Origin of the sequence: Natrinema hispanicum (assembly GCF_004217335.1) — an archaeon.
GTDB lineage: Archaea > Halobacteriota > Halobacteria > Halobacteriales > Natrialbaceae > Natrinema > Natrinema hispanicum.
In genome coordinates this window covers 670,939-725,907 of record NZ_SHMP01000003.1, presented here as the reverse complement: position 1 = coordinate 725,907, position 54,969 = coordinate 670,939, and the positions used below count along the sequence as shown (strand labels likewise).

Below are 54,969 nucleotides of genomic sequence, written 5' to 3'. Positions count from 1 at the left end.
GACGACTCGCAGTGCGATGCTGTGACTCATACTCGAGTCGTTACCAGAGCGGGCAGATAACTGTGTCCCATCGTCCCCGTTTTTATCATCCGTCCAATTGTCGACGATCGAGTCCCGAAACCACTGATTGCCACCCCGGTCACGGCCCGTCCGCTGCCAAAACGTGTGGCGGAACCGGCATGGCGTCGTCAATCGGGCAGGGTAACATTCACTGTCGTGCGCAGCGTCACCATACGTCGATGAACATACGTGACGCACTCGAGGCCGATGCCGACGCGCTCGCGTCGATTGCCGATTCCCCGACGGACGTGATGCGAAATCTCGTCCACGACCGCACGGTGCGCGTCGCAGAGGACGGCAGCCACGATCCGAACGCGGATCTCGGGAACACACAGTACGACGGCTCTGATCCAGAGGACCTGCTCGGATTCATTAGCTTCGACGCGCGCGAAGACACCGTTCACGTCACCCAACTCGACGGGACGAACAACGCCTGCAAGCGGCTGCTAGCCGAACCGGTACGGTTTGCCGAGCGCGAGTCGATGGCCGTCGAAGTACTCGCAGCACAGGATGCCACCGCGATCGAACGCGCGGCCGACGAACTCGGCTTCGAACGACGCGGCCGCGGCCCACGATTCGACGGCGCGCCGACGGTGCGATTTCGACTCGAGCCCGCGAGCTACAGTACCAACTGACTCGGGTCAGCCATCGGCCGCAGTCTCCGTACCGTCTCCGATGTCGGGCTCGGACTCGAGGCCGAGATAGTCGATCGCCGTCCGATAGAAGACGTCTCGCATCGTCTCCCGTGGCAGGTCGCGAGCGAGGAGACCGGCCCGCTCGTTGCGATAGGGGTACGGAATGTTCGGGAAGTCCGACCCGTACATGATCGACTCCGAGAGTTCGACGACCGTCTCGTCGGGGATCGAGGACGGATCGAACCCCATCGTTTCCGGAGCCGACGTCGACATCGCGAACGTCGTATCGAGATAGACGGTCTCGTGGTCGCGTGCGAGCTCGAGAAACGCCTCGACCTCGTAGGTTCCCATGTGTGCACAGCAGACGCGCAGTTCCGGATAGGAACCGACCAGCTCGGCGAAGGCGTCGAAGCCGACGTAGGGGTTGTCCTCGAACATCGGTGCGGTGCCCCCATGGTAGGTGATCGGACGGTCGTACGCCGCGACGACCTCGAGAGCAGGCTCGAGTCGCGAATCCGCGGGCCGACACTCCTGGACTGGACAGTGGATCTTGAGGCCGCGAGCGCCCGCCTCGAACGCGTCGCGGACGACGGCAGCGACATCTTCGTCGTCGGGATGGACCGTCGCAAACGGAATCAGCAGGCCCGACGAGTCGGCCTGGTCGCAGAGCCAGGCGTTGAGTTCCCGTGCGAGCCCCGCCTCGTGGGCGTACGGAAGGGCGACGGAGGCAGCGACGCCCGCAGAGCGAAGGACGGATTCGATCGCCGACCGGGTCACAGGGTGTGAAAACTCCCAGTTGGTCTCATCGCTAAGTGAGCGTCGAATCGCGGCAGTAAGTCGTTCGGGAAACAGATGCGTGTGTGCGTCGATCGCGGGCCGAAACGCGGTTTCGGTGGTCTCCGCGGAGCGACTGTTGTCAGGAGAGGACATATCGATCGGGCGTCAGTCGCTAACGCGGTCGCGATGAATAGCTGTACCGCTGGCAATGAGCGGTCGCCGCTAGCTGAACTTCTGGACGGTCACGTCTAACGTGTCGAGATCGACGATCGGCGCGAAGCCGGCGTCGGGGTCGATGTTGACGCTCTTCTGGAAGTCTGTCTGAGCCTGCCAGCAGCCGGAGTTGATCGCGAGCACGTTGTGGTACTTCCCGAAGCCGAGTTTGTGGACGTGACCGGTATGGAAGATGTCGGGAACCTCCTCCATCACGAGGTAGTCTTTCTCTTCGGGGGCCAGTCGGGTGTGTCCCCCGAACTGGGGTGCGACGTGGCGCTTCTTGAGGAGGTGATACATCGCCTTGTGCGGATCGTCGTAACTGGCTTTTTCTTCGGGGAGTTCCGCGATGACTTCGTCCAGCGAGACGCCGTGGTACATCAGCACGGAGACACCCTCGAGCGTGACCGTCGAGGGGTTGCTTACGATCTGTGGGTCGTGAGCGGACATGATCTCCCGGAGTTCCTCGTCGAATCCCGGCTGTGGTTCCGCGAGGCGGACCGCGTCGTGGTTGCCGGGGATCATGACGATCTCGATGTCGCCGGGCACTTTCTTCAGGTGCTCGCTGAAGGCTTCGTACTGCTCGTAGATGTCGACGATGTCGAGTTCCTCGTCTTGATCGGGGTAGACGCCGACGCCTTCGACCATATCGCCGGCCAGTAACATGTACTCGACGTGCTGGGCCTGCTCGGTATGCAGCCAGTCGGCAAACGCGTTCCAGGCGTCTTCCATGAACTCCTGGCTGCCGACGTGGACGTCGCTGATCAGCGCCGCCTGCACGTGGCGATCCGCGGTCGAGGGCTCGTAGGTACGGGGGACATCAGGGAAGTACATCGAGTCGACGAACGCGATTCCCGAGTCGTCCGCTAAGGTCCCTTCCATCGCCAGCACCTCATCATAGAGCAACTCGTCGACGAGGTCGACGTACTCACGGTCTTTCATCACCAGCCACGGAAAGGTCCCGGTCGCGTCCTCGAGTTCGATCAGCCAGTGGCCGCTGGCAGTCGACCGGATGTCGTTGACCAGTCCGACCATCGCGGCCTCGCTGCCGCCGGGCATCTCCTGGATGGCCGTCGCCGGCCGGTGGTTGACCCGCCCGCGAAGTTTCGAGCCGAGTCGATCGAGTCGATCGCGGAAGACGGAAACGAAATCGCTGTACTCGCCGGTCCCCGTGCTCTCGCCGGTCATGTCACCGGTGATCTCGAGCGAGCGCACCGCAGGGTCGGTTTCACGATTCGCCGAACTCGACCCCCCAGCTTCGACTGGAGATCGGCCGGAAGAATCGCGTTCCTGCGTCGAGTGTGTTCCAGTCGAAACGGAGGCTGTCGGATCTGCCGACGAGCCAGCAGGGCCATCGGCGCGAGTCGCCCCACCAGCGTCGGTCGCAAGCGCCGTCTCGACGTGTTCGGCCCGGACGACCAACACGTCGTCCGGGATGTCCTCGAGAACGCGCTCAAGGGCCGCACGCGGGTCGTCGGCTGCCGTGAGCCGCGTTACCGCCTCTCGCTCGGCGTTGTAGCCACGGCTCGTGAGTTCGCTCACGAGTCGGGCGGCAGCCTCGAGTGGCACACACTCCGCATTCGCGAGCGACGCAAAAAGGGTAGCGGATCAGCGATCGGAGTGCCCGGCACTCGTGACGGGAACGCCGTGGTGATGATGGTGCCGGAAGGTTGATGACAAGGTCGGCGAAATCGAACGCCAATGGACGGTCCCGACGCCGGGAAGTCAGACTCCGATCGGTCCGACCGCCTCGGTGCGCTCTCGAGACGGAATCGAGACCCGACGACGGAGTCGGACGACCGCGGGCAGGACGTCGGCACACGACCGCAAACACGTGGCAGCGCTGCGGAGACGATCGCAGACGAGGGGGTCGGCCGCTGGCTACTCGAGACGGACACTCGAGTTGGCACCGCGATTCGAGATTTCGTGACGATCGTCGCGATCATCGCGATCAGTGGCAGTCTGCTGGTCGGGATCGGCGGGGTCTGGCCGCCGCTCGTCGCCGTCGAGAGCGGCAGTATGGAACCAAATATCGGGCAAGGGGATCTCGTTTTCATCGTCGACGAGGAACGGTTCGCCGGCGATGGTGCAGTCGCGGGAACGAACATCGTCACCGCCCAGCGCGGCCACGACAGCAACTACCAACGGTTCGGGAAGTCGGGTGACGTCATCATCTTCCTGCCGAACGGCGATCCGACGAAGACGCCGACGATCCATCGCGCCCAGTTTCGAGTCGAAGAAGGTGAACGATGGGTCGAAACGAAGGCCGATCCCGCGCATTTAAACGGTGCGACCTGTGCCGATCTCGCATCGTGTCCAGCGCCCCACGATGGGTTTATTACGAAAGGCGACGCCAATCCAGCCTACGATCAGGTACCGTGGTCGGGTGCGAATACGACCGTCGTCAGCGCCCAGTGGGTTACCGGCAAGGCGATGGTTCGGGTCCCGTGGATCGGAGAGATTCGACTGGCAGTCGATTCGGTCCGCTCAGTCGTCAGCACCGGCCCGATCATCGTCGCCACCGTTGGCAGCGTACTCGCGCTCATCTGGTACAGCACGGCCGCCGAGACGCGCGACCCGTGACATCCTCCTCGTCGTAACCGCCGAACTTCTCTCCTCAAAATAGCCCGTGCGAACAGAAGGTTGATTTTCGCGCCCGGTGAAACGTGTGACGATGAGCGGCTCTAGCTCCGGGACTTCTCCTGGCGATTCCGGCGATGACGACCGCGACCGGTCGGATGAACGCGCCGGCAGTCCCCAGACGCCGTCACCGGAACCCTCACCGACCGCGTCTGATTCCGACGACGTGACGATCGAAGACGACGGAGTCGTCCGCTGGTTCCTCAAGACGAACGACGAGACTGTCATGGTGACACGGGACGTCTTGAGCAGCGTCGCTATCGTCGCCGTCGTCGCCCTCCTCCTGTTCGGCGTCAGTGGGATCTGGCCGCCACTCGTCGCCGTCGAGAGCGGGAGTATGGAACCGAACATGTACAGAGGAGACCTCATCTTCGTCGTCGAGGAAGACCGGTTCGCCAGCGATAGCGCACTCGAGGGAACCGGTGTCGTCACCCTCGAACGCGGTCAGGAGACCGACTACACCAAGTTCGGCAATCCTGGCGACGTCATCGTCTTCAGGCCAAACGGCAATCCGGCGAGGACACCGGTCATCCATCGCGCCCACTTCTGGGTCGACGAGGGTGAAAACTGGATCGAGACGAAAGCCAACGCGGAGTTCGTCGGCGACGCAACCTGTCAGGAGGTCCCGAACTGTCCCGCACCGTACGCCGGCTTCATCACGAAAGGCGACCACAATCTCGGCTATGATCAAACAGGTGGCGGTGCCAACACCAACATCGTCAAACCCGAATGGATCACCGGCAAAGCACAGTACCGGATCCCGTGGCTCGGCCACGTCAGGCTGGCCGTCGACGACCTTCTGGGTGGCATACTCGTTTCGCCGTCACCCTCGAGCCAGCTGGCAGACACACAGCCGGAGCCAGCAGCGATGACACCCACCGGTCCCGCGTCCGGTCTCGAGTCGAACGGCGACCTCGCCGGTATTGCTGGCGTCGCCGGCGGCAGTATCGCACTGGCCGCAGGTCGGTATCGGTCCTGAGTTGCAAGCTGACTCACTCCACGTCAGCAGCCGCGTTCTCCGTCGTCTGCCGGGTTCTCGAGTGGAAATAGAGGGGTATGGAAAGCAGCAGTAACCGGTGCGATCACGAGCCAGGCGGAACGCATTCCTCGAGACCGACACGACTGAGCGGCTGGTACCAAACCGAATGCGACCGCGATATCGGCGGCCACGCTACTCGTCATACTGCTGGACAGAACGACGTGAAGCCGGTCGCACGTATGCGGCCGTCCCCATAGGTGACGGCCGCAAATTCGCGACCGACTTCGTATTGACTTCTGTCCAGTAGTATCAGTTCTCGAACCTGGCCTGAATAAATGGCTGAACATCGTCAATATCGCTCAGCCGGGAATCGCTCAATAACACGGCCTCCGTCTCTTCGAGTGGAACGGAGAGACTGATCTCTTTGGTCCGACCGTACCGGCCCTTCGAGACGACGACAGCATTGACGATGCCGAGCATATCGAGTTCACTGATGAGATCCGTCACCCGACGCTGGGTTAGAACGTCGGCATCGATCTCCTCACAGAGACGCTTGTAGATGTTGAACACCTCGCCCGTGTTGATGCTGTGGACGCCGTTTTTCTCGAGCAGGATGATCGCAAAGAGCACGAGTTTGCTCTGAGTCGGCAGCGTCCGGACGACTTCGACGACGCGATCGAGTTCGATCTTGTCCTGAGCCTGCCGGACGTGTTCCTCGACGATCGTTTCGGCTTGGGAGCGCTCGGCCAGCTCACCCGCGGTGCGAAGCAAATCCAATGCGCGACGTGCGTCACCATGTTCTTGTGCAGCAAACGCTGCACACAGCGGGATCACGTCCTCGGAGAGGGCACCATCCTTGAACGCGACGTTCGAGCGATGCTCGAGGATGTCGCGTAACTGATTCGCGTCGTAGGGGGGAAAGACGATCTCCTCTTCGCCGAGCGAGGATTTGACGCGCGGGTCGAGGAAATCGGTAAACTTCAGGTCGTTACTGATGCCGATAATCGAGACCCGCGAGTTCTCGAGTTCGGAGTTCATCCGCGAGAGGTTATAGAGCGTATCGTCGCCGCTTTTCTCGACGAGTTTGTCGATCTCGTCTAACATGATGACGACGACCCGCTCGTCGTAGTCGACCGCGTCGAAGAAGACGCTGTAGACGCGGTCGGTCGGCCACCCGGTCATCGGGACTTCCTCGAAGGACTCCCTGTCGGCCTCGAGCTCCTCGATACGGGCTTCGACCCCCTCGCGACTCTCGAACGGCGTCGACTCGAGAGGGTGATCCGGTGGAAGCGCGGTCGAATCGGCAGCCGCCGAATTTCCGGTGCCGTCGGCGGACGTGGGATCGGATTCAGTGGAGGGAGCGGGTGTTTTCGATTCGGACGATCCCGAATACCCCTCTGCTTCAGGTGGAGAACCGCCTGACTCGGACTCGATTTCGTCTCCAGACGAAACGTTGGTCTCTGACTCCGTCGCATCCTCGAGTGCGACCTCGAACGGATCCGACGCCGTTTGGTCGTTGGACCGGTCGTCCGCGTTTGCCCCGTGGGGAGTGCGAGCGTCGACGGTCGCATCGTACTCGTCGAGGGCGTCTAGCAGCGACTCGAGGGTCGCGAGTTGCTCGTCGATCCGGTTTTCGTTCTTCTCGATGAACTTGTTTGCCAGCTGTGCGAGCACGCGATACTGAGTGTCAGTGACCTCACAGTTGATGTACTCGACGTCACACGGGACGCTGTACTTCTGGGACGTACTCTCGAGTTCCTTGCTGACGAACTTCGCGCTTGCGGTCTTTCCGGTGCCGGTTTTGCCGTAGATGAGAATGTTCGACGGCGTTTCGCCGCGAAGGGCGGCCACCAGAATGGTCGCCATCTTGTTGATTTGGTCGCTCCGATGGGGAAGTTCGTGTGGCGTGTAGGATGGACGGAGTACTTCCTTGTTCTCGAAGATGGGTTCACCGCTGAGGAGATCGTCGAACAACCCCTGATTCGACTCCTCGTCGCCGAGATCAGCGTTCTCGAAGTTCGTCGAGAACCCCCTCGTTCCGTCGATTTCAACCTCGTCCGAATCTGCGGTTTCTGAGTCGTCTGACATCCGTCGTACACAGGCCCCCTTATTTCGTGTGGAGTATCGAGTCGGGAATCAGGAATCTCATGGTCTGATGGGGTCCATAGATGGATCCACAGTTCCAGATACCCGAGTCGGGTCCAGTTGATGCAAACGAAACAGAGGAAAACCACGGTAATAAAGCCTTCCTTTCCCTTCATCTCGTGCTGGAACGACGATCAGTGGCGCTCGAGGCGGTTCGAATTGAAATCGTCCGAGTACTGATTCGGATGATCGCCGTGTGGAAGTGACAATACTGACGAGCTGTGTTGGCGCTGTTTCTCGAGAACTTTTGTTTTATATTTTTCTATATAGAATTTTGTTACGCGCGAGTGAGTGCAACAATCGGAAACGGTAGACAGAGACGGAAGCGGCAAACAGAGACAAGATAGTAGCAGATCGGGAATGAATAACGAGAGTGCAGTTGGGTTCACACGGTGATGATACGAGAGCAACGAGCAGCGAGTGAGACTGATTGTTCGTACCGATATCGTGCGTTAGTTTCGAACGAGACAAGAGAAGTGTAATTCGGACATTCATTGAGACGGTTGTTACCGCTTAACAGAATTAGATGTTAGCGTCCACCATATGCGTCCCCCCCCACCCCTTCGTTTCAGGTGGAACGCTACGAAGGTGGGGGAGGGGTGAGACGGGTTTCTAGAAGGGAAGGTTTTAGGTTGGTTGGCTAGAAACAGTAACCGTAGAACTAGCAAAACAGTATATTTTACTAGAGGTGTGTTTCTTATTACTAGTCCTTCCTAGATTATCTTCTCAGAACTGCTAATACTAGTAACTAGTAGAACTCGTTACTAGATCCGTTCTAACACCACCAATTCGTCCGGTTTCGTGCTGTAGAACCTATCTCAAGCCGAAAAGAGGGATAACTGGCAGCTCTCAGGCCACTCACCAACCCCACACACTCGACGCTCTCCAGTTGAAACGAAGGGGTGGGGGGCTCCCCACTCCGTCAAGAACGCTTACTCATGCTAATCGAGATATTAATCATCCATGATTAATCACAATACATCGATGTATTATTACACGTTGTTGTGATACCTATCCAAGCATATATATTCGAGACCCACCCGGGGAGGATAGTACGCTCTCCGCACTAGGTGTCAGCGAGATAAGACTGGACTGTCTGGAGTCGTCTGCATATGTACAACTCACACGAGATTCACCCGACATATCTGTCGGTTCCATTCTGATTGCTGACACTCTTCTTGTCTGGAGTGTCAACATGTCTGACGTAGGCTTAAGTGAGTTCGCTTAGTAGTACGCGCAGATGCACCCCGCGGTGCTGGAGGGCCCAACAGATGGGACTGTTCACAGAACTCAAAGATAGTATCTCTCGGGTGACGGATCGCCTGTTTTCGGAACAGGAGCCCAAACGAATCGGTATCTATGGTCCGCCGAACGCCGGCAAGACCACGCTCGCAAACCGCATTGCACGCGACTGGACGGGTGATGCCATCGGTGCAGAGAGTCACATCCCCCACGAGACGCGTCGCGCACGCCGCAAAGAAAACGTCGACATCGAACGCAACGGAAAGACGGTGACGATCGACATCGTCGACACGCCCGGTGTGACGACCAAGGTCGACTACGAGGAGTTCACGGACGAGCTCGACGAAGAGGACGCGATTCGTCGCTCCCGTGAAGCGACCGAAGGCGTCGCCGAGGCGATGCACTGGCTACGCGAAGACGTCGACGGCGTCATCTACGTACTTGATAGCGCCGAAGACCCGATCACGCAGGTCAACACGATGTTGATCGGCATCATCGAGTCTCGCGATCTTCCGGTTCTCATCTTCGCGAACAAGACCGACCTCGAGGACTCGAGCGTCAAACGGATCGAGGACGCCTTCCCACAGCACACGACCGTGCCACTCTCTGCGAAGGAAGGCGACAACATGGACGAAGTGTACGACAAGATCGCGGAGTACTTCGGGTGAGAAACAATGCCGAAGGCAACCAACGCAGACGATTCGGAGCCGTCCGACGGCGTACAGATCGACCTGATAAGCGGCGAGCGCATGGACGGGATGGCCACAATGGAAAAGATCAGGATGATCTTGGACGGCGTCCACGACGGGAACATCGTCATCTTAGAGGAAGGGCTGACGCCGGACGAGGAGAGTCGCCTCATCGAGGTGACGATGGCTGAAATCAGCCCCGACGAGTTCAACGGGATCGAGATCGAGACCTATCCCAAGTCCGAGGCCCGTGACTCGTCGCTGCTTGGCCGCATTATGGGTAGCGACAAAGTGGAGACGAAACTTACCGTGATCGGACCAGCCAACCAGATCGAGACGCTCCACAAGGACGAAACGCTCATCAGCGCGCTCGTCTCCCGTAATTAATGCCTCATCAGTGTACGAACTGCGGTCGAACGTTCGCTGACGGTTCCAAGGAGATGCTGTCGGGCTGTCCCGACTGTGGCGGGAACAAGTTTCAGTTTGCACCCACAACTGCGGCTACAGCAGACGCCTCCGATGGGGCCGGCGACACGGAAGCAGCCGACGCAGAATCGACTGAGTCGGGCAGCGTCACGAGCCGTGCCACGGAGACCGTCCGCGATTGGATCACTAGAGACGACGACTCGACGGATGGGCGGAACCGACAATCACCCGACCCTGCTGTACAGTCCACGCCCGACGGCTCGAGCGCTGCTGTCGAGTCGGAGCGGTCGTGGCCCTCGAGCGGTGAGGCTGACACCGCCGAGGCCGACGGCGCAACCGGCGAGGCGTTCGCTGAGTGGCCCGAGACGGCGCGGCGACCCGAGAACCGAACCGACACACAGACCGAGACGATCGACGAATCCGGCGATAGAGAGCGGTCGCACCAGCAACCGGACGAGCCGACCACGACGCTTGCAGACGACGAGAATTCGGCACAGGCTGACGCCCGAAGCGAGGTCATTTCTGCAGGCGACTTGCCGACTCACACCGATGGAGCCGCCGTCTCCGACCCTCGACACGGCGTCGATGCAGACGAGCCGACCGATGCCACAGCAGCCGATGACGATCAGCCGCCAGAACACGGTCGTGTCGTCAGCGAACCGAGCGGGGATCGTCCGTCGATCGACGACCTGCGGGAAGAGCTCAACAAACAATTCGAGAGCATCAAGATCGTCCGACCGGGCCAGTACGAACTCAATTTGATGGAACTCTATAACCGTGAAGAGTACATCATCTCTCTCCAGGAGGACGGCCGATACGTCATCGACGTCCCCGATTCCTGGCGCGACGGTGGCGACAGCGACGAGTGATCGACGCGCAGAACCCACCGGATAGTTTCTACTGTAGCACAGAGAAATCACTCCGGAAAACGCTACGCAGTCGAGAATCGAGTTCCAACTGAAATACTGGTTGCAAACCGATGGCGATGGTGTATACGGTCTGCTGTACCGATTTGCCGGCGTCTCCGCGACCCGTCCTGCGGATACGTCACAACTGGCTGACAGGAGTCCGTATAATGCGGCTGCTCGAGTCAGTGTAATTCGACCGGCACACGGGGACGAGCGGGTTGAGACGGCGGACGGAGACAGATGGATTTAAGCAATGGCGATACGAGGGGGCACATATGAGCACTGCAACCAAGGTTGTTCTTTCCACGGTCGCCGTATCGGCACTGCTGTCGATCCTGCTCGTTTTCCAGACGGCGTTCGCCTGATGTTCGAGACTCGTGCGCTCCCGGATCGGCTCACGTCGGTCCGCGACGCTCACGCACCGGGCGCTCGAGTTCTCGACTGCGAGCGTGACTTCGAAACCCTTCCACCAGCGCTCGCTGAGGACCTCGGCTTGCTCGTCGACAGCCTCGAGCCGGCCAGCTATCCGGATGCCTGGCTGCCCGAAGACGCGCCAACGCTGCTCGCTCGCTATGCGAGTTCGGATTTTACGGTCGGAATGCCGGGCGACGGCAGCGTCGCCTGGACCCGTCAGACGGAGCCGCCGGTCGTGTTGGTCAAACCCAGAGTCGAGGGCTCGCCCGAATCGTTCGTCGACTTTTTGCTCGCCGAGGCGTTCGTCCAGCTCGGACTCGAGGTGCCCGAACAGTTCATTGGCTTTTTCGAGGACTCGTATCGCGATCTCGATCGAGCAGTCCCGCTCGACCCGAACAGCACCTATCAGGTCGCCGCCGCGCTGTACGACGGCTGGATCGGTCTCCAGACCCGAGATGTCTTCGCAGACTGGCACGACGACCACCCAGCCCTCGCTGACGCCTGGCAGGACGCGGGGACGCGACTCGAGGATCGGGTCGCTGGGCTACCACGGGCAGTCGCTCGCGGCGAGACCGATTTCGCGGACGCAACCGAACTGGCGTGTGCGGCGATCAAACACGCGATCGAATTGCCCGCGCCGTTCGCTGCGCTCGATACGGATGCCTACCGGGAGCATGGCCCGGCGTATGCGATCCGGTGGGCCGAGAAGACGTTCGACTCGCTGGTCGACGAGTAACTGTACTGGCGGTTAGAACTCGGCGTCGATGCTTCCGTCTTCGTCTAAGTCGATTACACCGTCGAACAGTCCGCGGAATTCGTCGACGAGCGCGGCGTCGTGTGGTTCTTCCGAGAGATGAAAGAGGCCGACGGCGTCGTGGTCCTCGAGCAGTGCGAGGATTCGTTCGACGGCCTCGAGGGCCTGTTCGTCGCCGGCGTAGTAGGCGAGTTCGGTGACGGAATCGAAGCTAATGCGGACTTTGCCCTCGTGGTTGTCGAGGAAGGCGTCGATCTGAGCGACGATGCCGTCGATGTTGTCCGGGGCGGCGACGTAGTGGACGGTATCGGACGACCGCCGGGAGTAGCCGCGTTCGATACTCAGCGTATCGAGGATTTCGGCACACTCCTCGTTGACGTCGTAGTACTCGAGTTTCTGTTTGACTTCGCGGGCAGTGGTTCGCGTCGAAACGACGAGGAAGTGGTCGGTGTCGGCTTTGAGGAAGTCGGTATCGATACGGTCGGTTTCGCCAGTGCTTGGATGCAAGAGGAGGACGCCGGTCCCGCCCGGTACCGTCTCCGGTGTCCCGTCTATCTCGAGGCTGTAGTCCATACTGGCGTGAACAACTTTCGGCACTCCCTTAAGCGTGCGGATATATCATGCGACGAAACTGGACTCCGGAAACCGGAGGAAGGGTCCAAAACTGGCGAGGGGGTGGGACAGTGTGGCTCACCGAGGATCGCGAACTCCAGATGCCCACGGAGTTCGATCACCGACGACCCTTCACTTGCTATAATTTAGGCCAGCCTAAAGTATCTGTCGGTGGTTCTCATAACAGTGAGAATAGATCTCATGAGGTTGTTGTCAATCGACCGTGTCGGCTTCAATCACGACTGTGGGCGACGCCACAGCGTTCCGCGACGTCATGCGAACGCGTTTATCCCTGCGTCACCCATCGCCCCGTTATGAGCGTACGCGAGGAGTTCGACGACTGGGCAACGAGCGGCCGTGACAAGGGAATGGAAGATCGACACTGGCACACCGCAAAGCACGCGCTCGCGCGGATGCCAGTCGAACCGGGTGAGACCGTCCTCGATCTCGGCTGCGGGAGCGGCTACGCCGGCCGCGCACTCCGGGATACCACGGGCGCTGGCCGTGCCTACGGACTCGACGGCGCACCCGAAATGGCCCGCAACGCGGCCAGCTACACTGACGACGCGAGCGTTGGCTTCCTTGTCGGCGACTTCGACGCGCTCCCCTTCGCCGATGACTCGATCGATCACGTCTGGTCGATGGAAGCCTTCTACTACGCCGCGGACCCCCACCACACCCTCGAGGAGATCGCCCGAATACTCCGGCCCGGCGGCACGTTCTACTGTGCGGTCAACTACTACGAGGAGAACGTCCACTCCCACGAGTGGCAGGAGTTCATCGACATCGAGATGACCCGCTGGGACCGCGACGAGTACCGCGCGGCTTTCCGCGAGGCAGGCCTGTACGTTGCCGAACAGGACAACATTCCCGATCGCGAGATCACGATCCCCGACGACGACAAGTTCCCGCTCGAGGACTGGGACACTCGCGAGGCGATGGTCGAGCGCTACCGCGAGTTCGGCACGCTGTTGACCGTCGGCGTCGCTCCCTAACCGGTCGAACCCCTCTATTTCCACTCGAGTCCCTAATTCCCGACGTACAGCCCGCAACGCGGCCGGTGGCTCGAGTCGAAACGGCCCCTTGCGAAAACCCCTCATATCCGTCTCGCGCTCGAGCACAGCGGATGAGACAGCGCACGGGTCGCGACTTGCGAGATCGCTGTGCTATTCGTATCGTTCGCCTGCCGGAATCGCGATCTCGAGCCAGTTCTCCTCGGGCGGCAAGGGACAGTCGAACGTCTCGCTGTACGCACAGAACGGCGAGTATGCGAGGTTGAAGTCGACGACGAGCTCGTCGCCGTCTTCGAGGTCGCGGTCCGCCTCGAGCTCCATGTAGCGACCACCCTGATAGGTTTGCTGCCCTGTGGTCTTGTCCCGGAACGGGACAAACAGCGGCTCCGCGTTCGGACTCTCCTGTTGATATGCAGCCAACTCGAAGGTTCCATCTTCGAGATCCTCGTCGTCACGATTCAGGTCGAACTCCAGCGTCGCGACGCGGAGATAGCGCACCTCTCTCCCTGCGGTGGACTCCATCAGGACGACCTCGGGGTCGTCGTGGACCGTCGCCGTCGCGGTCACGCGGTAGGTCGGATCGGGGTCGAAGTAGTCCAGCCCGTCGAAGTCGTCGCGTTCCTCGGGCGGGATCGGCGACTGTGGATGGGTCGCGAAGAAGTCGTCTTTCTCGGCGCGTTTCGACTCGAGTTCGTCCCGATACTGGTCGGCGTCGATGGAACCGGTGTCGCTCATAGCCGAGGTAGAGCGCCAGGACTGGAAGGCGTTACGTTCTCGGTGGTCCTGACGCTCCGTCGTTCTCGAGCTACGGTTTAAATACGATCACGCGGCCACTCGTGTTCGTCAACCCTATGACCGACGGACGATGAGTACGGCAAGAATGACGAACTGGCGTGCAATTTTCGGCCACGACAGCCCCTACGAGCCGCAGGTCGACGGCATCGAAACCGCCATCGAAACCGGACAGGAGGGCGGCTACACCGTCATCGAAGGGGCCTGTGGAACCGGAAAGACGATGATCGCACTCACCGCGGGGATCGACCTCGTGCGCGATCCGGATACTGACTACGAGCGCGTCCTCGTCCTGACGAGCGTCAAACAGCAACTGCGCCAGTTCGAGGCCGACCTCGAGACGATCAACGAGAACCTCTCTGCCGACTGGGACCCGATTTCGGGACTCACTCTCGTCGGCAAGGCCGACGTCTGTCCGTACAACCGCGAGGGGGCGGCGGGGATCGACGACGGAAACGTCTACGATCGCTGTGAGACACTCCGGGATCGCACTCGCGATCTCACTGGCGAGGGCGGTGAGACGACCGCACAAAATCTCGCTGCCCGCGCTCGCAGCCAGCAGATCGGGCTGGCCGACAGTGGAACTCGCGCCAGCGACGGCCGCTTTCTCGAGACCGCAGGCGAACCGACGCCCTATCCGCCCGAACTGCCCGAGTACGGCGAGGGTGGTCCCGTCGGTGCCGAAACAGAGTACTGTCCGTTCTACGCACAGTATCTCGAGGATTTACCGGACGACGAGGACGGCGCTGCTGCCGAAGCGGTTCCCTACGACTTCACCGACGCCGGTATGGTCACGCCCGAGGAACTGGTCGCGCGCTCAGTGAGACACGGCACCTGCCCCCACTCCGTGATGGGAGCTGCTCTCGGCGAGGTCGAGGTCGTCATCGGAAACTACTACCACGCCTTTGACCCGCGGACGGTCGGCTCCTTTACCGGCGCACTGCTCGACGACTCGACGTTCGTCGTCTGTGACGAGGCCCACATGTTAGAGCCACGCGTGCGCGACCTGGTCAGCGAAGGCGTCGCCGACGCGACGCTTCGGGACGCCGAAACCGAACTCTCGCGGGTCATCCAGCCGGTTAAATTCGAACGCGAGGGCAGGCAGGCCGAAGGCGGTTCCAAGACCGCCGACGCCGACCTCGTGCGCGGGGAACTCAACGAGAGCGGCGTCTCCTTCGAGGAACTCAATCGGACCCTCGAGTTCGTCCGTGACCTCCGAGCCGAACTCGACCGCCGCGTGACTGCCTCCCTCGACCGGAACTACCGGGGTTGGCAGTCGAACCTGACCGAACTGGACGACGAAGAAATCCCGCTCCGTGACCCGAGCAAGCCCGCCGAAGACGAACTCAGCGAGTGGGCCCGCGAGGCGGGCTACGGCGACGCCGATTGGGTCCGCGCCGAGGCCGTCGGTGCGGTCGCCGGTCGAATCTTGAACGAGGCCGAAGACGAGGACCGAAGCCGCGCTGCACCCGCCGTCGGCCGCGTCCTCGGCGAGTGGTACCGGCAGGACCACACCGACTACTTCCGGGAGATCGAACTCGAGCGCACCTGGGACGACACCGAGCCCGCCGACTCGTGGCGGCGGGCCTACAACGCCCGGCTGGCGTTGCACAACTGCGTTCCCAGCGACGCCATCGGCGATCGCCTCGGGATGTTCGGTGGCGGCATATTGATGAGTGCGACCCTCGAGCCGATGGACGCCTTCACCGAGGTAACCGGGCTCCAGTACCTCGCACGCGAGGACGATCGGCCAGTGGTCGAACGCCGATACGGCCTCCACTTTCCCGCCGAGAACCGCGAGAGCTTCGCTGTCTCCGCGCCGAAGTTCACGTACGACAATCGCGGTCGACCGGGCGAAGAGAACCCGACGCGACGGTCCTACGCCAACGCCATCGCCAAGGTCGCCCGGCTTCCGGGCAACGTCCTCGTCGGGATGCCCAGCTACGCCGAAGCCGAGTGGGCCGCCGGCGTCCTCGAGGACCGGATCGAGAAACCGATCCTGCGCGACGCCGCAAGCGACGACGAGACGACCCAGTCGCTCAAAGCCGACTTCTTCGCGGGCGACGGCAAGGTCCTCGTCACGAGCCTGCGGGGAACGCTGACCGAGGGCGTCGACTACAGCGGCGATCGGCTGGCTGCGGCGGTCGTCTGTGGCGTCCCGATCGTCAACACCTCGAGTCCACGAACGAAAGCCGTCCGCCGGGCCTACGAAGACGCCTTCGGCGACGGCTTTACGTACGCACTGACGATCCCGGCAGTGCGGAAGGCCCGGCAGGCGATCGGTCGCGTCATCCGCAGCCCCGACGACGTCGGTGTGCGCGTCCTGTTGGACGAACGCTACGCCCGCGAGAGCTGGGACTCGGTGCGCCCCTACCTGCCTGCCGACGGCGAGTTCCAGCCGGTCAGCCCCGATATGTTGGATGTCGGCCTCGAGCGGTTCCGCTCGCGCCTGTCCTCGCAGTAGGTCGGCCGCCCGTTTGAGCGGTCGGGAGCCGCCACCTCGAACTCGAGGTCGGACCGAGGCCTTCAAACGGGACCGTCACCGACTCCGTACTGTCAATCGTGTCCGGATTTTCACTGCTTGCTAGCGGTACGACTCCGCTAGCGGCTGACTCGAGCGGGCTGGCGGTGACTCCAGAGATGGTGGTCGTCTTCGGGATCATCGTCGTTGCACTGGTGTTGTTCGTGACCGAGTGGCTCCCGATCGACGTGACTGCCATCCTCGTGATGGTGCTGTTGATGGTACTTGGAGCCGATGGTGTGGTGAATTTCACCGAGATCTCGACGGCAGAGGGAACGTCCGGATTCTCGAACTCGGCGACGATCACCGTGCTGGCGATGCTCATTCTCAGTTCCGGGATCAGTCGGACGGGGGTCGTCCAGATCATCGGCCGAAAGATGTCCGCGTTCGCCGGCGACGACCTCGACAAACAGCTGTTCGCGACGATTGGCGTCAGCGGCCCGATTTCCGGCTTTATCAACAATACGCCGGTCGTCGCCATTCTCGTGCCCGTCATCTCCGATATCGCCCACAAAGGGAAGACCTCCCCCTCGAAACTCCTGATTCCGCTCTCCTATGCGTCGATGTTCGGCGGGATGCTCACGCTCATCGGCACCTCGACGAACATCCTCGCGAGCGACGTCTCCGCGCGGCTGCTCGACCAGCCCTTTTCGATGTTCGAGTTTACCCAACTTGGAATCGTCGTGCTGGTCGTCGGGAGCCTCTATCTCATGACTGTCGGCCATCGATTGCTGCCCGAACGCGTCCCTGTCGACGAGGACTACGTCAAGGAGTACGCCATCGAGGAGTACCTGACCGATGTCGTCGTCGACGACGATTCCCCGCTGATCGGGTCGACCGTCGACGACGCCATCGACCACGTCGCGTTCGATGCCGATATTCTCCAGGTCGTCCGCGACGGCGAGGAGTTCCTCGAACCGATCGCACAGAAGACGCTCCGTGCCGGCGACCTACTACGACTGCGGGCCGATCGTCCGACTGTCCAGCAACTCGTCGATCGGGAGACCCTGACCTTCGCCGGCAACCCCCAGAGTGCGGACGAACTCGAGCCCGAGGCAGTCCCCGAGCAGACGCTCGTCGAGGTCGTCATCCCGCAAGGGTCGTTTCTCGCGGGCAAGTCTCTCGAGAGCTCGACGTTTCGCCAGCGCTACGACGCGACCGTGCTAGCCTTCCGCAGCCGGGGCGAGACGGTTCGGTCCAACATCGACGAGCGTCGGATCCGCGTCGGCGACACGCTGTTGGTACAGGCGGCCCCGGACAGCATCGATCGCCTCTCGCAAAACGACGATTTCATCGTCGCCCACGAACCCGACGAACCCGACTACCGAACCGAGAAGATCCCCCATGCGGCGGCGATTATGGCGGGGGTCGTCGGCACCGTCGCGATGCCGTGGGGGATGGTCGGCTCGACCCTCGCCGGTGTAACCGGTATCGGCGCGTTCACTGCGCTGTCTGCGCTCTCCCTGCCAATTCTCGTGACCGCGCTTGCAGGTGTCGTTGCGATGGTTGCGACGGGGGTGCTCAGACCGACCGAGATCTACGACGCCGTCGAGTGGGACGTGATCTTCCTGCTGGCCGGCATCATCCCGCTAGGGATGGCCTTAGAGCAGACCGGTGGCGCGGACCTGCTTGGCAGCCTCGTCGCATCGACCGGCGCGTACCTGCCGGCGCTGGGCGTCCTGTGGGTGTTCTACATCGCGACGGGCCTGATCACGGGCGTCATCTCCAACAACGCGAGCGTCGTGTTGATGTTGCCGATCGCCGTCGAAACTGCGTCCCAGATCGGTGCGAACCCGTTTGCGTTCGTGCTCGCCGTGACGTTCGCAGCCTCGACGGCGTTTCTCACCCCCGTCGGCTACCAGACGAACCTCTTCGTCTACGGTCCCGGCGGCTACAAGTTCTCGGACTTCGTCCGGGTCGGCGCGCCACTACAGTTGCTGCTCTCCGTCGTGACCACCCTTGGCATCGCCTTTTTCTGGGGTCTGTAGTCGGCTCCGCGGACCCTACTCGTCCGCTGTATCCTCCTCTTCGGCCGACTCCTCGTCGTCCTCGAGCGGCGGTTCGGCTTCGTCACCACGCTCGAGTTCCTCCGCGAGTTCTTGCTCTCGCTGGTGTTTCTCCGCGTCGTCTGCTTGCTTGTCTCGTCCCTCTTTTGTGTCTCCCATAGCCACGGTCTACATCCGTGAGCAGCATAACGCTGTGCCCGTTCGTCGCCACTGCGACGGACTCCTGTCAGTCAGTGCCGGCCGGCCGCGACCCACACTGCGGTCCCACCGGGATATCGGGACAGCAGACCGTATGACTGTTATCGCGATCCGACCCAGCCAAGCGGGCAAAGCGCGGTTGCGTTCGGCACGACTCGAACGAGCGCCGACGCCGGTTCGTGTTCGTACGCCTCGCGCTCGGGCGGTGACGTCGCCGCGACGAGCTTCTAGACTCCGGGGCGAGTCGAACCGCAACGACAGCGATCGCGGTCGTCCATCCGTACGGATTTCGTCTGCGCGTCGCCGATCGCTCTCTCGATGGGGTGTCGTCAACCGTCGCGGGCCTAAACGGTGATCTTGGTCCCGACAGCCACCGTTTGCCGGTCAACGCCGATCCGAAGCCGGTTGACTACTTTCATGCGGTGATCTACCACGCCCCGTCGAAAAATGATACCCTGTGCAATCCAGTCCGGCTGCCAGACAAAGACTTTAATCCCCCGGTGAGAGTCCCGTCTGTGACCGATCTCGCGAACGGAGCGACCGGCTCGAGCCACCAGCGACGGTACGTCCTTGCCGGCCTCGTCGTTGTCCTCGGCGTCGTGACCGGCGGGATCTTACTCGAGGTGCTCGGGACGATCCTCCTCGCGCTGACCGTGGCGTACGTCCTCGTGCCGGTCCAGCGCTGGTTCGTCAGGCGCGGACTCACCGAGTGGACCGGCGCGCTGGCCGCGACGCTGGTTGGCTTCGGCGTTACACTTGCGGTCAGCACGCCGCTGGTCGTCGCGCTCTATTTCCGGCTTGAGGATGTCGTCGACACCCTCGCTGCGCTGCCGCGGGAACTGTCGGTGTCGGCGGTCGGGATGACCTATGCGATCGAAACCGGGCAGATTCAAGCCGCTGCCCTCGAGTTCGTTCAGGGGGCTGCGACCTCCTTCGCGCTGGCGCTGCCAGTGCTCGCGATCAAGTTCGCGCTGTTCGTCGTGTTGCTGTTCGGCCTCCTGCTCAAAGGTGACGCGGCAGGCCGGGCGGCCATCGCACCGGTACCCTACGAGTATCGAGACGTGGTCTACGCGCTGGCTCGGCGAACCCGCGAGACGCTGTATGCGATCTACGTGTTGCAGGTCGCGACGTCGATCGCGACGTTCGCTGCCGCCTATCCGCTGTTCTGGGTGCTCGGCTACGAGGCGGCGCTAACGCTCGCGATCGCCGCTGCCGTTCTCCAGTTCGTCCCGATCATCGGCCCGAGTATGCTCGTCGTCCCGATCGCGCTCTACCACGTCGCTGTCGGCGACCTCGTCGCAGCGGCACTGCTTGGCACACTCGGACTCGTCCTGATCGCCTGGCTGCCAGATGTTGCCGTTCGGCCGCGACTGGCCAGGCGCTCGGCCGGCCTTCCCGGCAGCTTGTACTTCGTCGGTTTCACCGGCGGGCTCTTTACCCTCGGTGCGATTGGCGTCGTCGTCGGCCCACTGCTTGTCGCGGTGTTCGTCGAAGCCGTCGACTTGCTCGCAGACGAGGTCAACGGCGATGCCACGTTCACCGACCTCGTCGAAGACGACCACGAGGATCCTGCAAGCGATCCCGACGAAACGGAGACCACGTTCGAGGAGCCAGATTCGAAGGCTGCTGACGACTGAGCGAGAGACCGCCCGGATTGGCGACTGGGCTCCGACGACAGAGCGTCTTGGACCACCGACATTTTTCTCTCTGCCGTCCTTTCGTCTAGTATGGTTCAGACGCGAACGCTCGTCAACGCGATTATCGGCGCTGTCATCAGCGTCGTCGCCTCGTTTATCCCGGGCTCGACCGTCCTTGGCGGGGCTGTCGCGGGCTTTCTCGAGGGGCCGGACGAACGAGCGGGCGCAATCGCGGGGGCGCTGGCTGGCGCGATCACGTTCGTCCCATTCCTGATTTTTGGGTTCTTCTTGGCCGGGTTTTTCAGCCTCGGACTGATCGGCGGCTTCCCGATCGAAGGGGTGGTCCTGTTTACCTTCGTGATCGTTAGCTTCGGCTTCTTCCTGCTGCTCTATACCGTCGGTCTTTCGCTGCTCGGCGGCTACCTCGGCGCGTACCTCGCTCGAGAGTATCCCGACCGTCACCGGCAAACCCGGGAGACGGTCGGCTTCGACACGAACGAGACTGCCCGCCGTTCCGACGCGCCGTCGACGCGAGACGACGAGTTCGGCGAGCCGTCGACGTTCGATACGGGGTTCGAGGACGCGAGCGATCGCGCTGACGACCGAGACGCACAGCGAGAGCGAGAGCGCGACCGGGATTCCGATCGAGAGGTGTGAGCATACTCACTCGTATCTGAGCGCATCGATCGGGTCCGTCCGAGCGGCCCGCCAGGCCGGATACAGCCCGGCGAGAATGCCCACAACCATTCCGACGATGATCGCGAGCGCGACGTACTCGAGGGGGTAGACTAACGGGAGATCGATGTACTGGGCCCCGAGATAGCCTCCGACGAGCCCCAGCCCGGTGCCCAGAATCGCGCCGATGACGCCCAGAATCACCGATTCGGTCAGGAACAGCCCGAGAACGTCGCGATTTTGTGCGCCGACGGCTTTCATAATCCCGATCTCGCGGGTCCGCTCGGTAACGCTGACGAGCATGATGTTCGCGATGCCGATCGAGCCGACCAGCAATGAGATGGCCGCGATCCCGACGATGAAGTTCTGCAGGAGGTTCAATACGTCCTGAAGCTGGCCCAGCAGTTCCGTACTTGTCTGGAGCTGCACCTCGAGGTCGTCATCCAGCAACTCGCTGGCGTCGGCGGCGTCGCTCTCGAGATACTCGATTGCGCTCTCGCGGGCGGCGTCGATGTCTGTCTGGTCGGCCGATTCGGCCTCGATGACGATCGCGAGGAACCGGGCCTCGCCGCCGGTGAGGCTCTGGTTGCCAGCGCCAGCGCCACCGCCACCGCCGATTCCCAGCATCGACGCCTGTTCCGTGTAGTAGGGGTTAGTCGGTACGTAGACCCGCGGTGAGGACTCGAATCCTTCAAACGGGCTCAGTCCCTCGCTGTTGTCGGTGATGCCGACGACTTCGACGTCCATTCGCTGCCCACCGAGCATCGTCACGGTCAGGTTCTCGCCGACGCTGACGTTCTCCTCGAACTGGTTCGCAGCCGCCGGATTGAGCACCGCCTCGCGTGCTCCCATCTCGAACTGTCTGCCCTCGGCGAGACGCTCCTCGCGGATGTACGACGGTCCTGACGCGACCAACCCGCTGCCTTGTGCCACGGTCTCCTCGCCGTTCGAGATCGCCTGTGTCTGGAGCGTCGCGTAGCCGTAGGCCGCCTCTACGTCCTCGAAATCCTCGACTGCGTCGAGGTCGTCTTGGGTGAAGACGGGCTGTGCGCCTGCTAGCGGGCCGCCTTCGGTGTCGGGTTCAGCGGCCCAGCCATAGAGGTTTCGCTGGTCATCGGGGCTGATATCGCCGATCACGCCGGCTTGGAGGCTTGCACCCAGCGTGACGAAGGCGATTACCGCCGCGATGCCGATCACGATTCCCAGCGTCGTCAGCGCCGACCGAAGCCGGTGGCCGCGGATCGACCGCCACGCGAGGCGCAGACTCTCGAGCGGATTCATTCGTCGCCCCCTCCTGATTCTCGGCTGGCCGGCGATCCCGCCTGCGACCCGCCGGCACCGTCAAGTTCCTCGATTCGCTCGATCCGTCCATCGAGGAGGTGGACGATTCGGTCGGCCCGTTCGGCGACGTGGCGCTCGTGGGTGACGACGAGCATCGTCGTCCCGCCTGCATGGAACTCGTCAAAGAGATCAAGAATGTCCGCTTCGGTGTCCGTATCGAGGTTCCCCGAGGGCTCGTCGGCCAGCACGATCGCCGGGTCGTTGACCAGCGCGCGAGCGAGTGCGACCCGCTGGCGCTGGCCGCCCGATAGCTCGTTGGGCATGTGATCGGTTCGGTCGCCGAGGCCGACGCGCTCTAAGAGGTTCCGTGCCCGCTCGAGACGCTCAGCACGGCCGACACCCTGAAACAACTGCGGCAGCGCGACGTTTTCGACGGCGTTCAACCGCGGCATGAGGTTGAACGTCTGGAAGACGAAGCCGACCTCGGTCCCTCGCAGCCGTGTCCGCTCGCGATCGCCGAGCGTCCTGACGTCTTGCCCACCGACGACCACCGTTCCGTCCGTCGGCGTGTCCAGACAACCGACGAGATTCATCAGCGTCGACTTCCCCGATCCACTCGGCCCCATGATCGCGGTATAGGAGCCACGGGGGACCTCGAGAGAAACACCGTCGAGTGCGTGGACCGGCTCCCCGATACGATACGTTTTCCGGACGTTCGAGAGAGAAACGGCCGTGCCCGAACTCGCCATGCCCGTTCGACGACGGACGGTCTGAAAAAAGTTCTGCGCAACGTCACGCCGGTTTCGGCGACCGAGTCGACGCGCTACCACTCTCCACCGGCCGTCTCACCGGTCATCGGTTCTGTCGTCGTCTCATCACCCCGGAGGATAACGTATGCGATCAGTGCGATGACGCCGATGGGGAAAAACAGGAACAACAGTGCGCCGACGCCGATCGCCCATGCGAGTTCGTTGTTGTCGCGCTTCGTGGCGTCTTTATATACCCAGTAGGCAGCGCCGGCTGCGATCACGACCCCGATGATGAACCCGATCACCATCGCGATCAGCATCGTTGTGCCGTCGATTTGAGCCGTTTCGCCGCCGGCTTGCAAGGGAAGGAGGGCGTAGTGCAACATTATTTCACCCGACGCGAGCGGCCGGTCGTTCGAACGCGGGACCATCGGTGTCGATCAAGTGTCGTTCGATCGACGGAGGGCAGAGTCAGTTCGATCATAGTGTAATCCAACATATGGTATTGAACTAACACGATACAAATCTCTTTCTCTTGGGAACAACAACTGATAGTACTTCGTTCCATGTTAACCTGTCAGCGCAGCAAGTTATTTGTAACTCCCCAATGGTAGTCTGATTGAACAATGCCCTCCATCGACATCTCAGACGTAACGAAGCGGTACGGCACCGACACAGCCCTCGAGGGACTGGATCTCACCGTCGAACGCGGCGAGATCTACGGCTTCCTCGGGCCCAACGGCGCGGGGAAGTCGACGACGATCAACCTCGTGCTCGATTTCATTCGGCCGACCAGCGGCGAGGTGCGGGTGTTCGATCTCGACGCGCAGACAAACGCCCTCGCGATCCGGAAGCGGACCGGTATCCTCCCCGAAGGTATCGAGCCCTACGACCGGCTGACCGGCCGCCAGCACGTTTCGTTCGCGATCGAATCGAAAGGGGCCGACGACGACCCCGACGATCTCATCGAGCGGGTTGGGCTCTCGGCCGACGCCGCCGACAAGAAAGCCGGCGGCTACTCGAAGGGGATGACCCAGCGGCTCATGCTCGCGACGGCGCTGGTCGGCGAGCCGGACCTGCTGATTCTCGACGAACCGTCGACCGGGCTCGACCCCAACGGCGCTCGCCGGATGCGCGAGATCATTCGTGAGGAAAACGACCGCGGCGCGACCGTCTTCTTCTCCTCACACGTCCTCGGGCAGGTCGAGGCCGTCTGTGATCGCATCGGCATTCTGCGTGACGGCCACCTGATCGCCGAAGACACGATCGCCGGGCTACGTGACACGATGCCCGATCAGACCCGGCTTCGCGTGACCCTCGATCGCGTTCCCGACGACTCGACAGCCGCTCTCGAGGCAGTCGAATCGATCGACGGCGTCTCGTCGGTGACGCCGGAGGGCCGGACCCTCGTCGTCGCCTGTGCAGACCGTGCGAAGACGACCGTGTTACACACGATCGAGGAGTACGACGTGACCGTCGAAGATTTCACAACCGACGAATCCTCGCTCGAGGACCTGTTCGTGGCGTACACGTCGGACGCTACGCCGGCGGAGGTGGCCCAATGAGCGCGATCATCGTCGCGAAGAAGGACTTTCGGGATGCCGTTCGCTCGCGTGTCCTGCTTGCACTGACCGGCCTGTTCGCCCTGTTTACCGTTGGCGGTGCGTTTCTGGCCTCGCGGCTCTCGGCGCTGTTCGAGGAGGGTGGCGCGGAGTCGACGCTCGATTTGATACTCGCGTTGCAGACGCCCGCGAGCTTTCTCGTGCCGATTATCGCTCTGTTCGTCGGCTACGGTGCGATCGCCGGCGAGCGAGAGAGTGGGAGCCTGCAGTTCCTGCTCGGACTCCCTCATCGTCGCCAGGATGTCGTGCTGGGGAAGGTACTCGGTCGGACGGGTGTCGTCGCCGTCTCGATTCTGGTCGGCTTTACCGTCGGCCTGCTTGGACTCGTCGCGTTCGTCGGCTCGGTCTCGCTCGTTGACTACGTCGCCTTTACCTTGGTAACGGTGCTGTTCGGGTTCGTCTACGTCTGCCTTGGCGTTGGCCTCTCTGCGATGACGCGGTCGACGACCAGAGCGGCAGTCGGTGCGGTCGGACTCGTCGTGTTGCTCTGGTTCGCCTGGAGCGTTCTTGCTCAGGCGCTGTTGTTCGTGATCGAAGGGACGCTCATCCCCGAAACGATTCCCGGCTGGTACATCGTCATGAACTCCGTGACGCCGGACGCCGCCTACGGCTCCGCGATCACTGCCGTGCTCGGCGCTGGCCAGTTCACGGCCTCGAGCGCATACGAGACACAGGGCCTGATCGATGGTGGTGTGCCGATCGTCGCCAAGCCGTGGTTCGGTTTCGTCCTGCTTGCACTCTGGGCGCTCGTCCCGCTGGCGCTCGGACTCTGGCGGTTCGACCGCGTCGACCTGTGACCCTGGGCCGACCGACGCAGCCAAGTTACAACGTTTTTCCCGTCGCCGCTCACTTGCACACGCATGAAGACGGACGGCGGCTCAGACGCAGCGAAACGACGCGCCGGCGAACGCGCGGCCGAGGACGTCGAAAACGGCGACATCGTCGGGCTCGGCACCGGCTCGACGACCGCCCACGCGATCCGGGCGCTCGGCCGGGCCGTCGACGACGGCCTCGAGATCCGCGGGATTCCGACCTCGTTTCAGTCCCGCCGGCTGGCACTCGAGGTCGGCATCCCGCTGACCGATCTCGACGCGGTCGACGGCGTCGACATCGCGATCGACGGCGCGGATCAGGTTGTCGACGATCCCGACACAGCCGCTCATGGCGCGCTCATCAAAGGTGGCGGCGCGGCCCACGCACGCGAGAAACTCGTTGATTCGGCTGCGGACCGATTTCTTGTCGTCGCTGACCCCTCGAAGCTGACCGATCGCCTCAAGCGGTCGGTGCCGGTCGAAGTGCTCCCTGATGCCCACACCGTCGCGGCAAATCGGGTTCAGGAATTGGGCGGCGAGCCGACACTGCGTGACGCCGAGCGCAAGGACGGGCCGGTCGTGACTGACAACGGCAACCTGGTACTGGACTGTACGTTCGGTCGGATCGACGATCCCGATGGGCTGGCGACACGGCTCTCGGCGATCCCGGGCGTCGTCGAACACGGCCTGTTCGTCGGCCTTGCTGACGTGGCCTACGTCGGCCGCGAGGACGGTGTCGAGCGCCGGGAGTACTGATTCACGCAGTCGTCGTGTTGGTGTCGCCGTCAGCGTCGGCTGTCCGTTCAGTGCCCGCCGAGCGCGACAGCAAGAGCACTGTCAGGTAGAGTACGCCCAGCAGCCGCGCTGCGGGCACCACCCACAGCCGGAGCTCGAGGTCGTCGGTGTTGGCATACACCAGGTGTTGGCTGAGCCTGATGATCGGTCGCGGAATCAGGACGAGTATCAGCCCGGCAAGCCCGAGTAGCGCGCTGATGAGCGTCGATCCCTCGCGGCCGCGGAGAAGTAGCCAGACGAAGGCCAGTCCCTCGAGCCGTGCGCCCGTCAGCGCCAGCGGCCGTCGCCGGGCCGTCCCGGGATTTCGCAGGCCGATCCGTTCGCAGGCCTCGATCACTGGTCGTGGCGTGACGATTTCGACGAGCCCGAAACCGAGCAGGAGTGTGCGTAGCATGGGACCAGTTCTACCGCAGCGAGGAGCAAAAAACGCGAGTCGCTGTCACAATTCGTGCAGCGACAGGGCCGACGAATGGACACCTTTTCAATACCATCACACTACCCTCCGATGGAGACAATTCGATGCCCGAGACATCCGACAGGAAAGACGATCACATCCGCATCATCGAAGAGGAAGACATCGAAACGGACGGCGCAGGGTTCACCGATATCGACCTCGTCCACGAGGCACTGCCGGATGTCCACCGCGACGAGATCGACACGACCACCTCGCTGTTCGGCCACGAACTCGCCGCCCCCATCGTCATCGAGAGCATGACTGGCGGCCACCCGAACACGACGAAAATCAACCGGGCGCTGGCCGAAGCCGCCCAGGAGACGAATATCGCCATGGGCGTCGGTAGCCAGCGTGCCGGCCTCGAGCTCGACGACGAGGACCTACTCGAGTCGTACACGGTCGTCCGAGACGTTGCGCCCGACGCCTTCCTCTATGGCAACGTTGGCGCGGCCCAGTTGCTCGAGTACGACGTCGACGACGTCGAGCGCGCCGTCGAGATGATCGACGCCGATGCGATGGCGATCCATCTGAACTTCTTACAGGAAGCCGTCCAACCGGAGGGTGATGTCGATGCGCGCGGCTGCCTCGACGCGATCGAGGCCGTCGCCGCCGACCTCTCGGTGCCGGTGATCGTCAAGGAGACGGGCAACGGAATCGCACGTGAGACGGCGCGTCGACTCGCCGACGCCGGTGTCGACGCCGTCGATGTCGCCGGGCAAGGCGGTACGACGTGGTCGGGAATCGAGTCCCACCGCGCGGCCGCGGTCGGTGCTGACCGTCAGGAAGCGATCGGACAGCTGTTCCGGGCCTGGGGTGTCCCAACTGCAGTGAGTACGCTCGAGGCGGCATCCGTCCACGACTGCGTGATCGCAAGCGGCGGCGTCCGCTCTGGACTCGACATCGCGAAGGCGATCGCCCTCGGTGCGCGCGCTGGCGGACTCGCAAAGCCGTTTCTCGCCCCCGCAGGGCAGGGGACCGACGCCGTCGTCGACCTGATCGAGACGCTTGCCCTCGAGTTACGGACGGCGATGTTCGTCACCGGGTCGGCGTCGATCCCGGAACTGCGCGAGACCGATTACGTGCTACTCGGTCGAACCAACGAGTACGTGACCCAGCGCCAGCGCTGATACTGCTGGAGAACACGATTTACCGGTGCAACCGCAGGGCGGTCGCGGTTGCACCGGCAATGACGTACAGTAGACCGTATGACGAGCGACGGATATGCGCAGCTCTTGGCTGTCGCGGCGTCGATAAAAAACGAAGCAGTCTCGACCTTACAGGTCGCGGGGCTGGACCGTCTTCCGGTCGTTAGCCTCAGCGCGTCGGGCCGCATCGTCGAGCAGCTCGGAGACCTCCTCGTCGAGGGCGTCGTAGAAGTCCGAGGCGACGTTTTTGTCATCGAGCGCTTCCTTTACGGCGGCTTTGACGATAAGATCTGCCATACGATCTATTCCTTTCCCGTTACCCTATATAAGAATTGTGCTTACTACCGGAAATACGGGGGTTGCAGCGGTTGATTCGCCGGTTTCGATGGCCAGACTCACCGGAAAGTATATGTCTAATGAGCGACCCGGTTCGATTTCGAAGGCCGTCAATCACCGGATTCCGGCTCGCGCGCGGTCCTCCGGGGCTCGCGCGCACGTTCAGTACCTGACCAACCAGAGACCAACCAGACCAGACCCCTCGTTCACTCGGTTGTTCTCGACCCTGGGTCGACGGATTCGAGTGTCTCGGCCGCGGAGCGCGTGTATGCGTGAACTCCTCGACGCCGTCGCCGATGGTACCGTCTCGCCAGCGGCGGCCGAGGCCGAACTCAGGGGGTATGCCACCGGCGAGGCGGGCCGGTTCGACGCAGCCCGCGACCAGCGCCGTGGCGTCCCAGAAGCGATCTTCGCAGAGGGAAAATCGACCCCGCAGGTCGTCGCACTGGCCGAAACCGCACTCGAGACGACCGGGCGAGCACTGCTCACCCGTGTCTCCGACCCGCAGTTTGCCGCTCTCGAGGACTACGTCGCGGAGACGACTCCGGACGCGACGATCCACCGCCACAGCGGCGCGGTTCGGGTGGTGACCGCCGACTACGAGCCGCCGTCGCTCGAGGCGACCGTCGGCATCGCCACCGGCGGGACGGTCGACGAGGCAGTCGCCGATGAAGCCGAGGCCGTCTGTCTGGACGCCGGCGCGACGGTCGATCGGGTCGACGACGTTGGTGTCGCAGCGCTGTCTCGCACGCTCGATCAGCTCGATCGGTTCCGCGACGCCGACGTGATGATCGTCGCTGCCGGCCGGGAGGGTGCACTGCCGACCGTCGTCGCCGGTCTCGTCGATACGCCGGTCATCGGCGTCCCCGTCTCGAGCGGCTACGGGTACGGCGGCGACGGCGAGGCGGCACTCGCCGGGATGTTACAGTCCTGTACCGTTCTCTCGGTCGTCAACATTGATGCGGGCTTTGTCGCTGGCGCACAGGCAACCCTGATCGCACAGGCGATCGCCACGGCTCGTGATTGACACGCATACTTTGTTAGGGAAAAATACTTCCTGCTACCGGAAAGCCAAACAGTGTTTGGAGAAGACTATTTAACTGTTCACCCGGTATAATCGAGTACCGGCTCCGGCCGGTGTGTCCAATGCCCAAGTGTGACCATTGCGGCGCGCACGTCTCCGAACGGTTCGCACGCGTTTTCGCCAACGAACGCGGTGAAATACACGCGTGTGTCAGCTGTTCGGCGAACGCTGGAATCGCTGAAGCCGCGAAAGAACGCGCTCGCGGCGCCTGAACGTATCGCGACGACCGATCAGGACCCCTACGGACGTGAGACTTTTTGCAGCTCCGTCCCATTCGGCAGTCGATGGCCGAGACTGCCCACGTCGTCTACGTCCTCGAGTGTGCTGATGGCTCTCTCTACACCGGCTACACGACCGACCTCGAGCGACGCGTGGCCGAACACGACGCCGGCGACGGTGCGAAATACACCCGTGGCCGAACACCGGTCGAACTCCGCTATCACGAGCGGTTCGACTCGAAATCAGCTGCGATGTCCCGTGAGTACGAGATCAAGCAGCTATCGCGCGCCGAAAAAGAACAGCTCGTCGGGCTCGAGTGATCCGTATTCGCGCACGTGAGCCATCCTGCCAGTTCAGTGGTCGGTCTCGGAGCCGAACTGTCCGTCCGACAACTAAATGTGTGATGGTGATGACAATCGTCTCGAGATGCAACTTGACGTCGTCGACGAACTCAGACAGCCCGACTACACGGGCGAAAACCGCTGCGAACCGTGTACTGTCCTGAACCTGGTTATCGCGATGGTCGCTGGCTCGCTCATCGCGCGGAAATCCCGTCTCGGCGGCCTCCTCGCTGTCGTGATGTCGATCGCGTTGATCTACCTGCGGGGGTATCTCGTCCCCGGCACGCCGACGCTGACCAAGCGGTATCTCCCACCGGCAGTCCTGCGCTGGTTCGGCAAGGACCCCGATCCTGACGTAGCGAGCGGTCTCGGCGGTGCCGACACCGCGGCGACTGCAGACATCGACACAGACCACGGCGATACCGACTCAGCCGGCGCTGCCGATGTGACAAGCCGCGATGCGGATGCGACGTCCGAACCCGACACGACCGCCGGCGAGGCTAATGAACTCGCTGACGCCTTCGACCTCGACCTCGAGACGCTGTTTCTCGAGCACGATGTCCTCGAGCCCTGCGACGACCGAGACGATCTCTGCCTGACCGACGCCTTCGAGGCCGACTGGATCGACGAGATCGACGCCGTCGAGGAGTCGGGGCTCGACGCTACGGCCGCTGTCGACGCGTTCGGGTTCGATGCCGATCCAGACGAGTTCGACCTCGCCGACGGCGGCGAAGCCCGCACGTTGCGTTCCCCGTCCGGCGTGGTGGGTCGCTGGCCCTCTCGTGCCGCGTTGCTCGCTGACGTCGCTGCCGGCCGCGCTCTCGAGTCGTGGGTGCCCGACTGGGACGCCTACCAGCCCGAGACGAAGGGGGCGGTGCTCAACGGGCTTCGGATGTTCCTCGAGACCTGTCCCTCCGGGGGCGACGTACGCATGGGCGAGGAAGTCGTCGAATCCTGCTGTAGTTCCCACAAGGTCGTCGCGGTCACCTGTGAGGAGACGGGCGAACGGCTCTTCGAACAGCGCCTCGCCGATGTCGACGCCTGATACGGTTTGCTGTAACGAGTTACCGGTGCAACCGCAGGGCGGTCGCGGTTGCACCGGCAATGACGTACAGTAGACCGTATGAGTTGGTCTGCTGTGGTGTGACTTCTCATGTTCTGTGGTCGCAGTCGCCCGTCGCTTTTTTCGCACCGGCCCGCGACCACCGCACCATGGAGACGATCAGCTTCGGTACCGATGGCTGGCGGGCGACGCTCGAGGAGTTTACGACGCCACGCGTCCGGATGGTCGGACAGGCGGTCGCGACGTATCTCGACGACGAGGGGCTCGAGGGCCCGGTCGCGATCGGATACGACGCCCGCGAGACCTCCCGCGGGTTCGCCGAGGAACTGTCGCGAGTGCTGTGTGCAAACGGGTTCGACGTGTTGCTCTCCGATCGGGATCGGCCGACGCCGCTGGTCGCCCATGCGATCGTCGACCGCGACCTGGCGGGCGCGCTCGTCATCACGGCCTCGCACAATCCGCCCGAATACAACGGCGTGAAGTTCATTCCCGACGACGGCGCGCCAGCACTGCCCGCCATCACCGATGCTATTGCAGATCGCCTTGCCGAACCCGAGTCGCTTCCCGAAGCCGACCACGGCACCGTCCGCGAGGTCGATTTCGCCCCGTCCCATGCGGACACCGTCTTTGACTTGGTCGAATCGATCACCGGCAGCGCAGACCTCTCGGGGCTGTCGGTCGCCTACGACGCGATGCACGGCAGCGGCCGCGGGACCACCGACGCGGTCCTCGAGCGCGCCGGAGCCGACCTCGAACGCGTCCGGTGTGAGCGCGATCCAGACTTCGGCGGCGGCTCGCCCGAACCCGCCGCGGAGAACCTCGAAACGCTGATCGAAACCGTCACCGACGACAGCGGCGTCGATCTCGGGATCGCCAACGACGGCGACGCCGACCGCATCGCCGTCGTCACGCCCGAACGTGGCTATCTCGACGAGAACCTGTTTTTCGCCGCGCTGTACGACTATCTGCTCGAGGACGCGTCCGGATCGGCGGTCCGGACCGTCTCGACGACGTATCTGATCGACCGGATCGCCGAGGCCCACGGCGAACCCGTCCGGGAGGTCCCGGTCGGCTTCAAGTGGGTCGCCGAGGCGATGGCCGACGGCGACGCGCTCGTCGGCGGCGAGGAGTCCGGCGGCTTCACCGTCCGGGGCCACGTCCGCGAGAAAGACGGCGTGTTGATGGCGTTGCTCGCGGCCACGATGCACGCCGACGAGCCACTGGACGAGCGAGTCGACCGACTCCTCGAGACTCACGGCACCGTGGTTCAGGACAAGATCAGCGTCGACTGTCCCGACAGCGAGAAGGCGCGGGTCCTCGACGACCTCGAGACAGCGATCCCCGAAACCGTCGCGGACACCGACGTCGAGGACGTCAACACCGCCGACGGGTTCAAACTCCTGCTGGCCGACGGCTCGTGGCTGCTCGTTCGCCCCAGTGGCACGGAGCCGGTGTTGCGGGTCTACGCCGAGGCAGGGGACGAGAAACGGGTTCGTGAGTTGCTCGAGGCGGGTCGAGGACTGCTCGAGCCGCTCGTGTAACCGGCTGATTCGGCTGCGTTCGTCAGTCGACTCGTTCTGCTGGAATGCCGACGACGGTCGCACCGGGGTCGACGTCCTGCGTGACGACCGAGCCGGCACCGACGGCTGCCTCCTCGCCGATCGTGATATCGCCGAGCAGCGTCGCGTTGGCTCCTAATTGTGCGCCCGATTCGACCGTCGGATGGCGCTTGACCGGTTCGTTCGTGGCCCCGCCGAGCGTGACGCCGTGATACATGTGGACGTCGTCGCCGATCTCTGCCGTCTCGCCGATGACGACGCCCATCCCGTGATCGATCGTCACCCGCCGACCGAGATCCGCGCCTGGGTGAATCTCGACGCCGGTCAACAGCCGCACGAGATGGGAAAGCAGCCGTGCCACAAATCGCTCGCCGGTCCCGCCGCCGGTCCAGCATCGGTGTGCGATCCGGTGGGCCCAGACCGCGTGCAGCCCCGGATAGCAACACAGCACCTCGAGCCAGCCCTTCGCTGCGGGATCACGCTCGCGCATCGCCCGCATGTCCTCGTAGATGCGCCTAAGCATCGGTCTCGATCGTCTCCCTTGTCGATCCGGTCTCGAGGCGTCGTCGGTTCCGGGACGGACGCGAGCGACACCACCGGCCCACGACGTGCCGTGGCTGGTTCCGATCGGTACACACAGTCGAGCCGGGAGCTACCATGTCAGACAGTAGCCGTGGAGGACGTGTTAAAGCGTCCCTTTCCGTGGTCGCGTGCCGGCTCACGGCTCTCACTCCCCGCGTGCGAGCCGCGTTCCGATGCGGTCGGGGAGCCCGGCCTCGTCGACGGCCGTCTGCACCGCCTCGATGTCGTATTCGACGCGGCCGGTCTCGACGGTCAACGCCTCGAGATCCACGACGGCGTACCCCGCCCGCGGATCTCCATCGCGGGGCTGGCCGACACTGCCCGGGTTGACGACGATCCCCTCGGCGAACCGCTCGACGCCCTGAACGTGCGTATGACCGAGCACCAGCACGTCTTCGTCGCCGAGCAGCCGCGGTGTAAACTCCTGCGGGTAGGTATATCTGGTGTAGCGATCCGGATCGTCCGGATGGCCGTGGACGAGTTTCAGCTGTCCGTCGTAGACGTGGCGCTCGGCCGGGAGTTCGGCGAGCCACTCGAGCTGATCGTCAGAAAGCTGCGCTTCCGCGTGCTCGACGCCTGCCTGCGCCATGCCGTTGAATCGGAAGGGCGTCTCCGCGGCAACGGCGGCGTCGTGGTTGCCCATCACCGTCGGCACGTCCCGGTCTCGCAGCATGTCGACGCAGTCAGCCGGCCAGGGGTTGTAGCCGACCACGTCCCCCGCACAGCACACCTCATCGACCGGCGGCATGGCCTCGAGGACGGCCTCGAGGGCGACTCGGTTCCCATGGATGTCCGAGATGAGTCCGACCTTCATGCCCACAGCTAACAGGTGCCAGTGATTTGTAGGTTATCCAGTAGGTGGGCATAGCGGCGGGTGGTCGACGACCCAGCGCCCGTCGATACTCGTTCGGGAGCGATAGCTACGCTGGGCTGGTGATTGCAGCGAGCAAAACGAGCTGTGCCGCTCAGTTGCCGTTTTCGATCGCCGTCTCGAACCCGTCGTCAGTCAGTGCGACACCGGCTGCACAGACGGCGTGCTCGAACTCGTGGTCGTAGACCTCGCTGGCGGCTGCGTCGGCGCTGTCGGCCTCGAGGGCGAACGCTTCCGGGGCGTCGTTCTCGTAGGTCGCGACCAGCGTCGGCTCGTCGACGGTCTCGACGAGCAGGGCGTCCTTGCGAACCGTGCCGATCATGGCCTCGCCATCGTCGCCGATCGTCGCCGCGATCCGGGGCGTGTCGTAGTCGTCCTTTTCGTAATCGAGTGCCAGCAGGCTCTCGGCCAGCGCATCGCGAGCGGGATAGCCACGCTCGAGTTTCTCCGCGATCGGGTCGACGTGCGACCCGTTCCCGAAGGCGACCGTCTCGCCCGTCGGCGTCTCGACGACGCGCAGGCAGTTGTAAGAGACATAGGGGTTGTCAGTCTCCGGTGCGTCGTCGGTGGGACCGACGGTGAGTGCTTCCTCTCGAGCGGTGATCTCGCGGTTGGGGAACGAACGTGAAGAGACGCGATACGCGCCGACCTCGGGGCCGACGACGACGAATCGTCCGACGTACATACTCGGGGGTGCGCGAGAGCGGGAAAAAGGAATGTCGATTCGCGCTCGAGTGGTCGAATTCGCCAGTATCGGGCGAGAGTTTATACACGATAACGCGGTCAACGGTGGTGTGACGACGGACGAGGAGTGTCTCGAGGCCCTTCGGGAGGCCGCCGACCGACTGGGTGAATCGCCGACGAAGGCGCAGTACGAGGAGTTGGGATTGCGACCCGCCTCTGCAACGATTATGGAGCAACTAGGCGGCTGGAATGCGGCGAAAGAACGCGCGGGGTTGGAAACGTTCGATCGCAGTGCAACGGGCGACCAGCCTGTCCAGCCGAAACCGCAGTGGGTCGATATTCCTGACGACCTCGAGTGGGAAGACCTCACAGGCCAACAGCGATGGTACTACAAGAACCGGGAGAAACGAATCGAGCGAAAGGACCGTCGCCGAGCGGAAATCCGGCGATGGCTCTACGCGTATAAGGACCGACACTGCGAGTGTGCTCGCTGTGACGAAGCCAGACCACCGTGTCTCGACTTTCACCATCCAGACGAGAAAGAACACAGCATCGCGACCATGGTCGTCAATGGCCACTCGAAGGCAAGTATTCGCGAGGAGATCGAGCGCTGTATTGTCCTCTGTGCGAATTGTCACCGACTCGAACACGCCGATCCACCCGACTGCGGGTCGGAGCGACTCCAACCCGACAATCATAAATAGGGCCACGGCCAACGATCTATCGCAGCGCAGTCCCCTGGGGTAGTGGCCAATCCTGAAGCCTTCTGGGGGCTTCGACACAGGTTCGAATCCTGTGGGGACTACTCTTTCCGTTCTTTCGACTCGAGCACCTTCGTAGCCCCTGCCGTCGATCTCCAGTCGAAACGAAGGGGTCAGCCGGTATTATGCGAGCCACCAGAAATCATATCTCATCGCCGCCGGTAGGGGGCCGGTAGAACCGACGGACCCTCCTCGCTGCCGGCGGGATCGCCGACGCCCGCGGCTTCTCGAAGTACGAGAAAGCTCACATTGCCGGTGCGGTCCTGAGTACTTCGCCGCCGTACACGCCCGACGACGATCCGGTCGCTGACTGGCCCAGAAGCGAGCGAATCGTCACGTACTGTGGCTGTCCACACCCTCCCCCCTGTCCGGTTGCGCGCTGCAAAGCTGATCGAAAACGGCTACGAGGAGGTCTATGCGCTGGACGACGGATTCGGGGGCGTGGATCGACCGTGATCGATCGAGGGCGCGAACGTGTCGGCAGATCGCGCGACCGCCTCGCGATTCAGAGTCGATGCGCCCACGTACACCGTCGAGGGACCGCTCGAGGAACTGACGAGCACCACCGTAACGCCCTCAGTGGCTACCGGTCGGACCGCTCGTAGGCTCCCGCTCGCTCGAGTTCGCCCCGTTTTCGCAGCACACCGGGCGTCCGACAGATACCCGGTGCGCCCGTCACCTGGGGCACCGTACAGTTGTTACAACTCTCGCAGACGACACGCGGCTCGTCGCCGTCCAGTTTGGCCTCGAGCAACCGCGCACCCAGCCGCGGTTCGGCGTAGAACGGGCGGGCCATCCCGACCATGTCACACGCGGGGGGTTCGTCCCCGTTCGAGCCGAGCAGCCGATCCATCTCTGCTCGCTCGCGAATCCCGCCCTCTGCAAGGACAGGGATCGACACCTGATCGCGGACCTGCCGGCAGAAGTCCTCGTTCCACGCCGATTCGAAGTCGTACTGGAGCGATTGGACGCGATTTGCCAGCGCGACGAGCCGTCGTCGAGTCGCGCCGCCGAAGGCTGCGTCGTACGCTTCGCGCAGTGCCTCGTTGTCCCACGCGCGTTCGGGGTACGCTCCGCGAACGATGCTCATGTCCCAGGTGACCGATGTCTGGACGGGGACGACCGCGTCGTAGCCGATCCGCTCGAGTCGGCGAGCGATTTCGATCCCATCCGCGAGCGAGAGTTTCCGCTGAACGATGGGCGCGGGCGGGGCGGGCGTCTCGGCGGGGACCTTGGTCACCAGCGGCACGTCGCCCGCCCGCTCGCGGATCTCGTCGTGGACGATCGCGAGGAACGCGAGGCGAGCCTCGGGTGAGCCGCCGAACTCGTCATCGCGCCGGTTGTAAAACGGCGACAGGAACTGCTGGACGATCCCCATGTTGGCCCCGGCGAGGTGAATCCCGTCGTAGCCCGCGTCGACGGCGCGCGCCGCCGCGCGGCCAAAGTCGGCGGCGAGGTCGTACACCTCTGCCGTCGAGAGAACGTATGGATCGTACTCGAGAAATCCAATCCGGTCTAGCAGTCGTAACTGCCACGGCGGTTCCGACACCGCGAGCTGCTCGAGGTCCGGATGCTCCGTTCGGTACTCGGCGTGCCAGGTCTCCATACTCCGCAGGCCCCCGTGCTCGAGCTGAATGAAAATCCGGCTTCCGTGGTCGTGAATCCGGTCAGTCAGCCGGGAGAGCCGGGCGACGAAGTCGGGATCGTGAACGCGGGTCATCCCCGGCGCGGCACAGCCGCCCTCGCCGCGGACGATCGTCGCGCCCTGGCAGATGAGCCCGACACCCGACTCGGCGGCCGGTTCGAGGTCGTCGATCAGCGCCTCGACCGCGTCGGGACCGTTGCCCGCACACTCGAGTAAGGGTGCGCGATAGAGCCGGTTGGGGACCGTCATACCGCCGATCTCGATGGGATCCTCGAGCGTTGCCATGGGGGCCGTATCACGTGCCCCGGCAAGAGTGTAGTGCCAGTCGGCGATCGGCTGCCGTCTTGGGATGAGCCGTCGGCGTCGCGCCTGCCGGCTGACTCAGGGTGGGAGGATGACCGCTCGGCCTTCGATTTCGTTGTGCTCGAGCCGTTCGGCGACCGTGTTGATCTCGCCTAAGTCGTGGCGCTCGGTACGCAGTTCGACGTCGCCGCGATCGACGAGTGCGACGAGTTCCTGGAGTTCGGCGTACTTGCCGACCAGTGTCCCCCGGTAGGCGAACTCGCCGTTGACCAGTGCCTGACTGGGTTCGTGGATGTGGCCGCCGTAGCCGACGATGTGGTGGTCGCCCCCGGCGGCGACGATCTCGGGTGCCAGTCCCGTCGTCTCGTCGCCGCCGACGAAGTCGATCACCTGCTGGGCTCCATCGTCGTCGGTCAGATCGGCGATGATGTCCGGGAGGTCCTCGTCGGCAGCGTTGACCGTGTGGTGTGCGCCTATCTCGTCTGCGAGCTCGAGTGCCTCGTCTTTGATATCGACGGCGACGATGTCCGCGGCGCTCATCGCCTCGAGACACTGCACCCCGATGTGGCCGAGGCCGCCGACACCGATGACGACGCTGGTGTCGCCGGGATTCAGTTCGTCGACAGCCTTCTTGACGGCGTGGTAGGCCGTAATCCCCGCGTCGGCGTGTGGGGCGATGTCGGTCGGATCGACGCCGTCTGGCAGCGGAATCACGGCGCGCTCGTTGGTCAGGAGGTACTCGGCGAAGCCCCCGTTAGTCGTGAGGCCGTTGAACGCGCTATTTTTGCAGTACATGTCCTCACCGAGCCGACAGGGCCGACAGATGCCACAGGTCTGGACAGGATGGCAGATCACCGGATCGCCTTCTTCGACCAGCGTTACCTCGTCGCCGGTTTCGGCGACGATCCCCGCGTTTTCGTGACCCAGCGTCATCGGCAGGTCCTGCGGAGCGTATTCGTCCCACATTCCCTCGATGATGTGGTTGTCTGTCTGACACCAGCCCGCGCCCTCGACCTCGATCAACACGCCGTCGGACTGTTCGATATCCGGCCGGTCGATCTCGTCGACCGAGAGCGCGTCGCTCATGTCGTCGGTGTATCCGTGGAGTCTGGCTGCTTGCATGGGACTGACACACAGTTTATCGTCATCCGTGATAACGTTCCCCTCGCACCTCGTGTCGCGTGAGTGTTTTGGATTTGATACTACTACCTACAGCCGCTAATTTTGGCCGCAAAAATCGATCCAAGTGTCGCATTCATCTCTTCCTGAAAAAGAGTAATGGGTAGTGGTACCGATGTGCATGGTGCGATGTATCAGCACAACGGAGAGGAGATCTTCGTCATCGACGGCCACGTACACCTGTGGGACGCGACGGAAGAGAATATCAAACACCAGGGAGGGGAAGAGTTCATCCAGTGTTTCTACGACTATCACACGACGTTCACGCCCGAGGAGCGCGAGTGGGATATAGACGAGTATCGCAAGTACGGCGCTGACCGGATGGTCGAGGACCTGTTCGGCAACGCCGCCGCCGACATGGCGATTTTCCAGCCGACGTACCTTACCGACTTTTACGACGAGGGGTTCAACACCACCGAGCAGAACGCCGAACTCGCGACCGAACATCCCGAACGGTTCGTTTTAAACGGTACCTTCGACCCCCGCGACGGCGAGGAGGGCCTCGAGTACCTCGAGGAACTCCACGAGAACTACGATATCCCCGGCGTCAAGCTCTACACCGCCGAGTGGCGCGGCGACTCGAAGGGCTGGCGACTCGACGACGAGGAAGCTTTCGAGTTTTTACAGAAGTGTGCCGACCTCGGTATCGAAAACATCCATCCCCACAAGGGACCGACGATTCGGCCGCTCAATCGCGACGCCTTCGACGTGAAAGACGTCGACGACGCAGCCTCGTCGTTCCCGGAACTCAACTTCATCGTCGAACACGTCGGCTTACCCCGGCTGGACGACTTCTGCTGGATCGCCGCCCAGGAGACGAACGTCTACGGCGGCCTGGCCGTCGCCGCGCCGTTCGCACAGAACCGACCGGGCAAGTTCTCTGAGATCATGTCCGAACTGCTGTGGTGGCTCGGCGAGGATCGCATCCTCTTTGGCTCGGACTACGCGCTGTGGAACCCCGATTGGCTCGTCGAGGAGGTGATGGAAGCCGAACTCACCCAGGAACACCGCATGGAGTACGGCGTCGAGTGGGACCTCGAGACGAAAAAGAAGGTGATGGGCGGAAACGCCGCCGAACTCTACGATATCGACATCGAGGCGAAACGCCAGGCGTTCGAAGACGACGAGATCAGCCAGCAGTTCGACCTCGAGGACCACTACGCAGGCGAGGAACCCGCACCCGCGGACGACTGATGAGCACGCAGCCATCCGACGACCCCGCTCCGACGCGAGCGGCTGTCCGCGACCGACTCGACCGAGTCACCGATCCGGAACTCGACCGTTCGATCGTCGCACTCGAGTATATCGACGCGATCGAGATCGACGGTGGCTACGTCAGTGTCGACCTCACGCTCCCGACCGCGTGGTGCTCGCCGGCCTTCGCGTGGATGATGGCCGTCGACGCCCGCGACGAGATCGAGTCGTTGCCGGCAGTCGAGGAGGCCCGGATCACGCTCCACGAGCACATGCACGAGACGGAGATCAACCGCGGCGTCAACGAGAACCTCTCGTTCGCCGAGGCGTTTCCGGACGCCGACGGCGACGTCGCGGCAGTCCGTGCCGAACTCGATGACAAGGCCCGCGTTGCTCGCCAGTACGACGCGGTCGAGGCGCTGCTCGAGGCCGGACTCGACGCTGAGGCAATCGTCGACGTTCGACTGCGCAATCTCGAGCTGACTGACGGGGCCGAATCCGCTGCCGTCTACGTCCGCGACCGCTCGTTTGCCGTCGCCGTTCCGAACGCACCGCTCGAGCGCTACCTCGAGAAGGCCCGCGAAACCGACCTCGTCTCGGCCCCGGACGACTATCTGTTTCGAACGCCAGAGGGCGAACCGATAGATCCCGACTCGTTCGACCTCGTTCACCGACGCGGTCGGCTCGCACAGGTCAACATGTCGAGTCAGGGTGGCATCTGTGATGGCCTTCGAGAGGCCCGAGAGGGTCGGCTCGAGCGAAGCGCAGACGACTGATGGGACGGCGGTGGAGCCGGAGCGACACCGGGATCGACCACCTTCGTCGTGTTCTGACCCGGTCGTCGCTGCGACTACTTTTCGACCTCGAGCAGTGCCACCCGCTCGCGAACCAGTGCCGAAAGCGGTGCGTCGGTGGCCTCACGTTCGGCGTCAGGAACGTCGAAAAAGTCACACAGCGTCTCGACGTCTTGCGTCTCGAGTGTCGGTTCGCGGTCGACGAACGCAGCCAGCGTTTCGACTGCCTCGAGCGCTGCCGTCTCGTCCTCGTCTGAATCGCCGTCGACGAGCACCACTGCCTGGGTCTCGCCGTCGTCGACGCCCATCGCGAGCGCACGATCGATCTGTCGGCGACCGGCGGCGTACAGCAGGATTTCGACGGCGCGGTCACGGGCGACGTTCTCACCGCGATCGATGGCGCGGTCGGCGAACTCGACGGCTTGCTCGAGGTGGCGGCGATCGGCGACGTAGCGGGCGTCGAACGCCTGGATCGTCACGCCGTGTCGGTCGCCGAAGTCACCGAGGTCGGCGACGAACGAGTCGATATCGTCGATCTCGAGTCGGCATTCGATGAGTTGCATTAGAAATCACCCAGGCTCGACTGACTGTCGTCTGCTCCGTTTGTTGCTGTCGCGTCGTCGGTCCCGTCACCACCGCTCGAGGGAGCTGTCATGCCGCCGTCGCCCGACCCTGCTGAGTCCGGCTCGACGCCGTCCATCGAGGGATCCTCGCGGCCGGCGTTCTCGAGGATGTTCTCGGCCGTTTTCTTTCCTTTAAGCGCGCCGAGCACGACGCTTTTGTCGGCCGTTCGCAGGTCTGCAGGCTCCTCGATTCCTGCCTCGTAGAGCCGGCGAGCGCGCTTGCGGCCCACACCGCCGACCGAGACGAGTTCCAGCAGTTCCTCGCCGACGCCGTGTTCGACACGGGCGCGGGCTTCGCGGACCGCGACGGTCCACTCGCTGTCGATCTCGGCGGCCAGCGACTCGGCCGCGCCCAGCAGCCACTCGGCGGTGTCGACTTTGCCACGCAGATCGCCCGGTCCGATCTTATACCGATCGGTCAGTCGTTCTTCGTCCGTTTCGTCGGCCCAGTCCTCGAGTAGCTTGCCAGTCTTGAGCGCGGCCAGCCAGTCTTCGAAGCGCTCCTCCTCGAACTCGCTTGGCGTATCGCCCAGCAGTTCTGGCTCGCGCTCGTAGAAGAGCTCGCCGAATTTCTCGTCCTCGCCCGAGCGCAGGTAGAGTTCGTACATATCGGGCGTGCGCGAGACGAGCTGGTAGAGGCCGAGCGCGGTCGGCCGGTCGTCCGCACGCTCCAATCCGTGGACGATTTCGGCAGCGCTCATCGGATCGAGGTAGAGCCGCGAGACGGTATGCCCGAGGCTGGTCGCCGCGAGCGTCTCCTCGCCGTTGTCGGCGAGGTCGGCAGCAGCGGTGAACGCGCTGCCGTCGTCTTCGTTCCCGTCACCGCCGTCACTGTCGCGCTCGATGAAGTCGTTCGACTCGAGATACTGCAAGACCGTGTCGGTCACCGTTTCGAGACGGCCGGCTTCGGTCGACTGGCTCGCGTAGAGCGTAGCCTCGAGGAACTCGAGCAGGCCCTCGCGGGTGCGGGCAAAGCCAGAAGCGATAGTCGCGAGCACGTGGGTCCGCAGGGCAGGTTCGGCCGCCAGTTTCGAGCGCACTGGCTCGGGATCGGCCCAGATATAGCGGTCGAACAGCTCCCGGCTCTCGTCGTGGTTCTTGGCTAGCAGGACGGCCTCACCGTAGGGGTCGAGCCCCGGTCGGCCAGCCCGTCCCATCATCTGGTGGACCTCGAGGACATCCAGTGGTGCCATTCCACCGGCGCTGGGGTCGAAGCGTCGCCAGTCACGGACGATCACGCGGCGGGCAGGCGTGTTGACGCCGGCGGCAAGCGTCGGTGTCGCCGAGATTACTTTCAACAGGCGGTCACGGAAGGCATCCTCGACGAGGCTCCGCTGAGTGCTCGAGAGGCCAGCGTGGTGAAACGCCGCGCCCCGTTCGACGCAGTCGGCTAAGTCCTTGCTCGTCTCGGTGTCGCTGTCGTCGCGGATATCGTCGGCTAACTCGGCGAGCGTCGCTTCTTCCTCAGCGGTCAGTTCGGTCCTCGAGACGCCGCCTAACCGTTTTGCAGCCGCTTCTGCGTTCCGCCGGGAGTTGACGAACACGAGCGAGGACCCATCTTCCTGTAAAATGTCGCGGACGAGCGCGGCCTCCTGCTTTTCGGTGCCCTCGACGGGTACCTCGCGTGTCGAGCCGTCGTCGAAGTTCAACGCGTTCCCGTAGTGGACGCCCATCTGGAGGTCGATCGGCCGCCAGTCGGTATCCACGAGTGCGGCGTCGAGCCAATCGGCGATTTCGTCGGCGTTGCCGACCGTCGCCGAGAGCGCGACGGTCTGCAGCCCAGGGTTGAGCTGGCGGAGTTTCGCTAGCGTCACCTCGAGCGTCGGTCCCCGGTTGCGGTCGTCGATCAGGTGGACCTCGTCGGACACGACACAGGTGAGATCGGAGAGCCAGTCTGCGCCGTTTCGAACGAGCGAGTCGACTTTCTCGCTGGTGGCAACGACGATGTCTTTCGTCGCGAGCCAGTCGCTGGTCGACTCGTAGTTGCCCGTCGTGACGCCGACGGTCACGCCGAACTCCTCGTAGGCCTCGAACTCGGCCCGTTTCTCGCTGGCGAGCGCTCGCAGCGGAACGATGTACAGTGCTTTGCCGCCGCGTTCGATCGCCGAGAGCATCGCGAGGGCGGCGATCATCGTCTTCCCGCTGGCGGTGGGGACGGCCGCGACGAGGTTTTCGCCCTCGGTCGCGCCGGCCTCGACCGCCTTAGCTTGTGGCGGGTAGAGCTCCTCGATGCCCTCGCGCTTGAAGTGATCGATGGCACCGGGTGGGAGCCCCGACAGCTCCTCGAGATTCATTGTCCGTCCTTGGCCCCGTTTGCGGTTTAAAGTATCGTCTTTCGGACTCCGTCGATCGAGGCTGCTTCGGGGCTACTGTGTGTTCCTGCGTGCGCTGTTTCAGCTCACAGGCCAGCACTGCGGTCGGTCAGGACACCTACACAAATGACTGCTGTCGTGACATGCATCAGCCCGAGGATCGCGCCGGTGAAGAGGCTCCCACCGGGTTGATTGGGGATGACCGTGAAATCCGGCACGAGCGAGAGCACCAGAACGATCGCTGCGACGATGAGAAACAGTCGATCAGGGCTGGCACTGAATCGCGCGAGAATCCCGTAGGTGATGGTCGCACCGACGACGCCGAGGGTCGTAAAGAACGTTACTGGGCCGTAATTCAGTGCTTCCAGTGCCGGTGCGATACCGCCAGCGTTGGCCACGAACACGATGAGCAAGTTGATGCCCAATGACACTGCAAGCGCGACTACCCCCGCTCGTGCTAGGTCGCTGATCGTGAGTGATCGTGTCGATGACGACATCCCTGTTTCGGTGCCCATGATTGTCCCTCCGCCGCCACTGATGAAAAGCGTTTGTCAGAAATTGCTTTTATATCCGGATCGGTGACTGATTATCTAATTGGGTATCGATGCATCCGCGACCCGCCCTGGGGCGAGAGCGGGGTCGACGGCGACAGACCGATGGGATCGGCACCCGAAGACCGTCCTATGGCCGATCCCGACCGCGTCCTCGTCCCCACGCTCGGCCGACCACAGGAGGACGAAGCGCTGTCCTACGCCCTCGAGACGTTTCCCGACGCCGAGATCACGCTCTTGGCGGTCGTGACACCGCTTGATGCGCCGCTGAGTGAGGGTGGGGTCTTGGAGCGACGCGAGGAGCGAACGACACAGGCACGAGCCAGCGCCGCGGAATTGCTCGAGTCGGTTGCCGGCCCTGACACAGGGGACCGCGTCCGGATCGCACTTGCCGAGGGTCGACCCGGCACCGTCGTTCCCCGATACGCGTCGGAGGCGGGGATCGATCACGTCGTGATGGCCGGTGACAGAACCCGATCGAACTGGTTTATCAGGCGATTTCTCGGTCGTGATATCGCCACGACGGTCGTCGAACGGACGACACAGCCGGTGACGATCCTCGAGTGAGTTCGAATGAATTAGCCGCCTATCACCGTCGCGAACAGTTGATACAGCCCGTATCCGACGACAACTGAACTGCCGAGTGTCAGTAGCCAGAAAGTGATCGTGACGCCGACCTTGCGCCGCGAAACCCCGGCCGAGCCGCCGGCCAGTCCGCCGCCGATGACGCCCGAGAGGATGATGTTGTTGAGCGAGATGGGGATGCCGAGTGCGATCGCCAGCTGGGCAATGATAAAGCCCGGCACCAGCGCCGCGATCGACCGCCGCACGCCGAGCTGGGCGTACTCGCGAGAGGTCGCCTGTAACAGCCGCGGTGCACCCATCCAGGCACCGGCGAGGATGCCGGCTGCGCCGATCGCAAGCAACAGGGATCCCGGAAGCCCGAGTTCGGTTCGAAAGAGGTTCTCGAGCGGGCCGGTCGCGAGTCCGACCTGCGAGCCGCCAGAGGAGAAGGCGACGATGCCGCCGAGGAGCAACAGGAACGACCGAATCCCGCCGTCGACTGACTCGCGGACCTGTTGTCGCACCCAGACGAACGCGAGCAGTCCGACGGCGATCGTCACGACGACGGTTCCGAGATCGACGCCGGCGGCCAGCGTCGGGCCGCCGCCGAACTGCCGAGCGACGAACCCTGCGAGTGTGCCCTGCTCAGCGGTCGGATCGGGAATCACGCCGAGGCGGACGTTGGCGACGATCGCGCCGACGATACCGGCCAACAGCGGGACGCCGACCGTCTCGGGTACGTCGTCGCGTCGCAGGACCGTCGCCGTCGCGTAGGCGAGTCCGCCGGACATGATCGGCACCAAAAGCCAGAAGGTGCCGAGCCGGCGATAGGTCGCCATCGCCGGGTCGCCGCCAAGCGAAAGCCCGACGCCGACCATCGCGCCCGTCGTCGCGAACGCCGCGGGGATCGGATACCGCGTGTAGATGCCGATCGACATGAAGCCAGCCGCGGTCAGCAGGCCCGCGGTGGCCGCAAGCGGCGTGATCGTCACGCCGTCGATGAGGTCCGCACCGATCGTCTCGGAGATGCTCCCCCCCTGCATGAGCGCCCCCATGGCTGCGAGCAGCCCGATGACGAACGCCGCCCGCATCGTCGAGATCGCGTTCGCGCCGACCGCGGGGGCAAAGGGCGGCGAGTTGCTGTTCGCACCCAGGACCCACGCCATGAACAGACAGGTGAGAACGGCGATCCCGACGAGGGCAACGAAGGAGAACGCGACCATTCGTCTCGTCTCTCTTTCAATGACTGGCCGCAAAAGCGTTCCCTCGAGCCTACCGACGACCGCTACCGATTTACCGCAACCGTGCGAAGCACTGCCCATGAAGATCGAATACGACGAGGACACCTGTATCGGGATGTTCCAGTGTGTCGCCGAATGGGATGCCTTCGAGGAGGACAAATCGAAGGGCAAGGCCGTCCTCGAAGACAGTGAGGAGGTCGAGGACGGCGTTTTCGTCCGCGAGGTACCCGAGGACGCGGAACTCGACGCGAAGTTCGCCGCCCGGACCTGTCCCGTCGACGCGATCACAGTCTACGACGACGACGGCGAGCAGCTGATCCCCTGACGACTCGAGAAAAAGCCGAGCCGTGCCGACCGTCGATTACGCGATCTTGTCGTACTGTTCGGAGAGCTTCTCAGCAGCTTCGCCGAGCTGGTTCCGCTCGAACTCGGTGAGTTCCCACTCGACGATTTCCTCGACGCCGTCGGAGCCGAGTTTGACCGGGACGCCGAAGGCAGTGTCCTCGTGGCCGAACTCGCCCTCGAGTTTGACGCTGCCGGGCACCACTGCGCCCGTATCGCGGAGGATGGCCTCGACCATGTGGCCGACGCCGGTCGCTGGCCCCCACTCGGTTGCGCCTTTCTTCTCGATGACGTTCATCGCCGAGGTCTGGAGTTCGGAGAGCAGTTCTTCCTTTTCGTCCTCGTCGAACTCGAGGTCCTGTCCGTTGACCCGCACTTTGGAGAAGACGGGGACTTGCGCGTCACCGTGTTCGCCGAGGATGGTCGCGTCGACGTTCTGGACGGGCGCGTCGTAGCGCTCGGAGATCACGTAGCGGAAGCGCGCGGAGTCGAGGCGACCGCCGAAGCCGATCACCTGCTCGCGGGCCCGATCGCCCGTCTCGTAGAGGTGCCGATTGAGCAGGTCGACGGGGTTCGACGTGGTGACGGTGATGAAGTCGTCGTTGTACTCGGCCAGCGAGGAGCCGATGTCCTCCATGATCGGTGCGTTGGTGTCCGCCAGATCGATCCGCGTCTGGCCCGGCTGGCGCGGGATGCCGGCCGTGATAACGACGACATCCGACCCCGCGGTGTCCTCGTAGCCACCCTGTCGGATCGTCGTGTTCGAGTCGTAGGCTACGCCGTGGTTTGCGTCGGCAGCCTGTCCGACCGTATCGTCTTCCTTGTCCGGAATGTCGACGAACACGAGTTCGTCCGCAACGTCCCGAAGCGCGATGTTGTAGCCCGCAGCGGCCCCGACGGTGCCGGCCGCGCCGACCACACTAACTTTCGTCATACCACGTAATGCTTCCCCATCCCACACGTTAAATCCGTCGGAAATTCCAGCCTCAGACGAGTCTGACGATATGAAGGTTCGACGACTGTCGTTCCCTCTCTTCTCCTCGAGACCGAACCGATCATGGCCGATGCCTGCGCCCGTTGGACTATGCGCGTCAGCGTCATTGGCGGCGGACAGGTTACCGACGAACAGGCGGCTCGCGCCGAGGCAGTGGGCCGCGAACTCGCCGCGCGAGGCCATACGGTCGTCTGTGGCGGCCGCGGCGGTACCATGGAAGCGGTCTGTCGGGGCGCGAAAGCCGAGGACGGAACGACGATCGGTATCCTGCCGAGCGAGCGCCGGGCACAGGCTAACGACTACGTCGACATCCCGATCGCCACGGGACTGGGTCACGCCAGAAACGCGCTCGTCCCCTTGAACGGCGACGCCGTGATCGCGCTCACTGGCGGTGTCGGAACCCTCTCGGAACTCGGCTTCGCCGGCATCTACGACCGGCCGGTCGTTGGCATTGCAGCCCACGACGTCTCGGCTGCCGGCGTCGACCTCGAGCCTGTCGACACTCCCGAAGCGGCTGTCGACGCCGTCGAAGCCGCACTCGAGACGTAAGTGCCACCGTCACGGCCCTGGAATCTCGCTGTCGCAGCTTTTTCGACGCTCCGACACCTCTAGCTGGACATGAGCGACTTCGATAAGGAAGCAGAGCGCGAGAAACTCCGTGAGAAGTACGAACGCGACAAACAAGAGCGCAAGGCCACCCAGCGAATGAGCGATCTGTTACTCAAGGGCGCGACGATGACCAACACTCACTGTGGGACCTGTGGCGACCCGCTGTTCCAGATGGACGGCACTACGTTCTGTCCTAGCTGCCATGGCAATCCCGACGCCGTCGAGGGAACCGACCTCGAAGCCCAGCCGGCTGACGAACAGCCGTCCACGGATCAATCTGAGTCGGACCAATCCGCCGCGGACGAATCCACCCCTGCTGCACCGTCCGAGCCGACGGCCGCAGCTACGTCGGACGCGTCGACGGCCGAGACGGACGTGAACAACCAGCGCGAATCGTCGGTCACAACGCCATCCCGGGATGAGCGCCAGCCCACACCCCAGGCCGATGTCGAGTCGTCCCAGACCGATGTCTCGAGTCGGACGGCCGACAACCGTGCGAGCGAGCCGGGTGCATCGTCTCGCTCCCCCGTGCCGACCCAGCGTCAGCAACCGGCCGACGGCGACCTCGAGGCCGCACACAACGCGCTCGTCCGCACGCTCGAGAAGTTCGCCACGGAGGCGGCCGCGACGGACGACCCACGATACGCACGGGAGTGTCTCGAGGCGGCGCGCGAGGCCGGCGAGACGCTGTCCACCTTGCGCTAACGGCGCTCGAGCCGGTCGTACTGCTTCCTGGACGGTCTCTCCTGTGAGTGGATGCGTGTCGCTTCGTCGATCCGTACGCGACTCTCTACACTCAATATGACAGATATAAACTACATCACTAGATATATATTTGATAGTATGGTGTGCCATAACATCGCTCGAACGTGGGCCAGATCGACCGCTATGTCGGTCTTGTGCCGGGTCGACACCGATTCCACCCTCCATGTACCGGCCCGCGGTCGCTTACCGACCCACGGAGAGAGGAGACCCTACCGATGGCACTTGGATTCGTCGTCTTACTCACGGTACTCGCCGTTTGTATCGGCTTGCTCGGGACCTGTGCGATCTGTCTCGACCGAACTGCCCTGAAACGGACGGCGGCCGACTATGACCGCCGGCTCGCCGAAATATCGCCGTACCTTGGCGTCGCGGGGCTGTTCTTCCTCGCAAAACGGGCAACCCATGGTCATAGTTTACGCATCTCGCGTGCACTCGACTGGGATCTTACCGCGGAAATCTACGCTCTCGAAGGGGAGTTCGTTGCGGTCCTCCAGGACGTCGTTCCCCATACAGTCACGCTCGAGTTCTTCTCGGCGATGTACATGTTTGGGTTCCCATTCCTGCTGGTGACTGGCCCCATCCTCTATTTCCTGTTGCCGTCCCAGCGTCATCTCAAGGAACTCCTGCTGGCATACGTGTTCAATTACCTGATCGGCTCGCTCTGTTATACGCTCTTTATCGTCTATGGGCCGCGCAATCACCTCTCGTCCGTCGACGGACTGATGTACTCGTTTTATCCGCAGACCCAGGAAGTCACCGCGGCAGTGTCGGCGAATACGAACGTGTTCCCCTCGCTGCACACGTCGCTGGCGGTCGTCGTCATGCTGTTCGCCTGGCGCTCGCGCGAGGCGTACCCGCGGTGGTTCCAGATCGCGTCGTTCGTGACGACCTGTGTCGTCTTCTCGACGATGTACCTCGGAATTCACTGGTTGATCGATGTCATCGCAGGCATTCTCCTCGCCGTCGGGAGCGTTATCGCGGCCGAACGGATCGTCACCCGTGCGGAGGGAGCGGCCGGCTCTGTTCCCCCCGACGAGGACGCCATTGCGTCCGACGCGAGCGACTGAGCGTCGTTTCCCGACTGTCTCACCCAGTATAGTCGCTGCCGATCACTTCTCGAATCCGCTCGGCGGTCACCTGTCCGACGCCGTCGGCTGCCTGTAACTCGTCTTCGGTCGCGATCATCACTTCCTCGACCGTCCCGAACTCCTCGAGAAGCGATCGCGCCGTAACGGGGCCGATCTCGGCGATCGAGGCGACGACGTACTCCTGTTGCTCGCTCAAGGTCTTGGTGCCTTTCTCGCCGTGGACTGACACCTCTCGGTCGGCGGTCGCCTGTTCGCGGCCGGCGATCACGGCGAGCAGGTCCGTCGTGTCGGCCTCGCTTTCGGTCCGCAGGACGCTCGCCCCGAAGTCGACCGCGAGACTCGAGAGCGCGCCCCGAATCGCGTTCGGGTGGATGTCACGCTGTTCGTACAGGCCCTCGCCCTCGACGACGACGATCGGCCGCGAGTAGTGTCGCGCCATCGCACCGACCTGCTCGAAGACCGACCGGTCGCCCCCGACCAGCGAGTCGACGAAGTCGGCGACGGACTTGCGCTCGACGACCACCCGGTCCGAGAGGACGTAGTCGCCGACGTCGAGCGTCTCGAGGCTGATCTCGATCTCCTCGCGGCGCGAGAGATCGCGGGCGATGTTGGCGTCCATCTCGCGCTGGTCGGCGACGATTTCGATGGTTTCGCCCTCGGCGTGTGGCTCGTGGGTTTCGACCTCGCCGTCCTCGTCTGCGTCCGCCTCCGTGTCGCCGAACTCCTGTAAGCCGGGCTGGTCTGCAACCCCCTCGCTTCCGGTGGAAGAGTCGCCGACGGCGTCGGTGTTGCCGCCGTTTCCGTCTACTTTCACCCCGCACTCACTGTCGGCTTCGCCCTCGAAATCGGCCAGTGACTGCTGGGAGTCGTCGAGTTCGTCTTCTAGGTCGTCGGCCATCCCTTTCAGATCGCGCAGCTCGCTTTCCATCTCCTTTTCGCGCCGTCGGGAGATCCAGAAGTAGGCCTCGTCGCGGGTATCCTCGGCCATCAGGACGACGACGCGCCCCTCCGACTGGCGGCCGGTCCGGCCCTTGCGCTGGATCGACCGGATCGCGGTCGGGACGGGCTCGTAGAAGAGCACGAGGTCGACCTCCGGGACGTCGAGTCCCTCCTCGGCGACCGACGTGGAGACGAGCACCTCGAACTCACCTGCGCGGAACTCGTCTAAGACTTCCTGTTGTTGTTTCTGGGTCATACCGTCCGAGCCCTCGCGGTCGCCCTGCCCAACGAACCGCTTCGCGTCGAAACTCCCCGCGAGGAAGTCCGTTAGCGCCTCGGCCGTATCGCGGGACTCGGTGAAGACGATCACGCGCTCACCGCCCTCGAGGCCCAGCGTTTCGGCCAGCAGCATCCGTGCTTTCCGATATTTGGGATGGAGTTCGTCGAAGTTCTCGGCCTTCCGCATGGCCTCGCGAACGCGCGGGTCAGAGACCATCCGCTGGCTCGCCTTCGATGCCCCTGACGAGCGCGCCTGGTTGCGCTGGCGTTCGAAGTACCGGCGCAGGGCTTCGACGCTCTGGGTTTCGACCAGCGTGACGGCCTGCCGGAGTTTCATTACTTCGGCGTGGACCGACATCCCTTCGAACCCCTCCGACTGGTCGTTGTTGATCAGCTGCTGGAGTTCCGCGCGCATCCGATTGAGGTCTTTCTGGGACTGATCTGGCTGGGTCGACTTCGCAACGCCCAGCTCTTTGAGTTTCTCGAGGCGCTCTGTGATGACCTCGTTTAGGGTGTCCCGAATCTCGAGGACTGCCTCTGGAAGGTCGATGCGCTCCCACTCAACCTCGGTCTCGTGGGTGAACTTGTCGACGTCGGCGTCTTCCTCGGTCATCACTTCGACTTCCGCGATGCCGAGGTTTTCACAGACCTCGAGAATGGCCACTTCGTCGCCGCCGGGCGAGGCTGACATGCCTGTCACCAGCGGCGCGTTGGCGTCAGCGTGGTAGCGCTCGGCGATGTAGTTGTAGGCGTAGTCGCCGGTCGCACGGTGGCACTCGTCGAAGGTGACGTGGCTCACGTCCGCAAGCGAGATGCGGCTCCCGACGAGATCGTTTTCGATCACCTGTGGGGTTGCCATCACGACAGTCGCCTCCGTCCACAGTTCGGCGCGGTCGTCCGGGCTCACGTCGCCGGTGAAGACGACGATTTCCTCGTCAGGAATCTGGAGGGCTTCCCGGTAGAAGTCGGCGTGTTGCTGGACGAGGGGTTTCGTCGGCGCGAGCATCAGCGACTTGCCACCGACTTCGTCGAGCCGTCGGGCCGTGACCAGCAAGCTCACCGTTGTCTTCCCCAGCCCCGTGGGGAGACAGACGAGCGTGTGGTGATTCGCGGCCGTCCCTGCGAGTTTTAGCTGGTAGAGCCGGCGCTCTAAGAAGTCGGACTCGAGCAGTGGATGCTCGATCGACGCGACGTCCTCGTCCGTCGTTGCCATTGGCAGCGATTCGAGGCGGGCGCTGTTAAGAATTGAGATAGCACGGTGAAAGTGGTCTCGCGGCTGTGGGGCCGCCGGAACGAAACACAGTCGAGTTAGGCTGCTGGTATAAATCCCACGACAGCATAGAACGCAATATGGAAACCCGAACGATCCGCCAACGGCTCCCGGACCTCGGGTCGATCCTCACTGCGGTCGGCTTCGTCCTGCTGGTCAATCTCGTCGGGGCGGCACCGAGTGCGATCGGGTCGCCCAACATGCCGTGGTTTCGCGCCCTCGAGAAACCGTGGTTTTATCCGCCGACGATCGCGTTTCCGGTCGTCTGGACGCTACTGTTTACCCTGCTTGGCGTCGCGCTGTGGCTCGTCTGGCGCAGTGACGCCGACGGCCGGCGGCTCGCACTGGGGCTGTTCGCCGCCCAGATGCTGGTCAACGTCGTCTGGACACCGACGTTTTTCGCGCTCGAGGCACCGCTGGCCGCCGTTGGCATCATCGTCGTCCTCTGGGTGCTCGTCGTCGGAACGATCCTCGCGTTCCGACGGGTCGACCGCCGTGGAGCAGCCTTGCTCGTGCCGTATCTCGCGTGGATCACCTTCGCGGCCGTACTCAATTTCGAGCTCTGGCGGCTGAACGCATAGACGGGCTGGTCACGTGACAGCCACTCATACGGACTCCTGTCAGTCAGTTCCGGTGCAACCGCGACCGCCCTGCGGGCCCACCGGGACATCGTGACAGCAGACCGTATCACTGCTCCGGGAGCCACCACGTCAACACCACCGCGACCGCCACGAGACTGGCAAGCACGAAATACCCCTCGTCGAAGTAGCCCCGATCGGCGAGCGCACCGAACAAGACCGGACTCGCTGCGCCGGTGGTCATGTAGACGGTTCGCAGAAAGCCCAGCCCGGTGCCCTGCATGTCTGCGGGAAACGCCGCCGTCATGTACGGCAGGGTAATCGTCCCGTAGCCGAGGATGCTCGAGAGGAATATCGTCCCGACGACGAGCGGCCAAAAGCCCTCGAGAAACGGCAGCGCGACCAGCGACGCGACGATGACACCGAGTACGGGCGGCAGCGCCCTCCGGATGCCGAACCGGTCGTAGAGTCGGCCGGTCAGCGGCTGGACGACGATCCCGGTCGCGAAAAAGGCGCTGAACAGCCCGGTCGCGACCCCTTCGGAGAATCCTTTGATTTCGATCAGGTAAGTCGGATAGAAGCCCGTAAACGCCTGCCAGACACAGTAAGTCAGGATCTGGATCGCGGTCACGGTGACGATCTCCGGCCGACGCAGTTGCGAGCCGACGTAGCGTGCCGTCTCGAGCGAGACGCTGTCGACGGCACTGGTCGCGCTCGAGGTGCGGGCGGGAACGACGAGCCGGAGACCGATCGCCACAGCGACGAAGGCAGGAACGACGAGGCCGAAGCCGTACTGCCAGGCGAACGCCGAGGCGATGCCACCGGCCGCAAGCGGGAGGACGGTGTTGCCGACTTGGCCTGCCGCCATCGTGATCCCGATCGCGGTCCCGTCGTTGTCGGGAAAGATATCCGAGAGGGTCGTAAACCGGGCGACACCGTACAGCGCCGTTCCGAAGCCGAATGCTGCCGTCGCGAGGTAGACGACCGGCGCGGAGCCGGCGACGGCGACGAGACCGAGTGCGACCGCCGAGATCGCCGTACTCGCGACGAGGACGTTTCCCTCCCCGAATCGATCGGCAAGCAGGCCGCCCGGAAGCTGTCCGAGCGCATACCAGAGCCAGAGCACGGTCAGCAGGAAGCCGGCCGTCGTCAGATCCAGCCCGTAGCTCTCCCGGAGATACGGGAGCAACACCGGATACGCGAGCCGGACGCCGATCGAGAGGAACCAACCGGCAGCGACGGCGACCAGAATTTCGCCGCGCCCGCCCGTGAGAAAGCTGCGGACGGTCGCGAGTCGATGCTTTGTTCTCGAGCGTACCACGGGTTATAGTATCCGTTCGTCCGCGGCGGTCTTGAGCGGCCCAGAACGGTACGCCCTTGCCGATATCGGAACCGCGAGACGACAGCTCTACCGCCCTGAGACGCTGCTCACTGCGAGTCCGCGACCGGGCTCACGCCGGCGTGAACTGGAGTGCCAGCCACGCCAGACAGGCAGCATAAATCGGGATCGTCAGGTTGTCGTCGATGATGTAGGTCCGGATCTCGAGGGTGATGCCATCAGCAAGCGTCGCGCCGAGGGCAGCGATCATCGCGACCGCGAGCGGCAGGAACGGGATCGCAACGACCGTCGAGACCAGAAACATCGTAATAAGCACTTTCGGCGGCTTGATCCGCTGGAGGGTGTTGTCCGAAACCGTTCCGCTGATCGGATCGCCAAGCGCAAGCATCAACATCGCGGGGAGAGCGATTGCCGGCTCGAAGACGACCACGACGGCAGCCATGCTGATCAAATACAGTGCGTAGGCCCCTGGGTTGTCCTGTTCGTACTCACGGGTCAACACGTCGTAGAGCCGCCAGTCGAGTCCTACCTGCAGTCGCAGGAACTCGAGGACGAGCGCCCCGGTCGCGAGCAGAATCAGCAAGAGCTGAAACCGGAACCACGTGAGTCCGAGCTCGAGGGCGTCGGCGAGCAGATAGAGGACGACAAGCCCTGAGCCGCTGGCGT

Annotated in this window: 55 protein-coding genes (1 of these 55 only partly in view); 31 read left to right on the top strand and 24 right to left on the bottom strand. The window is 63.3% G+C overall.

The window, feature by feature from the left end; genetic code table 11:
• Window positions 1-239: 239 nt before the first annotated feature.
• Entirely contained in the window at window positions 240-695 is a 456-nt protein-coding gene (locus tag BDK88_RS04345) for a hypothetical protein (protein ID WP_130499321.1), read from the top strand.
• 6 nt (window positions 696-701) lie between these two features.
• On the opposite strand, the gene BDK88_RS04340 is transcribed toward BDK88_RS04345, so the two are convergent.
• Both BDK88_RS04340 and BDK88_RS04335 read right to left on the bottom strand, forming a co-directional pair.
• The gene (locus BDK88_RS04340) at window positions 702-1,625 is read right to left on the bottom strand and encodes an amidohydrolase family protein (protein WP_130499320.1); all 924 of its coding nucleotides are present in this window, start codon (window positions 1,623-1,625) and stop codon (window positions 702-704) included.
• A 69-nt stretch (window positions 1,626-1,694) separates the two neighbouring features.
• Window positions 1,695-3,254: a DNA-directed DNA polymerase II small subunit gene (locus BDK88_RS04335; RefSeq protein WP_130499319.1), complete on the bottom strand. Its 1,560-nt coding sequence runs from the start codon at window positions 3,252-3,254 to the stop codon at window positions 1,695-1,697.
• 132 nt (window positions 3,255-3,386) lie between these two features.
• Here BDK88_RS04335 and BDK88_RS04330 point away from each other — a divergent pair, with 132 nt between their 5' ends.
• Both BDK88_RS04330 and BDK88_RS04325 read left to right on the top strand, forming a co-directional pair.
• Entirely contained in the window at window positions 3,387-4,268 is an 882-nt protein-coding gene (locus tag BDK88_RS04330) for a S24/S26 family peptidase (RefSeq protein ID WP_130499318.1), read from the top strand.
• A gap of 91 nt (window positions 4,269-4,359) precedes the next feature.
• The gene (locus tag BDK88_RS04325) at window positions 4,360-5,304 is read left to right on the top strand and encodes a S24/S26 family peptidase (protein WP_130499317.1); all 945 of its coding nucleotides are present in this window, start codon (window positions 4,360-4,362) and stop codon (window positions 5,302-5,304) included.
• 309 nt (window positions 5,305-5,613) lie between these two features.
• Here BDK88_RS04325 and BDK88_RS04320 read toward each other — a convergent pair whose 3' ends face one another.
• Complete coding sequence (locus tag BDK88_RS04320) at window positions 5,614-7,392, bottom strand: ORC1-type DNA replication protein (RefSeq protein WP_130499316.1); 1,779 nt, start codon at window positions 7,390-7,392, stop codon at window positions 5,614-5,616.
• Between the two features lie 1,328 nt (window positions 7,393-8,720).
• On the opposite strand from BDK88_RS04320, the gene BDK88_RS04315 reads away from it, so the two are divergent.
• The 5 genes from BDK88_RS04315 (at window position 8,721) to BDK88_RS04300 (ending at window position 11,864) form a co-directional block, all read left to right on the top strand.
• Entirely contained in the window at window positions 8,721-9,359 is a 639-nt protein-coding gene (locus BDK88_RS04315) for an Era-like GTP-binding protein (RefSeq protein ID WP_130499315.1), read from the top strand.
• 6 nt (window positions 9,360-9,365) lie between these two features.
• Window positions 9,366-9,767 carry a DUF2073 domain-containing protein gene (locus tag BDK88_RS04310; RefSeq protein WP_092931803.1) on the top strand — a complete coding sequence of 134 codons (402 nt, stop codon included), beginning with the start codon at window positions 9,366-9,368 and terminating at the stop codon, window positions 9,765-9,767.
• The gene (locus BDK88_RS04305; protein WP_130499314.1) at window positions 9,767-10,675 is read left to right on the top strand and encodes a Zn-ribbon domain-containing protein; all 909 of its coding nucleotides are present in this window, start codon (window positions 9,767-9,769) and stop codon (window positions 10,673-10,675) included. The genes BDK88_RS04310 and BDK88_RS04305 overlap by 1 nt, the downstream gene beginning before the upstream one ends.
• Before the next feature lie 314 nt (window positions 10,676-10,989).
• The gene (locus BDK88_RS22505) at window positions 10,990-11,079 is read left to right on the top strand and encodes a hypothetical protein (protein ID WP_008013481.1); all 90 of its coding nucleotides are present in this window, start codon (window positions 10,990-10,992) and stop codon (window positions 11,077-11,079) included.
• On the top strand, window positions 11,079-11,864 hold the full coding sequence (locus BDK88_RS04300; protein WP_130499313.1) for a DUF7089 family protein: 786 nt from the start codon (window positions 11,079-11,081) through the stop codon (window positions 11,862-11,864). The genes BDK88_RS22505 and BDK88_RS04300 overlap by 1 nt, the downstream gene beginning before the upstream one ends.
• A 12-nt stretch (window positions 11,865-11,876) precedes the next feature.
• On the opposite strand, the gene BDK88_RS04295 is transcribed toward BDK88_RS04300, so the two are convergent.
• The gene (locus BDK88_RS04295) at window positions 11,877-12,455 is read right to left on the bottom strand and encodes a DUF7090 family protein (protein ID WP_130499312.1); all 579 of its coding nucleotides are present in this window, start codon (window positions 12,453-12,455) and stop codon (window positions 11,877-11,879) included.
• Between the two features lie 353 nt (window positions 12,456-12,808).
• Here BDK88_RS04295 and BDK88_RS04290 point away from each other — a divergent pair, with 353 nt between their 5' ends.
• Complete coding sequence (locus BDK88_RS04290) at window positions 12,809-13,489, top strand: class I SAM-dependent methyltransferase (protein ID WP_130499311.1); 681 nt, start codon at window positions 12,809-12,811, stop codon at window positions 13,487-13,489.
• Window positions 13,490-13,660: 171 nt separating this feature from the next.
• Here the strand turns inward: BDK88_RS04290 and BDK88_RS04285 are convergent, their stop codons facing one another.
• The gene (locus tag BDK88_RS04285) at window positions 13,661-14,242 is read right to left on the bottom strand and encodes a DUF1684 domain-containing protein (protein WP_008013476.1); all 582 of its coding nucleotides are present in this window, start codon (window positions 14,240-14,242) and stop codon (window positions 13,661-13,663) included.
• A gap of 145 nt (window positions 14,243-14,387) precedes the next feature.
• On the opposite strand from BDK88_RS04285, the gene BDK88_RS04280 reads away from it, so the two are divergent.
• Window positions 14,388-16,763 (top strand): ATP-dependent DNA helicase, encoded by a 2,376-nt coding sequence (locus BDK88_RS04280; RefSeq protein ID WP_130499797.1) that lies wholly within the window; start codon window positions 14,388-14,390, stop codon window positions 16,761-16,763.
• Between the two features lie 176 nt (window positions 16,764-16,939).
• The gene (locus tag BDK88_RS04275; RefSeq protein WP_130499310.1) at window positions 16,940-18,808 is read left to right on the top strand and encodes an SLC13 family permease; all 1,869 of its coding nucleotides are present in this window, start codon (window positions 16,940-16,942) and stop codon (window positions 18,806-18,808) included.
• A gap of 15 nt (window positions 18,809-18,823) precedes the next feature.
• Here BDK88_RS04275 and BDK88_RS21050 read toward each other — a convergent pair whose 3' ends face one another.
• Window positions 18,824-18,985, bottom strand: a complete 162-nt coding sequence (locus BDK88_RS21050; protein WP_165396905.1) for a hypothetical protein — start codon at window positions 18,983-18,985, stop codon at window positions 18,824-18,826.
• 554 nt (window positions 18,986-19,539) lie between these two features.
• On the opposite strand from BDK88_RS21050, the gene BDK88_RS04265 reads away from it, so the two are divergent.
• Together BDK88_RS04265 and BDK88_RS04260 are read left to right on the top strand one after the other, a co-directional pair.
• Window positions 19,540-20,661 carry an AI-2E family transporter gene (locus BDK88_RS04265; RefSeq protein WP_130499309.1) on the top strand — a complete coding sequence of 374 codons (1,122 nt, stop codon included), beginning with the start codon at window positions 19,540-19,542 and terminating at the stop codon, window positions 20,659-20,661.
• 90 nt (window positions 20,662-20,751) lie between these two features.
• A complete protein-coding gene (locus tag BDK88_RS04260) occupies window positions 20,752-21,318 on the top strand; it encodes a DUF5518 domain-containing protein (RefSeq protein ID WP_130499308.1) in 567 nt (188 codons plus the stop codon).
• Window positions 21,319-21,324: 6 nt separating this feature from the next.
• Here the strand turns inward: BDK88_RS04260 and BDK88_RS04255 are convergent, their stop codons facing one another.
• The 3 genes from BDK88_RS04255 to BDK88_RS04245 all read right to left on the bottom strand — a co-directional run bounded on the left by BDK88_RS04255 (window position 21,325) and on the right by BDK88_RS04245 (window position 23,752).
• Complete coding sequence (locus BDK88_RS04255; RefSeq protein ID WP_130499307.1) at window positions 21,325-22,617, bottom strand: ABC transporter permease; 1,293 nt, start codon at window positions 22,615-22,617, stop codon at window positions 21,325-21,327.
• Complete coding sequence (locus BDK88_RS04250; RefSeq protein ID WP_130499306.1) at window positions 22,614-23,366, bottom strand: ABC transporter ATP-binding protein; 753 nt, start codon at window positions 23,364-23,366, stop codon at window positions 22,614-22,616. The genes BDK88_RS04255 and BDK88_RS04250 overlap by 4 nt, the downstream gene beginning before the upstream one ends.
• Window positions 23,367-23,440: 74 nt before the next feature.
• Window positions 23,441-23,752, bottom strand: coding sequence for a hypothetical protein (locus BDK88_RS04245; RefSeq protein ID WP_130499305.1), 312 nt, complete (start codon window positions 23,750-23,752; stop codon window positions 23,441-23,443).
• A 240-nt stretch (window positions 23,753-23,992) separates the two neighbouring features.
• On the opposite strand from BDK88_RS04245, the gene BDK88_RS04240 reads away from it, so the two are divergent.
• The 3 genes from BDK88_RS04240 to rpiA all read left to right on the top strand — a co-directional run bounded on the left by BDK88_RS04240 (window position 23,993) and on the right by rpiA (window position 26,556).
• Entirely contained in the window at window positions 23,993-24,931 is a 939-nt protein-coding gene (locus BDK88_RS04240) for an ABC transporter ATP-binding protein (RefSeq protein ID WP_130499304.1), read from the top strand.
• The gene (locus tag BDK88_RS04235; protein WP_130499303.1) at window positions 24,928-25,785 is read left to right on the top strand and encodes an ABC transporter permease subunit; all 858 of its coding nucleotides are present in this window, start codon (window positions 24,928-24,930) and stop codon (window positions 25,783-25,785) included. The genes BDK88_RS04240 and BDK88_RS04235 overlap by 4 nt, the downstream gene beginning before the upstream one ends.
• A 63-nt stretch (window positions 25,786-25,848) precedes the next feature.
• Window positions 25,849-26,556, top strand: coding sequence for a ribose-5-phosphate isomerase RpiA (rpiA, locus tag BDK88_RS04230; RefSeq protein ID WP_130499302.1), 708 nt, complete (start codon window positions 25,849-25,851; stop codon window positions 26,554-26,556).
• Window position 26,557: 1 nt separating this feature from the next.
• Here the strand turns inward: rpiA and BDK88_RS04225 are convergent, their stop codons facing one another.
• Window positions 26,558-26,989, bottom strand: coding sequence for a hypothetical protein (locus BDK88_RS04225; protein WP_130499301.1), 432 nt, complete (start codon window positions 26,987-26,989; stop codon window positions 26,558-26,560).
• A 125-nt stretch (window positions 26,990-27,114) separates the two neighbouring features.
• Here BDK88_RS04225 and fni point away from each other — a divergent pair, with 125 nt between their 5' ends.
• Window positions 27,115-28,176, top strand: a complete 1,062-nt coding sequence (gene fni, locus BDK88_RS04220; protein WP_130499300.1) for a type 2 isopentenyl-diphosphate Delta-isomerase — start codon at window positions 27,115-27,117, stop codon at window positions 28,174-28,176.
• A gap of 147 nt (window positions 28,177-28,323) precedes the next feature.
• Here the strand turns inward: fni and BDK88_RS04215 are convergent, their stop codons facing one another.
• A complete protein-coding gene (locus BDK88_RS04215) occupies window positions 28,324-28,491 on the bottom strand; it encodes a DUF1931 family protein (RefSeq protein WP_008013450.1) in 168 nt (55 codons plus the stop codon).
• 307 nt (window positions 28,492-28,798) lie between these two features.
• Here BDK88_RS04215 and larB point away from each other — a divergent pair, with 307 nt between their 5' ends.
• The 5 genes from larB (at window position 28,799) to BDK88_RS04195 (ending at window position 32,778) form a co-directional block, all read left to right on the top strand.
• On the top strand, window positions 28,799-29,557 hold the full coding sequence (gene larB, locus BDK88_RS04210) for a nickel pincer cofactor biosynthesis protein LarB (protein ID WP_130499299.1): 759 nt from the start codon (window positions 28,799-28,801) through the stop codon (window positions 29,555-29,557).
• Between the two features lie 119 nt (window positions 29,558-29,676).
• On the top strand, window positions 29,677-29,826 hold the full coding sequence (locus tag BDK88_RS22500; protein ID WP_254762412.1) for a DUF7563 family protein: 150 nt from the start codon (window positions 29,677-29,679) through the stop codon (window positions 29,824-29,826).
• Between the two features lie 72 nt (window positions 29,827-29,898).
• On the top strand, window positions 29,899-30,153 hold the full coding sequence (locus BDK88_RS04205) for a GIY-YIG nuclease family protein (protein ID WP_130499298.1): 255 nt from the start codon (window positions 29,899-29,901) through the stop codon (window positions 30,151-30,153).
• A 106-nt stretch (window positions 30,154-30,259) separates the two neighbouring features.
• A complete protein-coding gene (locus BDK88_RS04200; RefSeq protein ID WP_130499297.1) occupies window positions 30,260-31,219 on the top strand; it encodes a hypothetical protein in 960 nt (319 codons plus the stop codon).
• Window positions 31,220-31,386: 167 nt separating this feature from the next.
• Entirely contained in the window at window positions 31,387-32,778 is a 1,392-nt protein-coding gene (locus tag BDK88_RS04195; RefSeq protein WP_130499296.1) for a phosphoglucomutase/phosphomannomutase family protein, read from the top strand.
• Between the two features lie 22 nt (window positions 32,779-32,800).
• Here BDK88_RS04195 and cysE read toward each other — a convergent pair whose 3' ends face one another.
• The 3 genes from cysE to BDK88_RS04180 form a co-directional block, all read right to left on the bottom strand.
• A complete protein-coding gene (gene cysE / locus BDK88_RS04190) occupies window positions 32,801-33,319 on the bottom strand; it encodes a serine O-acetyltransferase (RefSeq protein WP_130499295.1) in 519 nt (172 codons plus the stop codon).
• Window positions 33,320-33,523: 204 nt separating this feature from the next.
• Complete coding sequence (locus tag BDK88_RS04185) at window positions 33,524-34,192, bottom strand: metallophosphoesterase family protein (protein ID WP_130499294.1); 669 nt, start codon at window positions 34,190-34,192, stop codon at window positions 33,524-33,526.
• A gap of 151 nt (window positions 34,193-34,343) precedes the next feature.
• Window positions 34,344-34,934 (bottom strand): IMP cyclohydrolase, encoded by a 591-nt coding sequence (locus tag BDK88_RS04180; RefSeq protein WP_130499293.1) that lies wholly within the window; start codon window positions 34,932-34,934, stop codon window positions 34,344-34,346.
• Between the two features lie 109 nt (window positions 34,935-35,043).
• Between BDK88_RS04180 and BDK88_RS04175 the strand changes: the two genes are divergently transcribed.
• Window positions 35,044-35,637 (top strand): homing endonuclease associated repeat-containing protein, encoded by a 594-nt coding sequence (locus BDK88_RS04175; RefSeq protein ID WP_130499292.1) that lies wholly within the window; start codon window positions 35,044-35,046, stop codon window positions 35,635-35,637.
• A gap of 640 nt (window positions 35,638-36,277) precedes the next feature.
• On the opposite strand, the gene BDK88_RS04160 is transcribed toward BDK88_RS04175, so the two are convergent.
• Both BDK88_RS04160 and BDK88_RS04155 read right to left on the bottom strand, forming a co-directional pair.
• Window positions 36,278-37,624 carry an oxidoreductase gene (locus tag BDK88_RS04160; RefSeq protein WP_130499291.1) on the bottom strand — a complete coding sequence of 449 codons (1,347 nt, stop codon included), beginning with the start codon at window positions 37,622-37,624 and terminating at the stop codon, window positions 36,278-36,280.
• A 96-nt stretch (window positions 37,625-37,720) separates the two neighbouring features.
• A complete protein-coding gene (locus BDK88_RS04155; RefSeq protein WP_130499290.1) occupies window positions 37,721-38,764 on the bottom strand; it encodes an NAD(P)-dependent alcohol dehydrogenase in 1,044 nt (347 codons plus the stop codon).
• 186 nt (window positions 38,765-38,950) lie between these two features.
• Between BDK88_RS04155 and BDK88_RS04150 the strand changes: the two genes are divergently transcribed.
• On the top strand, window positions 38,951-40,015 hold the full coding sequence (locus BDK88_RS04150) for an amidohydrolase family protein (RefSeq protein ID WP_130499796.1): 1,065 nt from the start codon (window positions 38,951-38,953) through the stop codon (window positions 40,013-40,015).
• A complete protein-coding gene (locus BDK88_RS04145) occupies window positions 40,015-40,791 on the top strand; it encodes an iron-sulfur cluster assembly protein (RefSeq protein WP_130499289.1) in 777 nt (258 codons plus the stop codon). The genes BDK88_RS04150 and BDK88_RS04145 overlap by 1 nt, the downstream gene beginning before the upstream one ends.
• A 74-nt stretch (window positions 40,792-40,865) precedes the next feature.
• On the opposite strand, the gene cgi121 is transcribed toward BDK88_RS04145, so the two are convergent.
• The 3 genes from cgi121 to BDK88_RS04130 form a co-directional block, all read right to left on the bottom strand.
• Entirely contained in the window at window positions 40,866-41,372 is a 507-nt protein-coding gene (gene cgi121 / locus BDK88_RS04140) for a KEOPS complex subunit Cgi121 (RefSeq protein WP_130499288.1), read from the bottom strand.
• Complete coding sequence (locus BDK88_RS04135; protein WP_130499287.1) at window positions 41,372-43,726, bottom strand: ATP-dependent DNA helicase; 2,355 nt, start codon at window positions 43,724-43,726, stop codon at window positions 41,372-41,374. Before BDK88_RS04135 ends, cgi121 begins: the two co-directional genes overlap by 1 nt.
• A 104-nt stretch (window positions 43,727-43,830) precedes the next feature.
• Entirely contained in the window at window positions 43,831-44,259 is a 429-nt protein-coding gene (locus BDK88_RS04130; RefSeq protein WP_130499286.1) for a DUF6069 family protein, read from the bottom strand.
• Between the two features lie 168 nt (window positions 44,260-44,427).
• Here BDK88_RS04130 and BDK88_RS04125 point away from each other — a divergent pair, with 168 nt between their 5' ends.
• Complete coding sequence (locus BDK88_RS04125; RefSeq protein ID WP_130499285.1) at window positions 44,428-44,862, top strand: universal stress protein; 435 nt, start codon at window positions 44,428-44,430, stop codon at window positions 44,860-44,862.
• 11 nt (window positions 44,863-44,873) lie between these two features.
• On the opposite strand, the gene BDK88_RS04120 is transcribed toward BDK88_RS04125, so the two are convergent.
• Entirely contained in the window at window positions 44,874-46,082 is a 1,209-nt protein-coding gene (locus BDK88_RS04120; protein WP_130499284.1) for an inorganic phosphate transporter, read from the bottom strand.
• Between the two features lie 97 nt (window positions 46,083-46,179).
• On the opposite strand from BDK88_RS04120, the gene BDK88_RS04115 reads away from it, so the two are divergent.
• A complete protein-coding gene (locus BDK88_RS04115; protein WP_008013415.1) occupies window positions 46,180-46,425 on the top strand; it encodes a ferredoxin in 246 nt (81 codons plus the stop codon).
• A 36-nt stretch (window positions 46,426-46,461) separates the two neighbouring features.
• On the opposite strand, the gene mdh is transcribed toward BDK88_RS04115, so the two are convergent.
• Window positions 46,462-47,376 carry a malate dehydrogenase gene (mdh, locus tag BDK88_RS04110; protein WP_130499283.1) on the bottom strand — a complete coding sequence of 305 codons (915 nt, stop codon included), beginning with the start codon at window positions 47,374-47,376 and terminating at the stop codon, window positions 46,462-46,464.
• A 150-nt stretch (window positions 47,377-47,526) separates the two neighbouring features.
• Between mdh and BDK88_RS04105 the strand changes: the two genes are divergently transcribed.
• The 3 genes from BDK88_RS04105 to BDK88_RS04095 all read left to right on the top strand — a co-directional run bounded on the left by BDK88_RS04105 (window position 47,527) and on the right by BDK88_RS04095 (window position 49,877).
• A complete protein-coding gene (locus tag BDK88_RS04105; RefSeq protein ID WP_130499282.1) occupies window positions 47,527-47,985 on the top strand; it encodes a TIGR00725 family protein in 459 nt (152 codons plus the stop codon).
• 69 nt (window positions 47,986-48,054) lie between these two features.
• A complete protein-coding gene (locus BDK88_RS04100; RefSeq protein WP_130499281.1) occupies window positions 48,055-48,750 on the top strand; it encodes an Sjogren's syndrome/scleroderma autoantigen 1 family protein in 696 nt (231 codons plus the stop codon).
• A gap of 275 nt (window positions 48,751-49,025) precedes the next feature.
• Window positions 49,026-49,877 carry a phosphatase PAP2 family protein gene (locus BDK88_RS04095; RefSeq protein WP_130499280.1) on the top strand — a complete coding sequence of 284 codons (852 nt, stop codon included), beginning with the start codon at window positions 49,026-49,028 and terminating at the stop codon, window positions 49,875-49,877.
• A gap of 19 nt (window positions 49,878-49,896) precedes the next feature.
• Here the strand turns inward: BDK88_RS04095 and BDK88_RS04090 are convergent, their stop codons facing one another.
• The gene (locus tag BDK88_RS04090; RefSeq protein WP_130499279.1) at window positions 49,897-52,329 is read right to left on the bottom strand and encodes a DEAD/DEAH box helicase; all 2,433 of its coding nucleotides are present in this window, start codon (window positions 52,327-52,329) and stop codon (window positions 49,897-49,899) included.
• 137 nt (window positions 52,330-52,466) lie between these two features.
• Between BDK88_RS04090 and BDK88_RS04085 the strand changes: the two genes are divergently transcribed.
• Window positions 52,467-52,967, top strand: coding sequence for a TspO/MBR family protein (locus tag BDK88_RS04085; protein ID WP_130499278.1), 501 nt, complete (start codon window positions 52,467-52,469; stop codon window positions 52,965-52,967).
• A gap of 106 nt (window positions 52,968-53,073) precedes the next feature.
• Here BDK88_RS04085 and BDK88_RS04080 read toward each other — a convergent pair whose 3' ends face one another.
• Both BDK88_RS04080 and BDK88_RS04075 read right to left on the bottom strand, forming a co-directional pair.
• Window positions 53,074-54,285 (bottom strand): MFS transporter, encoded by a 1,212-nt coding sequence (locus BDK88_RS04080; RefSeq protein WP_130499277.1) that lies wholly within the window; start codon window positions 54,283-54,285, stop codon window positions 53,074-53,076.
• 130 nt (window positions 54,286-54,415) lie between these two features.
• Window positions 54,416-54,969, bottom strand: the 3' portion of a protein-coding gene (locus BDK88_RS04075; protein ID WP_130499276.1) for a diacylglycerol/polyprenol kinase family protein. The gene runs 31 nt beyond the window's last position; 554 of the gene's 585 nt are visible here — the last part of the coding sequence; its start codon lies off the right edge, out of view — the gene reads right to left on this strand; its stop codon occupies window positions 54,416-54,418.

What these genes read in the sequence shown, in the direction of transcription:
- BDK88_RS04130 (WP_130499286.1), bottom strand. Translation starts at nt 44,259, where the DNA reads ATGGGCACCGAAACAGGGATGTCGTCATCGACACGATCACTCACGATC.
- BDK88_RS04250 (WP_130499306.1), bottom strand. Translation starts at nt 23,366, where the DNA reads ATGGCGAGTTCGGGCACGGCCGTTTCTCTCTCGAACGTCCGGAAAACG.
- BDK88_RS04105 (WP_130499282.1), top strand. Translation starts at nt 47,527, where the DNA reads ATGCGCGTCAGCGTCATTGGCGGCGGACAGGTTACCGACGAACAGGCG.
- BDK88_RS04310 (WP_092931803.1), top strand. Translation starts at nt 9,366, where the DNA reads ATGCCGAAGGCAACCAACGCAGACGATTCGGAGCCGTCCGACGGCGTA.
- BDK88_RS04295 (WP_130499312.1), bottom strand. Translation starts at nt 12,455, where the DNA reads ATGGACTACAGCCTCGAGATAGACGGGACACCGGAGACGGTACCGGGC.
- BDK88_RS04120 (WP_130499284.1), bottom strand. Translation starts at nt 46,082, where the DNA reads ATGGTCGCGTTCTCCTTCGTTGCCCTCGTCGGGATCGCCGTTCTCACC.
- rpiA (WP_130499302.1), top strand. Translation starts at nt 25,849, where the DNA reads ATGAAGACGGACGGCGGCTCAGACGCAGCGAAACGACGCGCCGGCGAA.
- BDK88_RS04160 (WP_130499291.1), bottom strand. Translation starts at nt 37,624, where the DNA reads ATGGCAACGCTCGAGGATCCCATCGAGATCGGCGGTATGACGGTCCCC.
- BDK88_RS04290 (WP_130499311.1), top strand. Translation starts at nt 12,809, where the DNA reads ATGAGCGTACGCGAGGAGTTCGACGACTGGGCAACGAGCGGCCGTGAC.
- BDK88_RS04330 (WP_130499318.1), top strand. Translation starts at nt 3,387, where the DNA reads ATGGACGGTCCCGACGCCGGGAAGTCAGACTCCGATCGGTCCGACCGC.
- fni (WP_130499300.1), top strand. Translation starts at nt 27,115, where the DNA reads ATGCCCGAGACATCCGACAGGAAAGACGATCACATCCGCATCATCGAA.
- BDK88_RS04195 (WP_130499296.1), top strand. Translation starts at nt 31,387, where the DNA reads ATGGAGACGATCAGCTTCGGTACCGATGGCTGGCGGGCGACGCTCGAG.
- BDK88_RS04215 (WP_008013450.1), bottom strand. Translation starts at nt 28,491, where the DNA reads ATGGCAGATCTTATCGTCAAAGCCGCCGTAAAGGAAGCGCTCGATGAC.
- BDK88_RS04225 (WP_130499301.1), bottom strand. Translation starts at nt 26,989, where the DNA reads ATGCTACGCACACTCCTGCTCGGTTTCGGGCTCGTCGAAATCGTCACG.
- BDK88_RS04285 (WP_008013476.1), bottom strand. Translation starts at nt 14,242, where the DNA reads ATGAGCGACACCGGTTCCATCGACGCCGACCAGTATCGGGACGAACTC.
- BDK88_RS04340 (WP_130499320.1), bottom strand. Translation starts at nt 1,625, where the DNA reads ATGTCCTCTCCTGACAACAGTCGCTCCGCGGAGACCACCGAAACCGCG.
- BDK88_RS04280 (WP_130499797.1), top strand. Translation starts at nt 14,388, where the DNA reads ATGACGAACTGGCGTGCAATTTTCGGCCACGACAGCCCCTACGAGCCG.
- BDK88_RS04255 (WP_130499307.1), bottom strand. Translation starts at nt 22,617, where the DNA reads ATGAATCCGCTCGAGAGTCTGCGCCTCGCGTGGCGGTCGATCCGCGGC.
- BDK88_RS04205 (WP_130499298.1), top strand. Translation starts at nt 29,899, where the DNA reads ATGGCCGAGACTGCCCACGTCGTCTACGTCCTCGAGTGTGCTGATGGC.
- BDK88_RS22500 (WP_254762412.1), top strand. Translation starts at nt 29,677, where the DNA reads ATGCCCAAGTGTGACCATTGCGGCGCGCACGTCTCCGAACGGTTCGCA.
- mdh (WP_130499283.1), bottom strand. Translation starts at nt 47,376, where the DNA reads ATGACGAAAGTTAGTGTGGTCGGCGCGGCCGGCACCGTCGGGGCCGCT.
- BDK88_RS04115 (WP_008013415.1), top strand. Translation starts at nt 46,180, where the DNA reads ATGAAGATCGAATACGACGAGGACACCTGTATCGGGATGTTCCAGTGT.
- BDK88_RS04200 (WP_130499297.1), top strand. Translation starts at nt 30,260, where the DNA reads ATGCAACTTGACGTCGTCGACGAACTCAGACAGCCCGACTACACGGGC.
- BDK88_RS22505 (WP_008013481.1), top strand. Translation starts at nt 10,990, where the DNA reads ATGAGCACTGCAACCAAGGTTGTTCTTTCCACGGTCGCCGTATCGGCA.
- larB (WP_130499299.1), top strand. Translation starts at nt 28,799, where the DNA reads ATGCGTGAACTCCTCGACGCCGTCGCCGATGGTACCGTCTCGCCAGCG.
- BDK88_RS04240 (WP_130499304.1), top strand. Translation starts at nt 23,993, where the DNA reads ATGCCCTCCATCGACATCTCAGACGTAACGAAGCGGTACGGCACCGAC.
- cgi121 (WP_130499288.1), bottom strand. Translation starts at nt 41,372, where the DNA reads ATGCAACTCATCGAATGCCGACTCGAGATCGACGATATCGACTCGTTC.
- BDK88_RS04125 (WP_130499285.1), top strand. Translation starts at nt 44,428, where the DNA reads ATGGCCGATCCCGACCGCGTCCTCGTCCCCACGCTCGGCCGACCACAG.
- BDK88_RS04185 (WP_130499294.1), bottom strand. Translation starts at nt 34,192, where the DNA reads ATGAAGGTCGGACTCATCTCGGACATCCATGGGAACCGAGTCGCCCTC.
- BDK88_RS04345 (WP_130499321.1), top strand. Translation starts at nt 240, where the DNA reads ATGAACATACGTGACGCACTCGAGGCCGATGCCGACGCGCTCGCGTCG.
- BDK88_RS04260 (WP_130499308.1), top strand. Translation starts at nt 20,752, where the DNA reads ATGGTTCAGACGCGAACGCTCGTCAACGCGATTATCGGCGCTGTCATC.
- BDK88_RS04150 (WP_130499796.1), top strand. Translation starts at nt 38,951, where the DNA reads ATGTATCAGCACAACGGAGAGGAGATCTTCGTCATCGACGGCCACGTA.
- BDK88_RS04155 (WP_130499290.1), bottom strand. Translation starts at nt 38,764, where the DNA reads ATGCAAGCAGCCAGACTCCACGGATACACCGACGACATGAGCGACGCG.
- BDK88_RS04245 (WP_130499305.1), bottom strand. Translation starts at nt 23,752, where the DNA reads ATGTTGCACTACGCCCTCCTTCCCTTGCAAGCCGGCGGCGAAACGGCT.
- BDK88_RS21050 (WP_165396905.1), bottom strand. Translation starts at nt 18,985, where the DNA reads ATGGGAGACACAAAAGAGGGACGAGACAAGCAAGCAGACGACGCGGAG.
- BDK88_RS04305 (WP_130499314.1), top strand. Translation starts at nt 9,767, where the DNA reads ATGCCTCATCAGTGTACGAACTGCGGTCGAACGTTCGCTGACGGTTCC.
- BDK88_RS04315 (WP_130499315.1), top strand. Translation starts at nt 8,721, where the DNA reads ATGGGACTGTTCACAGAACTCAAAGATAGTATCTCTCGGGTGACGGAT.
- BDK88_RS04100 (WP_130499281.1), top strand. Translation starts at nt 48,055, where the DNA reads ATGAGCGACTTCGATAAGGAAGCAGAGCGCGAGAAACTCCGTGAGAAG.
- BDK88_RS04275 (WP_130499310.1), top strand. Translation starts at nt 16,940, where the DNA reads ATGGTGGTCGTCTTCGGGATCATCGTCGTTGCACTGGTGTTGTTCGTG.
- BDK88_RS04320 (WP_130499316.1), bottom strand. Translation starts at nt 7,392, where the DNA reads ATGTCAGACGACTCAGAAACCGCAGATTCGGACGAGGTTGAAATCGAC.
- cysE (WP_130499295.1), bottom strand. Translation starts at nt 33,319, where the DNA reads ATGCTTAGGCGCATCTACGAGGACATGCGGGCGATGCGCGAGCGTGAT.
- BDK88_RS04300 (WP_130499313.1), top strand. Translation starts at nt 11,079, where the DNA reads ATGTTCGAGACTCGTGCGCTCCCGGATCGGCTCACGTCGGTCCGCGAC.
- BDK88_RS04085 (WP_130499278.1), top strand. Translation starts at nt 52,467, where the DNA reads ATGGAAACCCGAACGATCCGCCAACGGCTCCCGGACCTCGGGTCGATC.
- BDK88_RS04090 (WP_130499279.1), bottom strand. Translation starts at nt 52,329, where the DNA reads ATGGCAACGACGGACGAGGACGTCGCGTCGATCGAGCATCCACTGCTC.
- BDK88_RS04135 (WP_130499287.1), bottom strand. Translation starts at nt 43,726, where the DNA reads ATGAATCTCGAGGAGCTGTCGGGGCTCCCACCCGGTGCCATCGATCAC.
- BDK88_RS04235 (WP_130499303.1), top strand. Translation starts at nt 24,928, where the DNA reads ATGAGCGCGATCATCGTCGCGAAGAAGGACTTTCGGGATGCCGTTCGC.
- BDK88_RS04095 (WP_130499280.1), top strand. Translation starts at nt 49,026, where the DNA reads ATGGCACTTGGATTCGTCGTCTTACTCACGGTACTCGCCGTTTGTATC.
- BDK88_RS04180 (WP_130499293.1), bottom strand. Translation starts at nt 34,934, where the DNA reads ATGTACGTCGGACGATTCGTCGTCGTCGGCCCCGAGGTCGGCGCGTAT.
- BDK88_RS04325 (WP_130499317.1), top strand. Translation starts at nt 4,360, where the DNA reads ATGAGCGGCTCTAGCTCCGGGACTTCTCCTGGCGATTCCGGCGATGAC.
- BDK88_RS04145 (WP_130499289.1), top strand. Translation starts at nt 40,015, where the DNA reads ATGAGCACGCAGCCATCCGACGACCCCGCTCCGACGCGAGCGGCTGTC.